A 57,671-nucleotide genomic window follows, 5' to 3' on the forward strand; every position below is an offset into this window, starting at 1 on the left:
GTAAGCCTGCGCGCATAGCTTCAGCAATATAGCGTAGACGGTCAGGACTTGGTATAGCAATGGCTGAGCGTATAGAACTTTTTTCATCACCTTCAGCATGTTCTGGGATGATAATTTCATCAAGACCAGTAAGACCAGTTTCAAGTCCACGGAGAGCTTTTTGTAATGATTCTTGAAAAGTACGTCCAATGGCCATGACCTCTCCTACAGATTTCATCGCAGTCGTGAGGACAGGTGATGCCCCAGGAAATTTTTCGAAAGCAAAGCGAGGAATTTTTGTCACGATATAGTCAATAGAAGGCTCAAATGATGCTGGTATCGCACCACCTGTGATATCATTTTTCAATTCATCAAGGGTATAGCCAACGGCTAGTTTTGCGGCTATCTTGGCAATGGGAAAACCCGTTGCTTTTGAAGCAAGTGCTGAAGAGCGAGAAACGCGTGGATTCATTTCAATAACAATGAGACGCCCATTTTCAGGATTAACAGCAAACTGTACATTAGATCCTCCCGTTTCAACACCAATTTCACGCAAGACCGCAATCGAAGCATTGCGCATACATTGATATTCCTTATCGGTTAAGGTGAGAGCGGGTGCTACAGTGATCGAATCACCGGTATGAATACCCATCGGATCAATGTTTTCAATAGAACAAACAATGATACAGTTATCGTTCTTATCACGAACAACTTCCATCTCATATTCTTTCCACCCTAAAACACTTTCTTCAATTAAGACTTCTGTTGTAGGAGAAGCTTCAAGCCCTCGTTCAATAATTTCATAAAATTCAGAGCGATTATACGCAATTCCACCCCCAGTTCCACCAAGGGTAAATGAAGGACGAATAATAGCTGGAAGCCCCACAACATCAAGCGCCTGAACTGCTTTTGCTGTTGCATGGGCGATATAATGCTGTTTGCGATCAGCTTCGGTATGTCGCCAGTTGCGTTCAAGTTCTTCGAGGGCTTTTTCAAGGGCAGCACCAGAAAGTTTTTCTTTAAGTTCAGCTCGCGTTTTTGCATGTTGTTGGCGATTTTCTTCTTTCAGTTCTGTAGCATTGGCTAACATAGACCGTGGTGTTTCCAAACCGATTTTTGCCATCGCTTGGCGGAATAAAGCACGGTCTTCCGCTTTATCAATCGCTTCGGCATTGGCCCCTATCATTTCAACATGATAGCGGTCTAAAATTCCCATACGTTTTAATGATAAAGCAGTATTGAGAGCTGTTTGTCCTCCCATGGTGGGCAAAAGGGCATCGGGACGCTCACGAGCAATAATTTTAGCAACAATCTCAGGTGTAATAGGCTCTATATAAGTTGCATCAGCGAGATCTGGATCTGTCATAATCGTGGCGGGATTAGAATTGACCAAAATAACGCGGTAGCCTTCTTCTTTTAATGCTTTACAGGCTTGTGTACCTGAATAGTCAAATTCACATGCCTGACCAATGATAATAGGTCCTGCTCCGATGATAAGAATAGATTTTATATCTGTGCGTTTGGGCATGGCTTTTTCCTATGACAAATATCCGTACACGATTGTGGCAAGAAAAATATTTAAGTTTTGAGGTTACAATCATTTTATAAGTTAAGTGACAAAGAAAGTAAGCTCTAAAATGCCTTTTCCATGCTTTTTTTTCATGAAATTGAAAATAAATTCCTTTTTTGGGTTAAATAAGCTCATCAGTATATCAAAAGGATAACTTTTTATAAGAAAATAAGAGTGTCCAGAAAAATGAGAATATTCAAGCATTCGTTGGGAGTAAAACATAAACCATTATGCTTTGATGAAGTTTCGTAAAATGAAATGAGAAGTTTATCTTTTTGTTTTGTAAAACACTCCTGTTTAGAGCCGTGATATAGAGTGTGAAAATTACACATGAGGTATTTTTTGTTAGAGTATGTAACAAAATTCAATCTAGGATTTGTCAGGAGAGTTTATGAAGTGAACTATATTGAAGTGTTTGACACTGAAAACTGTGAGAAAAAAGCTGTTTCATTTAAAGGTCGGCTCTGGTTGCATTTCTGGTTCTTTAGGGGAAGAAGAAAGCCAATCTCTATCTGTTTTCAGATCATAAAATAGTGAGAGTGTATTTTAATACCATAATGAAGAAGATAATTTCAGGATAATCATATTTGATTTTAAAAGATAGTAATAAATATTCTCCCTTTATAGGCTATGTTAAAAACTTTTTAAAATATAGAGAAAGTTAAAATGCTGAATATTTCGCAAAAGAAAATATTCTGTCTAAAAGATGTATCCATAGGAAAACTTTTGGTGGCTAAAACTCTAAAGGGGATTTGTTATACTGCGTTAGGAGATACCACAGAGCAATTATTACAGGAGTTTACGGTACGCTTTGGTGACGACGTACAACAAGTTATGGGTGACAATGCATTTAAGAAAGAGGTTGCGCATATTATAGCCATGATAGAAACGCCTAAGTTGGCAAAAAAAATATAATTTTCCCTTAGATATAAATGGTACAGTTTTTCAACGACAAGTATGGACACGATTATGTAAAGTGGCCTGTGGTGAAACAATTTCATATGAGGAATTAGCATGCCGTGTGGGGATGCCAAATGCTATTCGTGCAGTTGCGAATGCGTGTGCACGTAATGAATTGGCCATCATTATTCCTTGTCATCGTGTTGTACGTAAAAATGGTTTTATTTCAGGGTATCGTTGGGGCGTTAAACGGAAACAGATTTTGTTACAACGGGAACAAACAGAAGAAATTAAAAACAAATTTAATTTTGGGTGATGGGCATTATAATCGTTACCGTTGTTCCTTTCATTTCTTTTGAAGTAATTTCAAGTTTTCCTTTGTGTAGTTCTAATAAGGAGCGTGAAATGGCTAATCCAAGACCTGAGCCCGTATGGGATTTCGTAAGCTGATTTTCAACTTGTTCAAAAGGTTGCCCAAGTTTTTTGATGGCAGATTGCGGAATACCAACACCTGTATCGGTAATTTTAAAAATAAGATTATCTTTTTTCTTGAAAGCGCAAACATCAATATTTCCACCAGAAGGTGTAAATTTAACAGCATTAGAGATGAGATTAAGGAAAATCTGTTTCATGGCACGCCCATCAACTTCAGCATGAAGTTCTGGGGTGATATTTGTTGTAACAGCAATATTTTTTTCTTGAGCCTGTGGTGTAAGTGTTCGTACTGCTTCACTAATGATGGGCTCAAGATCAGTATTTTTACAATCAAGCGTAAATCTTCCGGCTTCGATTTTTGACATATCAAGGATATCATTGATAAGAGTTAGAAGATGGGTTCCTGAATTGTAAATATCATGCATATATTCCTTATAGCGCTGTGAACCAAGGGGGCCAAAAGTCGATTGTAACATGATATCTGAAAAGCCGAGAATAGCGTTCAGAGGTGTGCGCAATTCATGAGACATATTGGCTAAAAATTCTGATTTAGCCTTATTCGCACTTTCTGCACGCTCTTTTTCTGCTTTCAGACTTTTATTCAGTTTTTCCACTTCTGTTGCACGTTGTTGAGCACTCCCTCTAGTGCGTTTGAGTTCTTGAATAAAAGAAAAAAGACGCCTTTCACTGTCTTCAAATTTTTCCTGTTGTTGTTTAAGTTCAGAAATATCAGTACCAATACAAACCAATCCTCCGTCTTGGGTTCGCCGTTCATTAATTTTAAGCCAATAACCATCTGCCGTTTGGCGAATACTGGTTAAATTACCGGTACCATCATCTTTGAGAGGATATTCACTAAGCGCAGGGCGCGCCATGGCTTCGACGGTTGCACGTTGGATCCCTGATTGTAGAATTTGTTTAGGAATAGCAGCATATTCGCAAAATTTGCTATTGGACATGACTAAACGTCCCTCAGCATCCCACAAGACAAAAGATTCTGAAATATTTTCAATCGCGTCACGGATACGAAGATCAGCTTGCGCTGTTTGTTCAGCCAATTGTTTCTGTTCACTAATGTCGAAGGAAATACCAACCAAATGGGGTTCTTCTTCTTCAGTAACTTCGGCGCGAAGTCGCATCCATACATAATGGCCATCAGCATGCCGCATGGGAACATTGATATCGATATGCTTTTTTTTGCCTCCCATTAATTCTTGAGCAAGGTTAAAAAAATTAGCATCATTGGGATTGATAATGGCGCTAATTTGAGAAATGGAGAGCAATGCATCTTGAGGGACATAGCCAAGCATTTCATACATCGCTCGTGACCAATAGACGCGTCCACTTGCCATATTCCAATCCCATAATCCACAACGCCCACGCATCATTGCCATATCAATACGGTTTTGAGTTTTTTCAGAAATAAGATCTATCTTACGTGCTCGTAAAAGTTGATTATAATAAGCATAAAGAAGGGCAAGAATAATACCGCTTGTTCCAACGAAGAGGGTTACATTTAGCGAAAAAAATTTGCGCCATTCCGTAGCACTATCTTGCACCTTTTCGCTAACGAATACACCATATTGCTTATTTTTTGTTTGATGAAATGAAGCAAGAGCAGGGGTATCCTTGCCTATTGTAATTTTTATAACTCCAGCCTGTTGTCCAAGAGATTGTAAAGCAATGCGCTCAGAGATAAAATCTTGCAAAGACTTTCCTAAGACGATCTCTGAACCGGACGAAGCCAAGACGTTGCCTTTTTGATCAACAATGGCGATTAAAGTGTTGGGATTAATAAGATCTTGATTGCGAAAAATGGTGAGGATATTTTGCAAATGATCATGAGAAAGGGCAGAGACTTTTCCTTTCTGGGAAATAACCAATAAGTCACGATCAATAGTATTGGTAATATGAGATGCTAAGAGAGCAAGGGTAGAACGCGTGCTTTTATCAATTGTATTGCGCCAATCATAGATTGATACAAAACGAATGACTGCAAGAACAATAAGAAATGCGACAATAACAAATGGAAGTGAGCGTCGTAACCAAGGTTCAATAGAGAGAAGCTTTTGATAAGCAGAGCCATAAAGCAGATGAATACGCTTCGTTTGCGCTTTATGACTTTGAGCGCTCGGTTTTGAATCAGCATATATTTCCGTTGGCGCATTATATGCGTCCAATTTAGTCATCTCTTGTTCCTTTAATTCCGGAATGATATGATTTTAAAACTGCTTCGATCTTCATGAGTAAACCCCATCAAGCGCAGTGAATCAAAACGCGAGTCTTCTGTCCAGTCTTTTTTTAAAAAAAAGTATTTTACTTTTATGGATGTGGAATATGAAAAGGAAAAAGTTTTTTGAAACATAACCGATAAACAGGTTTTGATTGCCTGTTTATCGGTTTAATGGTGATCGAAATGTTTTTAGAATTTATTTGAAAGTATTATAATATATTAATTTAAAATATTTTTTACTTCAAGTAAGCAGACGATTGATGATATCAGCGACATCACTTGATAATTTTGGCGCAGCAGCGATTGTTTTTAATTCAGTTTCAAGTTTTTGTTGTCGAATGGGTTCTAATTGCCGCCAAGAACGCATCATGGTTAATAATCGTGAAGCAAGCTGTGGATTTTTTTTGTCAATTTCTAAAATGATTTGGCAAAGAAAATGATAAGATGCTCCATCCATTCTATTGAAACCTGTGGGGTTATGAGAGGCAAAGACACCGATCAAGGACCGTACACGATTAGGGTTATCCTTTGAAAATAAGGGGTGTTGCATGAGCTTTTGAACATTCTCGAGTGTTGATGCGCCAGCAACTATTGCTTGAATAGAAAACCATTTATCCATGACCAAAGGGTCATGCCGATAGCGGTTTTCAAAATCATTTAAAGCATTTTGTGCCTGCTCACTTTCATTAAAATGCTTTACGAGAATAGCAATACTCGCCATTCGGTCAGTCATATTATCAGCTCTTGCATATTGTGTCGCAGCGCGGTTTGGGACAGCCTCAGCAATGGAAAGATAATCCAGTATGATATTCTTGAATGCTCGCTTTCCAGCTTGTTCAGTATTTGGTGAATAGGGCTCTTGGGTTTGCATTTGTTCATAGAACCTTGCTAAGAGCTCTTGATGATTTTGTGCAAGTGAAGCTAAAAACTGATTGCGAACATAATGAATACGATCTGGGTCAACATTTTTACCGATTGTATGAGCAAGTTCAACCTCACTTGGTAAATTCAAACAGAAAGCACGAAATTCAGGCTCTAAGCTTTCATCTGTTAGGATCGTTTCAATCAGCTTTAGCAAAGCAGGGGGGAATGTTGCTTTTGCTTGTGTTTTATCTTGAATACTTTCAATCAAAGCTTGTGTCATTAATTGATTAAGAGACTGCCAGCGATTAATATGATTATCATCATGTTGTGCAAGAAAAATAAGTTCGCTTTCATTGAATGGCGTGTGTAGAATGATTGGCGCAGAAAAATCACGCAGCAGTGATAAAACGGGTTTTTCACGCAAGCCTTTTAATGTAAAGGTTTGGCTTTCTTTGGATAATAGCATAACATCTGATTGAATATCTGTCTCTGCTTCATAAGCGAGGTTTTTTCCATTAGATCCTAATAAGCCAAATGCAATAGGAAGAAGCATAGGCTTCTTTGTATTTTGTTGTGGGGTTGCGGGAATATGTTGCTTTGCATGAATTGTTAAAACACCATCATGATAATGACTGTCGATTTCTACGTTGGGGGTTCCAGCTTGTTCATACCACAGCATGAATTGAGAAAAATCACGGCCAGATACTTCAGCAAAACAGGTGATAAAATCTTCAATGGTACAAGCTTGTCCATCATGACGTTGAAAATAAAGATCCGTGCCTTTACGAAATAGAGAGGGGCCTAAAATCGTTCGTATCATGCGGACAACTTCAGCACCTTTTTCGTAAACCGTTGTGGTGTAAAAATTATTAATTTGGCTATATTGACGAGGACGGACAGGATGAGCAAGAGGCCCTGCATCTTCAGCAAATTGCGTAGCCTTTAATGTTTTTACATCTTCAATTCGCTGTAGGCTGCGTACATTTTGATCTGATGAAAACTCTTGATCACGATAAACAGTGAATCCTTCTTTTAAGCAGAGTTGAAACCAATCGCGACAGGTAACACGATTACCGCTCCAATTATGGAAATACTCATGAGCAATGACGCGTTCAACATTTCTATAATCCTGATCGGTTGCTGTTTCAGGATCGACAAGAACATATTTATCATTAAAAATGTTAAGACCTTTGTTTTCCATTGCTCCCATGTTAAAGTCTGAAACAGCAACAATATTGAAAACATCAAGATCATATTCGCGCCCGAAACATTGCTCATCCCAACGCATGGAACGTTTGAGCGCATCCATTGCATAAGCAGCGCGTTTAGTTTTTCCTTTTTCTACATAAATACCAAGCTCGACACGTCGTCCAGATGCAGTTGTAAAATGGTCTTCTAACTTATCAAGATCACCACCTACCAAAGCAAAGAGATAAGATGGCTTGGGATAAGGATCTTCCCAAACGGCAAAATGGCGATTATTCTCTAAAGTTCCTGTTTCCACGAGATTACCGTTTGAAAGTAAGATTGGGATTGTTTGAGAGTCTGCTTCAATTTTCACTTTATAGGTAGAAAGAACATCTGGACGGTCGTAAAAGTAAGTCATACGACGAAAACCTTCTGATTCGCATTGTGTGCAATAAACACCATTTGAAAGATAAAGCCCCATAAGTTGGCGGTTGCTTTCAGGATTGACTTCCGTAACCAATTTCAATGTAAAGGGAGCTGCTGGTGGTGTGGTAATTTCTAAACGTGAAGGGGTAACTTTATAAGTGTTTGGAGCTAATATTTGACCATTAATTGCAACAGAAATTAAAGTAAGATCATCGCCTGAAAGTACAAGAGGTATTAATTCTTTTGTTTCGTGACGGGGTTCAATAGACAATATAGCTGTAATATAGGTTTTTGTTGGTGCCAATTGGAAAAAAAGTTGTGTTTTGGGGATAGCGTAAGGGGTTGGCTGGTAGTCTTCCAAACGATAAATAGATGTTACTGGCTGTTCCATAGTTTCTCCCATTCCTATTTTTAGAGTTAAAGAAGGTATTTAATTTTAGCGTCAAAGAAGATTAAAGAATTAAAAAAGGTTATCGAGGCGATTTTTTACTTCTAAGAAGTCTATCCATGTAAGCTTCTTTTGACTAGGGGTTCTAAGAAGGTAAGCAGGATGGAAAGTTGGCATAACAGGTATTTTTATATTATCCTCACTTTCATAAATATGCCATTTCCCTCGTGTTCGAATAATCCCACTTTGAGATCCGGTTAGAAACTGTGCAGCAACGCCTCCCAGTGCTATAAGCACACGAGGACGTGCTAAATAAATGTGCCGTTCAATAAAAGGGCGGCACAAGGCAATTTCTCTTGGTGTTGGTGTACGATTTCCTGGTGGACGCCAAGGAATAGTATTGGCGATGTATACATTATTTCTTGTTAAGCCAATTGATGCGAGGATTTTATTCAATAATATCCCTGCTTTTCCTACAAAAGGAAGTCCTTGTATATCCTCTTCTCTTCCTGGAGCTTCGCCTATAAGCATCAAAGGGCTTCCTGCTGTTCCATCTGAAAAACAGGTGTTTTTGGCTGTTAATTTTAATGAACAGCCATTAAATGCAAGAAGAGCAGACTTTAATTCATCAAGTGTCTTTGCATTTTTGGCACTCTCTATAGCCGTAGATTCGTTTTGTATAGCCCTCAAGTTATGGAGTGGATGATGATCTAATTTTATGGTTGGAGATGTTTTGGGGGATGTTTGTTGATTATGAGAAATGTTCACAACAGGTGCTAATTTTCTCTCTGAACAAGCAGACTGCTTAAAACGATCAACCGGTAAATCTGTCAGAACAGCATCCGCACCACTCTCTTTATAAAAGTTTAAGAGTTCTTCATAGGAAATTGAGCACGGCGTTTGGTTTAACATTTTATTTTTTCTAATGATCTAACAGTTATAGATCAAAAAAATTATCCTTCAAGAATTGGCTTAGATCCGTTATTTTAGCTTTTTAAACAAATGAATTCCCTTATGGTAAAAGAACTTTCACTTTTATGCAAGTGATTAAATAATAAAATCTTGATCATTATATTTATATTTAATAATGAATAAAGCTTATGTTTTATATTATTTTATAATAAATTTAATTATAAAATAATATTTTATATTTTATTTATATATATAATATTATTAATAATAATACATAAATATTACTTTTATATAAACTTATATTATTTAAAAACTATTTTTACAATGGGTTGAAAGCAATGTGTGGGTGTATGCTTTTGCTTTTTTTACAGCTGAAATAAGTGATTCATTGAGTGCTAAATGGGCTGCAATAGCACTTGAGAGAATACACCCTGTTCCACGCATTGTTCCTTTTAAACGTGGAGCAGAAATATTGATAACTTCCACTTTGTCAATGAAGCTATCAATTGCAAGAGGTCCTTCGGCATGCCCCCCTTTTACTAAAATAGAACGAGCGCCCAATGACAAAAGTTTTTTTGCTTGTTGTATTGTCTCTTCATGATGAGATGCCAGTGGGGTTTGACTAAGAAGAGCGAGTTCATTTCTATTGGGTGTTAAAAGAGTAACATATGGGAGAAGCTGATTGATCATAATTTCTATGATTTTTTCCGTAGTTAGTTTTCCTCCTGATGAGGCAACCAGTACAGGATCAAGAATAACGGGAATATGGGGATAATCTTTAAGCACATTACAAATTGCTGCTATAATTGCTTGATTTCCTGTCATGCCAATTTTTATTGCACTGACTGGATGGGCTTCTAGAGCACTGCGCATTTGTGCGGCAACGAGTCTTTCACTCATTGGAACAATTTCAGCAACGTGATAATCATCTTGTACATTGACACAGGTAATGGCTAAATTGGCTTTGATGTGAAAATATGTTGCTGTTTCTATATCACGGACAATGCCAGCACCTCCTGTTGGGTCAGTGCCAGCCACAATAAGAATAGAAGGTGTCAACGCCATGCTTGTGTCACCTTTATCCATTGCTTTACACGCTGTTCAGGTTTTTTATGGAGGATAATATCGGTCACAACAGCAGCACTATTGGCCCCTGCTTTCAAAACACCAACCGCGCGTTCTGGTGTTAATCCGCCAATGCCGACTAAAGGTAAAGTACCAATCTGCTGTTTCCATTGTTTGATTTTTTCTAATCCTTGAGGCTTCCATTTCATTTCTTTTAAAATTGTTGGATAAATAGGACCAAGAGCAATATAGTCAGGGTGAGCAGAGAGTGCTATATCCAATTCTTGGTTATCATGGGTGCTAAGACCAAGTCTTATCCCATTTCTACGAATTGTAAGAAGATCAGCATTACGTAGATCTTCTTGTCCAAGATGAATAAAATCGCATTTTTCATCAATGGCTATACGCCAATGATCATTAATAATTAACTGTGCCCCCCATTGATCACAGATGTTTTTTGCACGCCTAATATGTTGACTGATTGTTTGAAGGTCTTTGTTTTTCATACGCAATTGTATGAGTTTGACACCAAGAGGAACTAAGTGTTCAACCCAATCAGCATTGTCAACGATGAGGTAGAATGGATCCAATTTCATCAAAATACCGCTTTACCAATAACGGGTGTTGAAGGAACCGCTACGTTGCGTGCTTCGAGAAGTCCTGCTTTATATCCCATACGCCCTGCCTGAATAGCTTTAGAAAATGCTTCAGCCATTAAAACAGGATTACCTGCTTTAGCAACTGCGGTGTTAAGAAGCACTGCGTCATAGCCCAGTTCCATAGTAACAGCCGCGTGGGATGGACGCCCAATGCCAGCATCAATCACAAGAGTGGTATCAGGAAGGTAAGCACGAATAGAACGCAGTCCATCGATATTATGAGGGCCTTTAGCAGAGCCAATAGGAGCGCACCAAGGCATAATGACTTGGCATCCAACATCGAGAAGCTTTTCAGCCACAATGAGATCATCAGTTGTATAGGCAAAGATTTTAAAATCTTCACTGTTTAAAATTTTTGCTGCTTCAATTAAAGAAAAAACATTGGGCTGTAAGGTATCGTGATTACCAATAATTTCGAGTTTAATCCAAGAGGTTTTAAAGAGGTCTCGTGCTAAATGGGCTGTCGTCACCGCTTCTTTAACAGTGTAACAGCCTGCGGTATTGGGAAGTATCGTTATATCGAGCTCTTGAAGAAATTGCCAAAACTGCCCCCCTTGTTTTTCCCCTGCGCTTTCTCGACGTAGTGAAACGGTTATAATTTCTGTACCAGATTTACAAATAGCATCACGCAGAATTGCAGGGGAGGGATATTGTGCTGTACCTAACATAAGACGGGATGAAAATTCACGTCCATAAAGATTCAACATAAATATTAGCCTCCTTGCATTGGGCTTAAAACTTCAATTTTATCTCCCTCATGCAAGACAAATTGGCTTCGCTCACTTACAGGAACAACTTCCGCATTAACAGCAGTTGCGAGCCAATTTCCTTCATACCCCAATTCTACAAGTAAGAGATTGAGAGAAGTGGCTTCTGTTTGAATTTTTTCACCATTAACAAAAATTTGCATGTTTTATTCCAATGCCAATTTCACCGCGCGTTTTGCCATTTCTGGAGACAAAAGAAAACCATGTCTATAAAATCCATTTATAGAAATATGATTACCATATTTGTATACAGAAGGGAAGTTATCAGGATAAGCGGGACGAACCCCAACACCAGATTCAACAATTTCTGCTTCAGCAAAAGCAGGGTGCAATGTATAGGCAGCGTTAAGCAATTCCATCATTGATCTCACGGAGATGGCACCATCAAAGTTACTTTCAATCATCGTTGCGCCAATCATAAAAATATTATCTTGTCGCGGAACAATGTAGAGTGGGATGCGTGGATGAAGAAGACGAATTGGGCGAGAAAGTTTAATATCCCTACAGCGTATGAGCAGCATTTCACCTCGAACACCGCGGATATTTTTGTCTTTTCCCAAACGGGCTATACCTGTTGCATCAATGATCATATCAAAATTTATTTCAGATGTTTTGACATTAACAAAACATGCACCGTTTTTTATCAGGTTTTCTTTTAAAGCAATGAGTGCTTTACGAGGATCAAGATGGGCTTCATTTTCATAAAAAAGCGCATGGTTAAAACGTTCTGCAAGATCGGGTTCAAGACGCTCTATTTCTTCACCGTTTATAATTCTATGATGATGTGTCCGCGCTGAAAATCGTTCGAGTTCTACCTTATCTCGTGCTGGTGCGACAACTAAAGTTCCTTTTTGTATAACAAGATCTGGAAATATTTTGCACCACCATTGTATGGCTTGTACACCAAGATCTTCAACTATTTGCTCAGCATTTTCTCTTTCACAATAAGGCGCTAGCATTCCTCCTGCATACCAACTTGCCGTTCCTATAGGAGAAGCAGGAGAGGCCGATACAGTAACATGAGCTCCTTTTTGTTGTAACATAAAAGCAACCGTTAAACCACCGACCCCCGCACCTTTGATAAGAATATTCTTCAACTGTTAACTCTCTTTTTTTGAGGTGCTTCGACATAAAGGTCACCGCTTTCTTGATATTTTTCAGCCATAGCGACCATACCTTCACCTTTTGCCTTTTGGAGTGATGCAGCATCACGAATATCATGAGAAATACGCATAGAACAGAACTTTGGTCCACACATGGAACAAAAATGCACCAATTTATGGGCATCTTTAGGCATTGTTTCATCATGAAAGGCACAAGCTGTTTCTGGATCAAGAGAAAGGTTGAATTGATCATACCATCTAAAGTCAAATCGTGCACGTGAAAGAGCATTATCGCGTAATTGTGCTCTGGGCAAACCTTTTGCAAGATCAGCAGCATGAGCGGCAATTTTATAGGTGATGACTCCAGTTTTGACATCATTTTTATCGGGAAGCCCTAGATGTTCTTTAGGTGTTACATAGCACAACATAGCGGTTCCAAACCATCCAATCATAGCCGCACCAATAGCGGATGTGATATGGTCATAACCAGGAGCAATATCAGTAGTAAGAGGTCCCAAAGTATAAAAAGGGGCTTCATGACACAGATCGAGTTGCTGCTCCATATTTTCTTTAATTTTGTGCATTGGAACATGCCCTGGACCTTCAATCATAACCTGCACATTTTTTTTCCAAGCAATTTTTGTCAATTCTCCTAAAGTCTCAAGTTCAGCAAATTGCGCTTCATCATTAGCATCAGCAATAGAGCCAGGGCGTAATCCATCTCCTAAGGAAAGAGAGATATCATAGGTGCTCGCAATATCACAAATTTCATCAAAATGTTCATAAAGAAAGCTTTCTTTATGATGATGAAGACACCATTTTGCCATAATAGAACCACCCCGTGAAACGATACCCGTTATACGATCAATGGTCATCGGAATAAATGGTAACCTTAAGCCAGCATGAATCGTAAAATAATCAACCCCTTGTTCTGCTTGTTCTATAAGGGTATCACGGAAAATGTCCCAGGTTAAATTTTCAGCAATACCTTGTACTTTTTCGAGTGCTTGATAAAGAGGAACAGTCCCGATGGGTACAGGAGAATTTCGAATAATCCACTCACGGATATTGTGAATATTTCTCCCCGTCGAGAGATCCATTACTGTATCTGCGCCCCAACGAATAGCCCAAACCATTTTATCAACTTCTTCTGCCATAGAAGATGTAACGGCTGAATTGCCAATATTGGCATTAATTTTAACACGAAAATTGCGCCCAATAATCATTGGTTCGCATTCTGGATGATTGATATTTTGAGGAATAATAGCACGCCCACAGGCAATTTCATTCCGAACAAATTCCGCAGTGTAAATTGCTGGTATTTCTCCCCCCAATGGATTTAATTGTGCTTGTTGTTGATCTTTTATGGCTAACCCTTCATTTTCTCGTATAGCGACATATTCCATTTCTTCTGTAATAATACCTGCACGCGCATACGCCATTTGTGTAATTTCTTTGCCATTTTTTGCGCGCAAAATAGATCGTTTTTTTTCAAAGGCGGGTATAGGAGAGCTCGTTAATCCATTATCTTCAGGTTTAATTGGGCGTGCAGGATAAGGTTCAGTATCATCACGCTTAGAGAGCCAAGATGAGCCAATTGCGGGTAAACCTTTTGTAAGATCAATGATTGCATCTTTGTCGGTATAGGGACCAGAAGTATCGTAAACACTTAAAGGTTTTTCACCACTCCTATCGGTTAATAAAATTTCACGCAATGGAACACGCACATCAGAAAAAAGAGGACTCTGTTGATAAATTTTGCGTGAGGCGGGAAAGGGGCTACAACTGATTGATGGAATATTTTTTGGCACAAATTTTTTCCTTCTAAACACAGAGTTCAAAAACTAAGGTGTATGGGGATATATTCAAATGATCAATTATGTACTCTTGAATGAAGAAATACTTATAACACTTTATAGTCAGTGATCTTCAATAAAGCTTAAGAAAATTTATTTTGAAAAGATTAATGCAATATCTAAATAATATCTGCACTCCCCCATATAAACACTTTTGTTAGCATCGGTATGATTGGCTTAAATATGGACATTGTCAATCGCAAAGATATATTTTTAACGATTTTGGTATATTTTTTAAGAATGAAAAGAGGCATTATGAAGTGGTAAACTATAATATTAAAAAATTGTCTTTGATAGCTGAGGGGGGGGAGCAAAGGTTAAATCGATCGAATATTTTTATCTGGATTGATGAGGCAGATAAGTTAGAAAAATAGTTTGAAGAATGCTTACTTTGATATCGTCATCAATTAAGGAGAACACCAATAATTGCGTGATTATGTTCAGAAGGATTTATTGTTCTTGCAAAAAAAATATACCTATAATAAAATATATATGCAGGGAGAGGGCTGTTCTAAGTGAGGGAGGAGAACAGGCGGTTATAGGGCGTTGGTTTAAAAAAATCGGCGAGATCTATTCATAAAAGCGTGGGGGAGAAGTGTGTTTCTTATCCGGATCGGATACAACCTTTAGACTTAAGAAAAGTTTGTGATCTTTCCTTAGTATTTCAGTTCATTGAAGGTGAGAAGTTATTATATCAAATATATTCTCTATTACACATTGAGGTTGAACAGAAGTCTGTTCAAAAAATTGGTATTGATTTCGTAATACAAATTCAGAAATAAATTGAATGAAATAGAACAGAGTATCTTCATATAAATAAAAACAAAATGAGACATATAAAGAATTTGAAGCTAACTTTTGAATTTTTTTAATACAAATGATAGTCAAAAGAGAGATTTGACGTATTAAACAAATAAAATGTTTCATTAAAAATTTAAATCAGCAACTTTCTATGCAGATGACAAGTTATTGCATTTAATAATGGCTATATGAATCCAGATTAAGGGAAAGTTTGAACAGTATTTGTAAAACTTTGCAACAAGATCCAAGATTTTAAAATACAACTATATAACGATAGCCAAAATAAGATACCAAATAACATCAGATGAGGTGCTACATTACGCATTAGAAATGGAAGCATTAAGACTGATATTATGAAAAAAGCCTTATGAAATTAGCTTATTAAATTGAAAGGAGTAAAGAGAGAAGGAATGCGTAAAATACGGATGGTGCAGTGGTTATGATATACCAATGCGGTGGCATATTTTAGAGCACAGAACGAGAAATTATTAGAAAAACGATGAAAATAATGGGGGATTTATAATGTCGAATATTTACGATTGGTCGCTAAAGGCTGATGAAAATGCTCATTCAGATAATATTATTAATTGGTCAGAAGGACAGCCGCCTAGTTCTGTCAATGATAGTGCGCGGGCGATGATGCAGCGCGTGCGTGAATATCTTGCAGATAATGGTGGATCTATTGAATCAAGCTTTATGATCAATGCGGAAGATAAAACAACATTAATTACCTTAAAGACAGTTTCGCCAATAAAGAAATATAACAATGATATCATCATACGCTTTAAATCCCATGGCGTGAATATTGGCACAACGACAATAAAAGTTAATAGCATGGGAGAAAAACCTATCTATAAAGCGACGAATACAGGTGTTATACCGTTAGAAGGGGGAGAGCTACAAACAGACGGTATTTATGAAATGGTATATAATGGCAATATTCTAATGGAGGGTCGAGATGGTTGGTATTTATTAAACCCTACACCACCAAAGATAGAATTTTTTCCGGCTGGATTCATTGCAACATTTGCTATGCAAGAAGTGCCAACCGGTTGGCTTTTATGTGATGGTAAGGCCTATAAGCGTGAAGATTATCCGCAGTTATTTAAGGCTATAGGTGATAAATGGGGAAAAGGCAGTGAAACAACTTTTAAAGTTCCAGACTTTAGAGGTATGTTCTTGCGTGGCTTTGATAATGGTCGGGGTTTAGATGGTAATAGAAAATTTGCCGATGAACAACAAGATAGCATAAAATCGCATACGCATATTGGTGTCATTGAAGAATCGGGTGAACATACGCATGATTTTCAGTATAAAGGCGTTGGATGGCCAACTGGTAATATTGGGAGACTCCCGAATTATTATACCTATGATGCCACCTTGCAAGGGAAAACAGATTCTGCTGGTGCACATACACACAAGGTAACTCTTGCCCATACGGGTGAGGCTGAAACGCGCCCTGTTAATACAACAGTCGTCTATGCTATAAAGTCATGATTGGGGAATAAAGAATCTCTAGACATTTGATAATTTTGTTAACGCGGAGAGTAATTCCGCGTTATTTTTTTATATGTAAAGATGAAACCTATACGGTTCATATGATACCTGAAAGAGATAAAAAACAAATTTAAAAATAGAAGGAAAAAATATAATTATATTTTATCTTCTTAAGGCGCTCATTTAAAAATAAAACAAATTCTTGGATATTTGCGTGTTTATTTTTTTCATGGATTTTAATTTTTAGATTGAAGCCGATAGCTTTAAGATCTCATTTCATAGGAGGATGCTGTTTGAGGGAGTACAAACGGGATATCTTCTTTAGGCAATTCAGAAACGTTTAATGAACAATGATAAACATTTCGGAGATTTTGTGTTGTCAAAACGGTAGAGGCATTTCCTTCGCAATAAATCTCGCCCTCCTTGAGTAAGATCATGTTATCTGCATAATGTGCTGCAAGATTGAGATCGTGAAGGACAGCAAGAACGCCACCACCAGAATGAGCAAATTGTTTTGCAATGTCCATAACGATAATTTGATGTTGAATATCAAGGCTAGCAATAGGTTCATCTAATATCATCCAACGAGGAATCCCATTATAAATAGGTTTCCAGATTTGGCAAAGAACACGCGCAAGTTGTACGCGCGCTTGTTCTCCACCTGATAATTGATGATAATACAGGTTACCGTAATCAGAAAGGTCAACACGTTCTAAAGCTTCTTGGATAAGACTTTGCAATTCGGCTTTGGCAATAGTAATTTGGTTTACAGAAAGTCCAAGCCCTACAACTTCATGGACTAAGAATGGAAATACGAGCGTTGTTGATTGTGGTAAAACCGCTCGCATTTTTGCCATTTCATAAGTTTTTGTTTGGCGGACATCATAACCATTTAAGGTTATTTTTCCACTGTAAGGAATTTCTCCACTTAATGCTTTGACAAAAGTACTTTTCCCTGATCCGTTGGGACCGATAATGATGGTAAAAGCGCCACTTTTAGCTTGAAGATTAACGCGGTTAAGAATCTGTTTTTTTCCGCGCTGAACGCAAATGTTTGTCGCCTCAATCATGAAAAGTCTGTTCCTCGTTTGCATATAAGGATCCACAGGAAGAAGGGAGCACCGAAAAGTGCAGTTACGATTCCAATTGGCAATTCTGCGGGGGCAACAATTAAGCGTGCAAACGTATCAGCAAAAATAAGTAATGCTGCCCCTAAGAGAGCAGAGTAAGGAATGAGATAGCGGTGATCAGGACCAATGAGCTGACGTAAAATATGAGGAACAATAATCCCAATAAAACCAATACCACCACTGACAGCAACAGCACTTCCACACATAAGAGCAACAAGGGGAATAGCAATATTTTTAACGCGTTGAACAGAAAAACCAATATGACCAGCAACAGCTTCACCAAGCGCAAGAGCATTCAGAGCTCTTGATAAAAAGGGGGAGAAAAGAAGACCAACAAAGACGAAAGGGAGAACAAGCCATACTTTCAACCACGTTGCACCCGCAAGAGAACCAAGACTCCAAAAAGTGATATCGCGTAATTGTTGATCATTTGCGATAAAAATCAACGTTCCGACAACTGCACTGCTTAAGGCTCCAAGGGCAATACCGGCAAGCAACATGGTTGCAATAGAGGTAAAGCTATGATGCGTAGCTATTATGTAGAGGATAATCGTTGATAAAAGCCCACCCAAAAAAGCGCCTATGATAACTTTATACGGTTCTAGAAAAGGTGCAAATGAAATAGGAATGGCAAAACCTACAACAATAGCTAAAACAGCACCAAGACCGGCTCCTGCCGATACACCCACAATTCCAGGATCTGCAAGAGGATTACGGAAAAGTCCTTGCATCAGAACCCCTGAGACAGCCAAAGCTGCTCCGATCAATAGCCCTAAGATAACACGAGGAAGCCTTATATCAATAAATATGAGATAATCGCGTGTTCCACGACTAACAGAAAACTCTTGCGTAAACATGTTATAAAGAAAATCAAAGAGTGAAGTATTTGAAGCGCCATTTAAAAGCCCGCTCAAAATACTAAAAATGAGGAATATTATGAGACCAAATAAGAGTATTTTTCTTAAATTTTCACGCTTTATTTTTTTCTGTTTTTCTGTTTCAGATGCATAAATCATGGACAGCTTCTCTAGCAATTCTATCCGTTTTTATCGTTTGGGCCGTTTTTATCGTTTTTGTTTGTACCATAAAGCGTATGAATAAGTTCTCTTGATGCATCCGCAGTGCGTGGACCAAATCCTAAAAGATACATAGCATCCATTTGTTTAATAGCATGATTTTTGGCGGCAACTGTTGCTTTAATTGCTGGTATCGCTAAAAGCTTTTCAAGATTAACAGATCTTCCACTGTGTGTTATAAGCAAAATAACATCAGGATTTGCTTTCAATAACGCTTCGTTATTGAGAAGTTTATATCCTTTATAATCAGTAATGGCATTGAGACCACCTGAAAGTTTTATGATACCATCAGCCGCTGTATCTGTTCCAGATGCCATAACGCGTCCATTTTGCACAGACAAAATAAAAAGGACTCGCTTTTGTTTTGTTACCTTTGCCAAAAGAGCATCATTGTCTACAAAGTCACGGCTTATTTTTTGAATTAATGCAGCGGCTTGCTCTTCACGATGGATGGCTTTTCCAACGAGGCGAATTTTTTCTATAACACTTTCTCGAGAATAGTTTTCTGGTATAATCACGATAGGGATTGATGTTTTTTTGAGAATTTCAATTGTTGAGGGAGGCCCACTCCCTTCAACGAGTAAGATACCCTCTGGAGCAAAAGACAGAACACCTTCAGGTGAAAGAGCGCGCATGTAACCAAGCACAGGAAGCTTGAGGGCTTCTTTGGGATAAACACTTGTACTATCACGGGCAACAAGTTGATCTTGTGCACCTAATGCATAAACAATTTCTGTCAGGGAACCACCAATAGAGACAATTCGCGCATTTTCAGAAAAATGCGTAGTAGGTTCAGCAATGACATGTTGAGAAAAGAAGCTAAGAGAAAGCAGTATAAAAAAAAGAAAAAAACTTAAGCGTCTGCGCAAAAAAAGTATAAGCATATTTTATCTTTCTAAGCGACGACTAATTTTTGATAGGGAGGAAGAGACTTCAATAAAGAACGCCAATCCTCACGCTCTTTTTGACCTTCTTTGCGCAGTCCAAAGAATTGAACAATCATATCATCATTTTTATCGAAAACTTCAAGTGAACTGATATAACCATCACGGGTAGGTTTGCGAACATGCCATACACTAGCAATCCCAGACGTGAGTAAATGAAGGTCAAAATTTGGATCAAGAACATTAAGCCAAGGTCCCATTTGCTTAATATTTTTCACAGTTCCACTAAAAATTTGAATACACCCTTTATTCCCAACAAAGCACATAATGGGCAGTTCTTGCTCTGCGACTTTATTCAGCATTATTTCAACAGCATCTACCTGTAATTCATCGGCAAATTCATTGCCAGCATATTTTACAGCATGATGCCGATTAATTTTAAATTCAGAAATAATTTTATGAAGTTGGTGTACATCTGTCATTTTACGCCAACGATCCCGAAAATTATCAATATCCAATTCTGTTATGTCACACTGAACTGGAAGAGAAACAGGAAGAATGTCAAGAACAGAGGACTGATCTTCAAGAAGGAGATTTTCAACAAGTTTATCCCACTCTTCCATGTTGGTCATATCTTTAGAGTAGATTTTTAAAATAGCAACGCCATGCTCATCAAAGAATTGTAGACTTTTTGCAGGCTTTCCAAGGATGATGACATCATATTCAAAACCAAACTTCCATTGTTTTGCAAAAATACGCAAATCAATTTCACCCAGTGTAATAGGAATATGTTGATTTTGAACAATTTTTTCAAAACATCCTGTTATTTCGTGAACAGCATATTCATTGCGTGTTAAGACCATAACTTTTCCAAGCCGCGGAGCACTTTCCAAGAGGGTAGAAAGATTAGTTTGTAGTCTTTTTGCTTTTCCAATGGTACAATAGGCCGCAATAAGCTCCGCTTCGGATATACCAATCGAAACCGCAAAATCGCGGTTTCGCATTTCTTTTTTTTCTTCACGCAAACGAAGAATGATTTCAGCTGTATATGCCATGGACTTTACCTTTATGTTATCTAACTCAAAAACTAACTTTCAAACTCTAATTCCAAGGCAATAGATCAAATTCTTTTAAGAGTTCAATCTATCACAAAATAAGGCCCTACCGCTAAAATCGAACAATCAAAAAACGATAAAACGGAAAGAATTAAGACCTTTCTACAAAATCTTTGTAATTTTAAAGATATTGAAAATAGAAACACAATAACTAATCCTTTTATCGATACGACTCTTGATCTAATCGTTAACAGAAGTGACTAAAACTTTTGTACGAAAGATACCTTAAAGTTACGACCAGGCTGGCTATAATAATCCTTCGGAGCTATATTTTTATTCGCAATTGCATTTTTACCTGAAGGAAGATCTGAAGCATTCCAATATTTTGTATTGAAAAGATTATAAACACCGGCTCTTAAGATAGGTCCTGTTTCACCGAATGGTTTCCACCACCCCGTCATATCAACAACATGGTATCCTGGAATTTTTTGATAATCAGATTCTTTAGCTACTTTGTCACGTTTGGCTGCCAAAGTAAGAATAATATCGCCTCCCCAAACCTCTTTTGCATATCCTAATCCGATAACTGCTTTCAAAGGAGGAATCGAGTTAAGATATTCCTTTTTATCAAGATCTTTTCCTTGTGAATAGACAAGAGAAACATTGCTATGAAAATCATTTTTAAGAACTAAATGCGCCTTTGTTTCAACACCAAAAATTCTCACGCGTGAACGATTCATATAATGCAGACGTTTAAACCTGAATTCTTCTGACGGTCCTTTATCCTCGATATCTATGAAATTTTGATATTGGTTGATAAAGGCATTGAAAGAACCACCAAAACTTGCATTTCCATACCGTAGACCAATATCATACCCATTGCTTTTTTCTGGTTGAAGATCAGGATTTCCCTTTGTGTAATAAGCAGAGGGTCTAATATAAGAAACGTAAAGTTCTGAAATACGTGGTGCACGGAAAGCTTGTGCCCATTGAGCATAGAGCGTTATTTGATTACGAATATCCCACTCCATGCGTAATTTAGGAGAAAAGCTAGATCCATTTCTTTCTGGAGGAAATTTATCAGAAATTAGAGCTTTTTCATAAGCGGAGCTTTTTTGCGGGACATATTTGTACCAATCATATCGAATTCCTGGTGTTATCCGAAAATGATTATCAGCTAACCCAATTTCATCTTCAAAAACAAAACCCAAATTATAACCATTTGTGTCTGGTGAATCTGACCGATTAGCAGGCACCATAAAGCATCCCCGCGCATTTTCTTCTAAATGGCAATTATCTTTACCTAAAAAATAGTGATGAAATTTAGATGACGAAACATTAGCGGCAATCTTGAACGTATGGCTTACAGTGCTAAAATCGACTTTTTTAAGGGCGTCTGCATTGAAACCATAATTGATATTACGCAGAAAATTATCTCTCAAATAATCCCCTTTGGGTGTTCGAATACGAACACCAGTCATAGTGTCACGATCTAACTGCCTTTGCCAATAAAGCTGCCCACGAAAAACATCAACAATCGCATCGCCATCACCATTATAATTATAAGAAAGAGAAAGACGTTCACGGGATTTATTGTCCTTATTATAAACAGAACCTGGGACATATGCAGTAGGAGCAAGAGCGGAGAATCCATTCAAGGAATGCGTATTTATATCATAATTAAAACGTTCTGCAGTAAAACCAAGCCGATGATTATCACTCAAATATTGATGAATTTTAAAAAGTAAGTTATTCTTGTCAAACTGAGAAGGGTTTTTACGTGTACGCTCTTCATATCCTCCTTCAGTTCCCATATTCTTACGTTCATTCCCCCCCACATAAGATCCTTGTAAAAGCAAGAATGTTCGATAATTGCGCACAGCAAAAGCTTGATTGATGCGCCAGCTGTTATCAACAGAGTTATAACCACCTTTTATAAGGCTCCCCCAATTCTTTTCTCCAGTTATAAGGTCTTCAGGATTAAGGGTACGCAACGCAATTACTCCCCCTAAGGCGCCAGAACCATAAAGACTAGAATCTGATCCTTGAATAGTATCAAACGTAGAAAGAGCGTTGAAATCAAAAGTGGTGTTCCCACCACCACCACCACGCAATACATCATTAAACCAAGGAAGAGAAATACCATCCATTGTCGTAAGAACACGGTTCGCATCTAAACCACGAATAACAAAACTATTATTTTCTGAGTTATAGGAGACAGAAGGATTAAGACGACTCACATCATACTCATCAGCTACTTGTTTTTCTTCAATATTCTCGTTGGTTTTACGATCAGTTAGAATGGTTATTGAATTTGAAGCATCTTCTATTTTTTTTCCTTTAATAAGGATTGGTTTGAGCTCAGTCACAACATCCTTATCACTGTTTTGCGCAAAAACAAACGAAGGTATACAAACCGACAACGCACCTAAAATCACACAGCTCTTATGGATATTTTCTCGTCTTATTCGCATAACACATTATAACCTTTTTTTTAAAACATCCCCTCTCTAAGCTTGAAACTTTACATAAAAACGCCTGACTTAACCCTATCAAAAGTTAACCAACCAAGCAGGAATGATTTAACAATACAAAATCACGGAGGAACCATATTAAACATGATAAAATCAGTCAAGAAAAAAGTTGCAATTTCAAAACAGCTTGTTTTAATGAGATGAAATACCAATATTGCACTTAGAATAGCGGCGGAAGAAACGATGAACTTTGCAAATACGAGGCAGTTATCAGCTCTTTGGATTGGTGCATTTGTTGGCGCCCTTTCTTTGCATATAGTATTGGGCGCACAGTTTTATTTTCGAAAGACTGGTGTCAGTAACGGTACGCTCTCTTCGACGGTTATGCTAACTCTTGCCCAAGAGAGTCTCTATCTGAATGATGATATAGATTCGTCAAATCCAGATCATGATACAGATTTATTAAGTGTCAGTGCAAAATCAGAATTATTACAACCAGATCTTGCTGAGCAAGAGCCAGAGATAACGGAGAGGGTGGATGAAATTCAACCGGAAGAGCCGCAGCAGACTGTAGAAAAAGATGATTTTACAGAAAAGTCTTTGGAAGAATCCCTTCCTCACAAAGTAGAAGATAAAATATTTGAAAAAAAATCGAAACCAAAAACAGTTATCAAGAAAGCCCTTGTGAAGACTGCGCGTTCACTTACTGCTAGACAGAGAGGCAGTACAGCAGGGATTGAAGATATGGTGTTAATGGAGTGGTTAGCAAAAGTACAGTCGCAATTAGAAAAGCAAAAAAATTATGTTGTAGGACAACGTACCAGTCGGGCAAAAGGAACGGTGAAGTTAGAGTTTAGGGTACATGAGCGGGGTGGTATTTTTTCTAGCCGTGTCGTCGTTTCTGCCGGAGACCCAGAACTTGATCGATTGGCTATGGCAGCCCTTCAACGTGTCGGTTCTTTTCCTCCCCCTCCACCATCAAAAGTAAATAAAACGATTAGAGTATCTTTGATATTTAGCTGATTTTATGAAGGTTATCTGTTTAGATAATATATTGATTTAGAATGATTGCCCATCATTTTATAATGTGAATGAAATATAGTTTTTTCTGAATCTTTTTGACGTTGAATCAATCAAAATCATTCGCTTAAAGACGTCACAAGGGAGAACATGGATAAAAAGTTTTAGGAGTGAACATATTTCTTATGAATGCTCTAAATGAAAAGGCTGTTACAATATCAAGTATGGTGGTAGGGCCTTACTCTTATCTCATTAAAGGGAATATATCTAATCGATATACCATTTGAGAGGGTTTTTCATAAGTACTTTTCAGGTTCACTGTTGTGAAATGAACTTAAAAGCATTAAAAAATGCCTTTTTAAAATAAAAATAGGCATAAGAAATACATGCTATTTGGTCTAGATATTTTGTTTTATATAAAGGGGGCGAGCTTATATATAAAAATGAGATAAATAAAAGTTAAAGCTTCATCTTTATCCCTAAAAGATATTAATATGTTTAAAAGTTGTAAAGCTAAATGAAAAGAAAAGGTACGGGAGGATATTCTTTATCTTTAAGGTTGTCTTACTCAATGAGTCTATCTTTTTGCTTTTAGAGAGTATCCAAACAGCTATAGTAGTGATAACGCACCCCCATGGGATATGGAAATATTGTAATCAGAAAACACATGTTGTTGTATAAGATTTGAATGTTGATGAATAAGCAACAGTAAAAGGATGCGCTATTTATTTCACTTTTTTACATTGATAATTTCTATGATATTATCGTTTATGTCTTGAGAAGAAATAAACTATTTGCGCAACATGATGATTAATAATGATCATTCATTATTTTATATTTGGAATGAGAGCCCAGAATAGCGTAGAATTTTCTTATCTCAGCTCTATTGATACTGAATCGATTAAAATCACTTAACTTGTACATTAAAAGTGGGGCTTTATGTGGATACTTCTTTAGGAAGGAATAAAAGTTCTTTTAAGAGCTACCCGTATTTGAGAAAATTAAGGTATATTATTTTCATCGACCAGAAAGCAGGTCGGTTTTTATATCTATTTTCCCAGTGAGTCTTGCTTTGTAGACGCCGTAATTTTCCATAACGCGCATCACGTAATTCCGTGTTTCTGTATAAGGAATGCGCTCAATCCAATCAACGATGTTATCGAGAGATTTTCCTCGAGGATCGCCATAACGTTTTATCCATTCATTAACTCGACGGGGCCCCGCATTATAGCCAATGAGCGTTAGGATATAGGATCCATTAAAACGTTCCAATTGTTCATTAAGAAAATGGACTCCTAATGTTACATTATAATGAGTATCACTGCTGAACTTTTTATGAGACCATGCGATTGAGTATTTTTTTGCTAGTTCTTTTGCTGTTGTAGGAAGCAATTGGAGTATACCTTGTGCCCCTGCTTTTGATATAGCTGTTGGATTAAATTCGCTTTCTTGGCGTGCAATGGCATAAATAAGTGATTTTTCTTCTACAGAAATATGTGCAGAAGCTGGTATAGCGCCTAGAGGATGAGAAAGTGCCCCAACATTTTTCCCTTGAAAAACAGCCATTTTCCCGATTTTGAGGCTGGTATAATAGTCACCATTTTTTTCTGCCATAACAGCCAGAAGAGCTAATTCACCGGGGCTTTCTATTTTTTTTCCAAGTTCTCTATAAAAAACTTTAGCAAAATCAGCATAGCCAGCTTCTTCAAGACGTTGAATTGCTTTGATAGTTTTTCGTGCACTAAAATGTTGTCGCTCAGCGGTTGTTGGTTTAGGAAAGGAAATGTTAAGCCTTTTTTGATTGAGGCGTGCAGCGGCTAATTGACCATAATAAGTTGTACCAAAATGAGCAGCGCGATGAAAGTAATGCTGGGCATTTTTGTGTTCTCCTAGCGTTTCTGCTGTTCGTCCCATCCAGTAATATCCACGTGATGCAGAAAAAGGTAAAGAAGAAAGTTGAGGAATGCGTGAAAAGTGCTGCATTGCTAATTTAGGGTTATGAAGAAACCGTAGTGCGTACCATCCTGCATGAAACTCAGCATCGACAGCTAATGCAGATGTCATGCCAGTGTACATTGCAACGAGTTGATAAGCCATTTTAGGCTTGTTTAAATCGAGCATTTCGCGAGAAAGGGCGCGTTGTTCTTTCCACAATGAATGAGGGTTCATAAGATGGAGAACATCTTTGGATGTTTTCATCATGAGTTTTGCTGCAGCATCATATTGCTCTGTTCGCCGAAGATGACGCATTCGAGCAAACTGAAAGAGAGGATTTTTTTTCCATGCTCTTTCTACAGCTTGTAATTTTTGTGTTGCTCTAGGATTATTTTTTTCAACAGCCACAAAAGCATCAAAAAGAGATTGAGCATGGGCTAATTTTGCAACGCGTGCTGCTGAATCAAAACGATGTGCATACAGCATAAACTGCATGCGTTTTAAATGATCTATAGGTTTTAAGGCTGAAGCTGCATTTTTAAGAACAAACGCTTCTTCTTTTGCATTAAGCGGTGTTTTATGCCACCACGGTGCAATAACATGTTGGGCACGGGTGATTTGTCCTATTGTGATAAGCGCTTTAGTAAAGAGAGCCATACCTTGTGCGGTAAGAGGGGGATGATGCGAAAACTTTTGGATGATGGCGCGTGTGACATTTGTTTCGTTAAGAAAAGCACGCTCAGCATTGCGTTGCATCGTTTCTATACCAGGCCATCCTTTTAGCATGTTGATTGCATTATATATTTCAGAGCTTGGTATATTATCTTGGTTTGATAGTCCCAGCGCCCATGTCAAAATATAACGATCAAGGCTATGTTTTTCCAGCGAATTACGAAGACTTATTGTTTTTGCAATATTGTTGTTTGCAAGGGCATCTAGCCCAGCTTTTAGTTGCTTGAGTGTCGCAGTATTGTGCGAAGTCGTGTGTCTATGTTGAAGAGGTTCTTGTTCAAAGTCAAGGGCGCTAGGACGTGCTGAAGGGATTGGTGCTTTCCCATGTAAAAGAGGTGTTTGTGCATAGGCACTTGAAAATAAAATTCTTATTGCCAGTATAAGTGCAGTAAAGGTTGATACGAAAAGAGAGGTAGAAAACACACGCATAGAAAAGACCTTGAGACCTTGCTTTTTGTAAAAAACTTAAGGGTTTATAGAACACAAGCATGAAAAACGCGTTAATACGGACGGCTTATTTTAAAGAAATGTTCAAAATTTAAGGAGGGACATCTTCATTTTATAGAGGCTTTTTTTGAAATTCATCTTGCTTCAATAATAGAGCAAGATTATGCTCTATTTAAAGTTTATAAAGGCGATTATTAAAAAAATAAAAGTGAACATTATAGGGAGTTTATTATGCTCAAGGGAGCTATAACTGCGCTTATTACACCGTTTGATCAAAAGGGTGCAATTGATGAGAAAGCGTTTTGTGAATTTGTTGAATGGCAGATCACACAAGGGATTAACGGTGTAAGCCCTGTTGGGACGACAGGTGAATCAGCAACTTTAAGTCATGAAGAACATAAAAAAATTATAGCATTGTGTGTTGAGCAGGTCGCAAAGCGTGTTCCTGTTGTTGCTGGAGCAGGATCTAATAGTACAAGTGAGGCTATAGAGCTTGCACAATACGCGCAAAAAGCTGGAGCAGATGCCATTTTGGTTGTTACGCCCTATTATAATAGACCCAATCAGTCTGGTTTATATCAGCATTTTTCTTCCATTGCCAAGGCTGTTTCTATCCCGATTATAATTTATAATATTCCGGGTCGTTCTGTTATCGATATGGCTGTGGAAACAATGAGAGACCTTTATCAAGATTTTAACAATATCATTGGTGTTAAAGATGCAACGAGCAGAATTGAGCGCGTGAGTGAACAAGGTGAAAAATGTGGCAAAAATTTTGTACAGCTTTCTGGTGATGATTGTACAGCATTAGGTTTTAATGCCCATGGAGGTGTCGGATGTATTTCAGTTTCCTCCAATGTTGCTCCAAAACTTTGTGCAGAGCTTCAAGCCGCTTGCTTTCATGGTGATTATAAAACAGCAAGGGAATTAAATGATCGCCTCATGCCTCTCAATCGAGCTGTGTTTATTGAACCTAGCCCTGCGGGAATTAAATATGCTGCTGCAAAATTGGGTTTTTGTGATGAAACTGTACGTTCCCCGATTGTTCCATTAACAGAGAGTACCAAGAAGATTATTGATGCAGCCCTTATTCATGCAGGTCTTTTAAAAGCATAAAATAATATTGATAAAGCCATGAATAAAAAAAAGAACACGCCCGCACGGAAAATAATTGCTGATAATCGTAAAGCACGTTTTAACTTTGAAATTCTGAATAATCTTGAGGCGGGTCTTGTTCTCCAAGGAGCGGAAGTGAAGTCTTTACGTTCTAATCATGCTAATATTGCTGAAAGCTATGCTAGTTTTGAAAATGGAGAATTATGGTTAGTCAACAGTTATATTCCTGAATATACGCAAGCCAATCGTTTTAATCATGAGCCGCGACGCTTGCGTAAATTATTACTTTCAAAACGTGAAATGGCACGCTTTTTTAATGCAACATCCCGTGAAGGAATGACACTTGTTCCTCTCAAACTTTATTTTAATGAACGTGGGCGTGTTAAGTTAGAGATTGCTCTCGCTCGTGGGAAAAAACTTCATGATAAGCGTGAAACAGAAAAAAAACGTGATTGGGGACGTGAAAAAGCAAGACTTTTAAAAAGATATGGATGATCGGCTTGGATATGCTTTATTGATTTAGCATTGATCTAAGTACGTTTTTGCTGCTTGAAAAATTTGGTGAAACATAGCGTCTGTCAAGCGGCCAGTATTCGTGTTATAACGAGAACAGTGATAGCTGGAAAAGATGCGTAATCTACCAATGTTATTGATTGTGCCATGTCCAAAAGGGTGCGCTAAAACTTTTGCATTAAGAGCACGTATAGTTGAATGGTGTGCAATGGTGCCTAAGGTAATAACGGCTTTAAGTTCGGGAAGATTTGTTAAAAGAGGCGAGAAGAAAGAGCGGCACGTGTTAATTTCAGCACCGGTGGGTTTATTTTCTGGTGGAACACAACGAACGGAGTTAACGATTGCAGCCTCAATCAGTTCAAGAGTATCATCTGCTCTTTCTTCAAAGGTTCCTTGGGCAAATCCGAATTTTTTTAAAGTGGAATAAAGTAAGTGTCCAGCATAATCACCCGTAAATGGACGTCCAGTTCTATTAGCGCCACGTAAACCGGGAGCAAGACCAACAATGAGAAGACGCGTTGTGTCTGCTCCCTTATAGGGAAAGAAAGGGCGCACCGGTGCGTTATGCCAACCTGGTTCTTTCACACGCCAGTCAGCAATAAACTGATGGAGTCTAGGGCATAAATTGCAATTTTGGGGTGGCTCTGGGTAAATCGATGTTAATGGGGTATTCATGATGTTAAGCATTAATTGTTTTTTATTTTTTGAGTCTTTTATGGCGTATATGATGGATCATGTTTTGATAAAAAATTCAGAATATCAATAAACTTTTTTAGAAAAAAGTTTAATATAAACTTATGGCGAATGATGATGTAACAAGAAGCAATCTTTCAGTCATTTCTTCGATGAATAAGAGTGTAATATATATGATGTTTAAAGAAAAAAGTTCTATCTTTCATAAATATAGTATCATAAAAAATGTGCATAAAGCTTTTGTTATTGGAAAGGATTTTTAAGAGCTTGTATTTCTTTTAAGAGAATAAAGGCTCCAAAGAGATATTTTGTCAAGAAACACCTTTCTTTGCTCGAATCCAATCTATTGGAATTGTTTGAGGTGCAGCTTTGATAACGAGCATGAGAAGAATATATATTTTTCTATAAATTTACCAAGAGTTTTCTCAAATAAGTTCTTTAAGCAAAAAATATAAAAGTTTATATTGTTTTTCTTGTGTTTTATTTTGACTATTGTATATACTCCTCATATCCGCTATTAAATTTTTATTTGAGGAAGAGGCATAAATGGCCCGTGTAACGGTAGAAGATTGTATTGATAAAGTTGATAACCGCTTTGAATTGGTACTTTTAGCAGGTCATCGGGCGCGCCAGATTTCACAAGGTGCGCAAATTACAGTTGATCGTGATAATGATAAAAATCCAGTTGTTGCTTTGCGTGAAATAGCAGAAGAAACATTGTCGCCTGCTGATTTAAAAGAAGATCTTATTCATTCGCTGCAAAAGCATGTGGAAGTAGATGAACCAGAAATGGCAAGTGAGTTCATTACCCATTCAAGTGAAGCTGAGAGTGTTTTTAATACATCATCGCAAGAAGAAGGAGCTTCATTTGATCAAATGTCAGAAGAAGAGCTTTTAGCGGGGATTGAAGGTTTGGTTGTTCCAGAAAAAAGTGACGATTATTAATTACAGCGGTTGATATTACAGGGGTGAAGATACCTTGTCATATAAGGAGCAGTTATTTTTCTTATCCTTTGATAAGGCGTGTTCAATAAGGGTTAGAGGCGTGAAAAGATAAAGGATATGCTCGTATGATGCGTCAGCGTGAGCTTGTTGGGCGTGTTCAGCGTTACAAGTCTGACGTAGATGAGGCTCTCCTAAACAGAGCCTATGATTATGCAATGAAAAAGCATGCACATCAAAAGCGTGCTTCAGGTGATCTTTATTTTTCCCATCCTTTGGAAGTTGCTGCTATTTTAACGGATATGCGGTTAGACGAGGCAACGATTGCTGTTGCTCTTTTACATGATACAATTGAAGATACAAGTGCTACGCGGGCAGAAATTGATCAGCTTTTTGGTTCTGAAATTGGGAAGTTGGTTGAAGGGCTTACAAAGCTTAATAAGCTTGATCTTGTATCAAAGAAAGCTGTACAGGCAGAAAATCTTCGTAAACTTCTTATTGCCATTTCTGATGATGTTCGTGTTCTTTTAGTCAAACTTGCAGACCGCCTTCATAATATGCGTACCCTTGGTGTCATGCGTGATGATAAACGTCGACGAATTGCTGAGGAGACAATGGATATTTATGCGCCACTTGCGGGCCGTATGGGGATGCAAGATATGCGCGAGGAATTAGAGGATCTATCTTTCTTTTATTTAAATCCAGAAGGTCATCGTACGATTACCAATCGACTTTCTGAATTATTAAAGCGCAATCGTGATTTGCTTTCCACAATTGAAAATGAATTGACAAAACTTTTTTTGGAAAATGGTATTAAAGCAGATGTTAAAAGCCGTCAGAAGAAATCTTATTCAGTTTTTCGTAAAATGGAAAGTAAAGCATTATCTTTTGAACAATTATCGGACATTTTTGGATTTCGTGTGATTGTTGAAACGGTGGATGATTGTTATCGTGCTCTTGGTGTTATCCATACGACCTGGCCGATGGTTCCTGGTCGTTTTAAAGATTATATCTCTATACCAAAGCAAAATGATTATCGTTCTATTCATACAACCATTGTAGGACCTTCAAGACAACGTGTTGAATTACAAATTAGAACGGCTGCTATGAATGAAGTTGCTGAATATGGGGTTGCAGCCCATTCCATATATAAAGAGCACGGTTCCAATTATTCGACTTCGAAATTATCAAGTGAAACGAATGCCTATGCATGGTTGCGTCAAACGATACAATCTTTATCTGATGGAGATAATCCGGAAGAATTTTTAGAACATACAAAACTTGAGCTTTTTCAAGACCAAGTTTTTTGTTTTACGCCAAAAGGTCGATTAATTGCTTTTCCTAAAGGCGCGACACCTATTGATTTTGCTTATGCTGTCCATACAGACATCGGTGATTCTTGTGTGGGCGTAAAAATCAATGGTCGTATTATGCCTTTAATGACTAAATTAAAAAATGGTGACGAAGTTGATATTATCCGTTCACACGCTCAAATTCCACCAGCTGCATGGGAATTTCTTGTTGTCACAGGTAAAGCACGTTCAGCTATTCGACGCGCAAGTCGAGCAGCGGTACGTAAGCAATATTCGGGTTTAGGATATCGTATTCTTGAGCGTTCGTTTGAATATATGGGAAAACAATTTTCAAAAGATATTTTAAAGAAAGTTTTGCCACGTTTGGCACGTAAAGATGTAGAGGATGTATTGGCTGCTGTTGGGCGTGGAGAGTTGTTTTCCGCTGATGTGATTAAAGCGGTTTATCTTGATTATCAAGAGCGTGTAGTACAAAAGTCATCTTTTAAGCCTGGGGAGGAAGGGTGGTTTAATATTGAAAATGCTCAAGGGATGATTTTTAAGGTTCCAGAAAATGAAAAGGATGCAATGATAGAGGATCATCAATCTAAAGCCTTACCTATTCGAGGAACCAGTGGAGATATACCTGTACGCTTTTCACCGGAAGGGGCTGTCCCTGGAGATCGGATTGTTGGCATTATGCAGCCAGGTGCGGGGATCGTTATTTATCCAATCCAGTCTTCGGCTTTGATGGCCTATGATGATCAGCCAGAACGATGGATTGATGTTCGCTGGGATATTGATGCCCAAATGAATGAACGTTTTCCTGCAAGGATGAATATTTTGGTTGTCAATAGTCCTGGTTCTTTAGCTGAAATTACGCAAATAATTTCTGCTAATGATGCCAATATCCAAAATTTATCTTTTATCCGTACAGCACCAGACTTTACAGAAATGATGATTGATCTAGAAGTTTGGGATTTAAAACATTTGAATCGTATTTTTTCTCAGTTAAAAAAGGCCGATTCAGTTAGTACAGTGCGGCGGGTTCATGGATAACAAGGAAGATTTTGCAATGAATACACAAGATGTCATTGATATTTTTAAACAAGCAGATGCTATTCTAGAAGGGCATTTTATTTTAACATCGGGACGCCATAGTGCAACTTATATGCAAAAGGCAAAAGTTTTTATGCATGCTGACTTGACGGAAAAGCTCTGTCGTGGATTGGCTGAAAAAATCAAAGAATCTATCGAGGAACAAATTGATTATGTTGTTGGTCCCGCAATTGGCGGTCTTATTCCTTCGTATGAGACTTCACGTCACCTTGGTGTTCCTTCTCTTTGGGTAGAGCGTGTCAATGGCGTCTTTGAATTGCGTCGTTTTGACATCAAAAAGGGTGCGCGGGTTGTTATTGTTGAAGATATTGTGACAACGGGTCTTTCTATTCGTGAGACCGTTGAGGCCCTCGCAGCAGCAGGAGCAGAGGTATTGGCAAGTGCATGCATCCTTGATCGCTCTGGTGGTAAGGTTGATGTTGGCGTTCCGTTGATTGCGCTAGCTGAATACGAGATAGCTTCTTATGCGAGTGATGCACTTCCTGCAGATCTTTCTGCTCTTCCAGCGATTAAACCAGGAAGTCGAAATATTTAGTCGAAATATTTAATTGTCTTTCTACTTTTTTTTATGCAAAAACTTAAAAAGATTAATTTGGGTGATATAGATGATTTTATCATCAAAGGATGTATATTGAGAGTCATATGCTTTTTCGTCGTCGAGAACCAGTAGATTTTGTAACGCGTATTCGACTTTGGTTATGGCCACGTCGTTCATTTTCTCGCTCATTTTCTTATATCTATAAACGTATTTTGCGTATATCAGCAACACCGCATGAGGTTGCATTAGGGTTTTCTATTGGCATTTTTTTAGCCTGTTCTCCTGTCTTCGGTGTGCATATTATTTTGGCAATATTTTTTTCTTGGATTTTGCGTGCAAACGTTGCAGCTGCAATCATTGGGACGTTTTTTTCTAATCCACTTACATTTTTATTGATTGTCATGGCTGATTATAAAGTAGGGTATTTTTGTTTATCGCTTTTTAGCGATGTCAATGAGATCTCTCTTTCTCAAATTCGCGCTCTGTTTAACGGTTTGACGGTGTCAAATCTCTCTCTCCTTTTTAAAGGTGCATGGAACACAATTATGAGTCCTATGATTTTAGGTGGAACTCTTTTAGGTATTGTTTTGGGTGGTTTATCTTATATAGGTGTTTACAGAGCAACGGTTCGTTTTAAACAAAAGCGATATCAAAAGATTATAAAAAAAGGCGTTTAAAGAAGTGCTCATCGTAAGAAAGATCGGATAATATCTTATGATTGTTGGTCTTGGAAATGATTTGGTTGATATACGACGTATTGAGAGAATCTTGGTTCGCTATGGCGAGCGTTTTACCCAGCGTATTTTTACGGATATTGAAAGGAATAGGTCCGAAAATCTCAAAAAGAAGTCTTCTTCTTATGCGAAAAGATTTGCTGCTAAAGAAGCATGTGCTAAAGCCTTAGGGACGGGAATCGCTTATGGTATCAATTGGAAAGACATGGGGGTAGTTAATTTGTCTTCTGGAAAACCAATTATGCAATTAACAAATGGTGCGCAAGTGCAACTTCAAAAATTATTACCCCCTCATCATGATGCAGTTATTCATCTCAGTATCACAGATGATTTTCCTTGGGCACAGGCATTTGTTATTATTGAAGCACTTCCACGTGGATAGATGGCGTGAGAGATTGTGCTTTTATTATTTGAATATTATGATGAAAAAAAGTTATATTTGTGATGAAAAGGCAGTTGGTGATGGTCCAGAAAGATAAAATACATAAAAAAGAAAAAAAAGGTGGAATTTTTGAATTAATTTCTGTTTTAATACAGGCTCTGCTTTTAGCAGCGTTTATTCGGACACTTTTTTTCCAGCCTTTTAGTATCCCCTCCGGTTCCATGCGTCCTACTTTATTAGTGGGGGATTATCTCTTTGTTTCTAAGTATGCATATGGATATTCTCATTTTTCCATTCCCTTTTCTCCGCCCCTTTTTTCGGGACGTATTTGGGCATCCCAACCTAAACGGGGAGATGTGGTCGTTTTTCGTTTACCAAGTAATCCGAAGATCGATTATATAAAACGCGTTATTGGGCTACCAGGTGATCGCATACAAATTCGTCAAAGCGTCCTTTATATTAATGATAAGGCTGTTTCACGCCACTTTATGGGAGAGATTGATAATTCTGATATAACGGAAGTAAACTATCCTGTTGAAGTCTATCGCGAGACATTGCCTAATGGTGTTCGCTACGATACGCTTGATTTAGCTTTCATTCCAAAAGTTGATGATACAAAAGTCTTTGAAGTGCCACAGGGACATTATTTTATGATGGGGGATAATCGCGACAATTCAGATGATAGTCGTTTGGATGTAGGCTATGTTCCAGAAGAAAATCTTATTGGTCGCGCGAGCGTGATTTTCTTTTCTATCAGTAACGGTTCAAGTGCTTGGCAGATTTGGCGTTGGCCATTTGATGTACGTTGGAAACGTTTGTTTTCTTTCATAAATAAGGTTCATGATTTGCCGCTTATCAAGCAAGGAAACAACGATGAAACCTCTCATGATTGATCAGCTTTTCAAGCTGACGGGGCATCGTTTTAAAGATGAAGAAAAATTAAGAAGAGCATTAACACACGCGAGTGTACAAGATTCGGAACAAGGGAATTATGAACGATTAGAATTTCTAGGGGATCGGGTTCTAGGACTTTTGATCGCAGAGATGCTGTATCAACTTTTCCCTAAAGCAAGTGAAGGAGAACTATCAGTCCGTTTGAATCATCTGGTCAATGCGCAGACATGTGCTGATATTGCACGTGAAATGAGGCTGCCTGATATGATCCAAGTTGGTTTTGAGATGAAAAATTTTGAAGGGCGTCGACTCATCAATATGCATGCAGATGTTGTAGAAGCTTTGATTGCAGTGATGTATCTTGATGGAGGATTAGAGAGCGTTCGTCCCTTTATTCAAAAATATTGGCAAAGTCGGGCAAAGAAAATGAATGCTGGTCGACGTGATGCCAAGACAGAGTTACAAGAATGGGCGCATATCCAAGGTAATGCACAGCCATATTATCAGATTATCAAACGCTCAGGTCCAGATCACGATCCTGTTTTTATAGTAGAGGTTAGTATTTCAGGTTTTGCTTCAGAGATTGGGCAGGGGAGCTCTAAAAGATATGCTGAAAGAATGGCCGCTGAAAAAATTTTGCGACGAGAGGGTGTGTGGAAAACAATAGGAAAGAATGATCATGAGTGACGTTATGAAAACGCGTTCTGGGTTTGTTGTGCTCATTGGGATGCCTAATGCTGGTAAATCGACATTGGTTAATCAATTGGTTGGAACAAAGGTATCAATTGTAACGCATAAGGTACAAACAACAAGAACTTTAATCCGCGGTATTGTCATTCATGATGATGTGCAAATTGTCTTGATTGATACACCGGGTGTTTTTCGTCCCCATAAGCGCTTAGAACGCGCCATGGTTTCTGCTGCTTGGGGAGGGGCTAAGAGCGCTGATGTTCTACTTGTTTTAATTGATGCTCAAAGTGGCCTTTCGGATGAAGTTAATATGATGTTAGATATTGTAAACACTATGAAACAAGAAAAAGTTCTTGTTTTAAATAAAGTTGATACAGTTGTTAAATCATCTCTTCTAGCATTAACCACTAAAATAAATGAACGTGTAAAGTTTGCGCAAACATTTATGATTTCTGCCCTAAATGGTTCTGGTTGCAAGGATTTACTTCATGCGTTGAGTAACATGATGCAGGAGGGGCCATGGTATTATCCGGAAGATCAAATTTCCGATATGCCTATGCGTCATCTTGCTGCTGAAATTACGCGAGAAAAACTTTTTCTTCGTCTCCATGATGAGCTTCCTTATTCCTCAACGGTTGAAACAGAAAGCTTTGAAGAGCGTTCAGATGGCTCCGTTAAAATCAATCAAGTCATTTATGTAGAGCGTGAGAGCCAGAAGAAAATTATTTTAGGAGCAAAAGGCGATACAATTAAAACGATTGGTCAAGCAGCACGCAAGGAGCTCATGGAAATTATGGATCAAAAGGTTCATCTTTTTCTTTTTGTTAAAGTGCGTAATAATTGGGATGCCGATCCAGAACGTTATCGCGAAATGGGATTGGATTTTTTAAAATAACATTTTAAAAAAATAATTAAAATACAATGAAATGGAAAGAACAAGCTGTTATTCTTGGGGCACGCCAATATGGTGAAACAAGTGTTATTCTTGAGATTATGACGCGTGAACGTGGTCGTTATATGGGGGTGGTAAAAGGGGGACGTTCGCGTCGTATGGCAGCTCTTCTTCAGCCTGGAAATTTTGTGGAGGCTGAATGGAGTGCGCGTTTAGAAGAGCATTTGGGACTTTTTCGCCTAGAAGCACTTGATTTACATGCGGCACGATTAATTTGTCTACCAGAAGCACTTTATGCTTTGCAATTGGTTACTTTTCATTTGAGGCTTCTTCCTGAGCGTGATCCGCACCCCGTTTTATATGATATTTTACACATTTTTATGCAGAATTTTGATGAGCCATTTGTAAATGCAGAATTACTTGTACGTTTTGAAATGCGGCTTCTTGAAGAACTTGGTTTTGGTCTTGATTTATCTTGTTGTGCTGCAACAGGTCGTCAGGAAAGGCTTTATTACGTATCGCCAAAATCTGGACGGGCTGTCTGTGAAGAAGCGGGGGAACCTTGGAAAAAAAAGCTTCTCATTCTCCCACAGTTTCTTGTGCAAAGAGCGACTCGTCCGGCTGATTTTAGGGATATAATAAATGGTTTTAATTTAACGGGTTTTTTTCTTATGCGTCATGTCTGGGAGCCACGAGATATAAAACAGCCATCAGTCCGAATGAATTTGATACAGTTGTTTGAGCGTCGTTTTGGTATACAGACATTCATCTTTTGATGTGATTATAATTGAATAGAATGGGAAAATGAAAATTTTAAAGACAATTTCTGAAGTTCGCCAATATACTTTAGAAGAACGAAGTTTAGGCTTTTCGATTGGTTTTGTTCCAACAATGGGAGCTCTTCATGAGGGGCATCTAGCATTAGTACAGCGTGCAAAAGCAACGTGTGATCGTGTATTAGTTTCTATTTTTGTCAATCCAAAGCAATTTGGACCAGATGAAGACTTTGATCAATATCCAAGAGACTTGAGAAGCGATTGTGCTTTATTGGAAAAAGCAGGTGTTGAATGTGTTTTTGCACCTTCTGTAGATGAAATGTGGCCCTTGGGAAATGATACAATTGTGCAAGTGAAAAAATTATCACGTATGTTAATGGGAAAATTACGTCCAGGGCACTTTTGTGGTGTAACGAGTGTTGTTGCTAAGCTTTTTAATATTGTTCAGCCCGATAAAGCTTTTTTTGGAGAAAAGGATTTTCAACAAATTTTAATTATTCGGCGTATGGTTGAAGATTTAGCTTTTCCTGTTGAAATTATTGGAGTCCCTATTTTGCGTGAAGCAGATGGTGTTGCGCACTCTTCGCGAAATAGACTTTTAACATTAGAAGATCGTAAAGCGGCAAAAATTATTCCTGAAAGTGGGAAAGCTGCTGAAAAGCTTTACCATGAAGGTGAGCGGTCTGTTGATAAGTTATGCAAAGTTGTTCGCAATATTTTACAAAAAGAAACGCGTGCAATTGTTGAAGCAATAGATTTACGGGATATGGAAACCTTATGCGAGGTCAAAGGAACATTGAATAAACCAGCAGTTTTACTTCTTACTGTTCGCTTTGGTGAGGTAAGGCTTATTGATCAATACATATTGCAAAAGAAGGGCGGAAAATGAGTATCCATAAAACTGTAAAGCGTATAACATCTTCTCAAATACGCGAAAGAAAGGGACAGCAGCCGATTGTTTCTTTAACAGCTTATCAAGCTTATACTGCGCGGATTGCCGATCCTTATTGTGATTTTCTTTTGGTTGGTGATAGCGTTGGTATGGTCGTCTATGGGTTTGAGACAACACTTCCTGTAAGTTTAGAGATGATGATTTTGCACGGGCAGGCAGTTATGCGTGGTTCTCAAAAGGCCCTTGTTGTTGTTGATATGCCTTTTGGTTCTTATGAAGAAAGTAAAGAGCAGGCTTTTTTAAATGCATCGCGGATTCTTGCACAAACGGGGTGTGGGGCCGTTAAGCTTGAAGGTGGAGTTTATATAGCGGAAACAATAGATTTTTTATGTAAACGTGGCATACCAGTGATGGGACATATTGGTCTTACGCCTCAAGCGGTCAATCGTTTTGGTGGTTTTAAGACACAAGGACGTAAAGAGAGTGATTGGCAAAAAATTGAAGCCGACGGAGCCGCGATTGAAGAAGCTGGTGCTTTTGCTATTGTTTTGGAAGGGATCGTCGAACCTTTAGCCGTAAAATTAACAGAAAAGCTTTCTATTCCAACAATCGGTATTGGTGCATCTAATCAATGTGATGGACAAGTCTTGGTGATGGAAGATATGTTGGGCTATGGTGCTCATGTACCCAAATTTGTACGTCGTTATGGAGACCTTGAACAAGCCATGGAAACCGCAATCAAAAATTATGCAGAAGATGTCACATCCCGTGCCTTTCCAGCGGATAGAGAAGTTTATAAACTGAAATAAATTTTAGTTTAAGCTTAAAAGTTCGATAAGAGAACATGTGTCTATTTTATAATGAATGTACATTATTTCATATATTTTTGTATGCAATTTTAGCTATGGTTTTTTATTACTTTAATGGAGAAAATCTTCTCATGTAGAATAGAATGTCATTGGGGTGCTAATTTACATACTTTTTAAAAGAAATATTTAGACATCTAATTCTATTTTGCGATGGTATTCGTAAATAGTATAACAGGAAAGTTCCTAGGAAGTGTGTAAAATTTAGAAAGTACGATCATCTTTACGCTTCATAAAAAAACAAGCGGGTAACATCACACACTTTGCTAACTTTCAATATTGCTGACGAGCGCTTGCCACTTGAGAGAGGTCATAGGAGGTATTTTTAGTCCTCTTGTATAGTTTTTATTTGATAGTTTTTAGTCCACACCGCTCTCCCCGCTTATGACGTGTAAGCAAACGGTTTTGATTGATTCAATTAAATAAATTCGAAATGAGCAAATTCTACGATATTCAGATCTTTCATTTAACAGGAAAAAACAACCCATTATTATTATAAATCAGTTTGAATGAGTCTATAATGACAAGAAATCAACAATGTAAAGAGTCTATAATTTTGGGGTGTCTAAGTCATTAAAGCGCGTTAAAAATACGTTTTCAACTTGTTGTGTAGAGGAGGGGTATAAATTAAGATCATCGGGTAAAATATTATTGGGAGAGCCAAAATAGCGAAGGGCTTCTTCTGTATTAAATCCAGCAAGCGTGATTGCTTCGTGATATGCAGCAATACGGTCAGCTTGTTTTATTTTTTTTAAAAGTTTTTGAGAAAGATCAACGGGAAGAGAAAATCGCATGTGGATCGCATCTTGGATACGCTTTTCAATGCGTTCATAGTGTTTTCCTATGACAGCTTTAAAGGGTGAAATTATATCGCCGATGACATATTCTGGTGCATCATGAAGAAGAGCACAGAGACACTCATACTTCAGCGACTGCGGAAAAAGTTTTTGAAATATTTGTTCAACCAAAAGTGAATGTTGAGCAACGGAATAGGCATGCTCTCCTCGTGTTTGCCCATTCCAACGTGCTACACGAGCAAGCCCATGGGCAATATCTTCAATTTCAATATCAAAAGGAGAAGGATTAAGAAGATCAAGTCTGCGTCCAGAGAGCATTCTTTGCCAAGCGCGAGCTTCTCCACTTTTTAATAATTCAGCTTTAGCCATGCGTATTTTCTATAGTATTTTCAGGAAAGGTAAAATTCATGTTTTCAGCAATGCTTATAGTGACAGGAATATTTTTTACAGTAAAGGGAATGTTATGATCCATAGCATCTTTGACATGGTCAATACGCATTAAAGCGAGAGCCTCATTTGCAACAGATGTCCCCAAGCGTCCAAGCACTTTTGTTCCTGCTTCAATGCTTGATTGAGGGGGGAGGTCACATTGGCCTTTTACAATCAAAATACGGCGGCGTGCTGCATGGCGGTGGTGCATTCGTGAAACAATTTCTTGTCCAATATAACACCCTTTGTTGAATGCCAATCCATTAATTTGATCGTAATTAATATCATGAGGAAAGACTTTGCCGATTTCATAGTCTTGATCACTTTCTGCAATTGCATAACGAATTCGCAATTGATTCCACGTATCATAATTTTCTGAGGCCAAAAAAGGAGCTTTGCTATAGATTCGTATTATTTTTTCTTGTTTTGGAAAGCGTTTATCAACAAAATTTGAATCAAAACTTAAAGTATCTGATTCATTTTTCCAAGAAACTATAACAAGCTCTTGTAATGGTTGTGTAATTTCTACTTTTTTACGCAGCTTATAGAGTAACAGACGCTTGTAGAGTGTATCGGCCAAAGACATCACAATATCAATAAAATAGCTACCCTCTCTTTTACCGATAAGAAAATCAGCAAGGACCTTTCCTTGTGGGGATAAGAGGGCTCCAGGGAAAATTTCTTGGGGACTTATTTTTTTTACATCTGTCGTGATCAGGGATTGCAGAAAATCTGTTGCTTCTTCGCCTGTAATTTGAATAATTTTGCGATTTTTTAAGCAAATGGCATTTTGTTTTTCAATCATGGTTCTTGCCTTTCTGCTCAAAGTTACATAATCGATAAGTGAGCAATATGTAAGGAGCGTGGCTATGTTTAAAACATTTGATACAATTTTTAAAGGTGCAACACTTGTGAATCATGATGGAAAAAGCAAGCGTGATATTGGTGTTACAAATGGCCGTATTGCTGAAATTGGTGACCTTACATGCGCCTCGGCTGGTGAGGTGATTGATTGTACGGGGCTTCATATTTTGCCGGGAATTATTGATAGTCAAGTGCATTTTCGTGAACCTGGCAATGAATATAAAGAAGATTTGGAAAGTGGCTCATATTCTGCTGTGTTAGGGGGGGTTACAACAGTGTTTGAAATGCCGAATACCCATCCATTGACAACATCAGAAGAAACATTAAGAGATAAGGTTAAGCGCGGATTTCATCGTATGCATTGTGACTTTGCATTTTGGGTTGGAGGAACGCGTGAAAATGCTCATGAACTCTCTGAATTAGAAAGACTTCCTGGTGCGGCTGGAATTAAAGTCTTTATGGGATCTTCTACCGGCGATCTTTTGGTTAATGATGATGAAAGTGTACGCCTTATTTTAAAAAATACACGCCGTCGTGCAGCTTTTCATTCTGAAGATGAGGAAAGACTCAAAGAACGTAAAATACTGCGTATTGAAGGGGATGCGTCCTCACATCCGATTTGGCGTGATGAGGTTGCGGCGTTAAAATGTACGCAGCGTTTGGTAAAAATTGCCCATGAGACGAAAGCACGCATTCATGTGTTACATCTTTCGACAGAAGAAGAAATTGATTTTCTCAAAAAACATAAAGATGTTGCAACAATTGAAGTGACACACCACCATTTGACTCTCACGGCTGATGATTATAAGAAGTTTGGTACATTAATTCAGATGAATCCACCTATTCGTGAATCGCGCCACCGTGAAGCTCTTTGGTACGGTGTTCAACAGGGGATTATTGATGTTTTAGGCTCAGATCATGCGCCTCATACCCTTGAGGACAAGCTTCAATCTTATCCCTCTTCACCTTCAGGAATGACAGGAGTGCAAACAACGGCAGCCATTATGTTAACACATGTGAATGCAGGAAAAATATCTCTTGAGCGTTTTGTTGATCTCACATCACATGGCCCTAGTCGTATTTTTGGTATAAGCTGTAAAGGACGTCTTGCTGTTGGGTATGATGCTGATTTGACTATTATTGATCTTAAGCGAGAAGAAGTGATGATGAACAGTTTAATTGGTTCGCGTGCCGGTTGGACACCTTATGATGGTCAAAAGGTTAAAGGTTGGCCTGTCGGGACTATTATCCGTGGTATGCGCGTTATGTGGGAAGGTGAAATTGTCACGCCTTCACAAGGAGAGCCTGTTAAATTTATAGAAACTTTGGTGTAAACAGCATAAATTTTATCCTATTATGCCACAAAATACTATCATTTAAGGAGAAGGTATTTCAGTCTCTTTAATACATAAGTTTTTTATGCGTGGTAAATATTTTTAGGCTTGTTACCATGAGTGGGAAGACAAGAGAAATTCAATAGAACTTGGACTATTGACAAACTAAGTTGGTAAGAATGTTCGTCCTTTGAGGTGTGGAGAAGAAGCCAAAGAGCGATACGGGAAAAGCTGCTCATAAGAATACAGGCACATCGAGGCATTATTCTTCACAAGTTTCTTTATTTTCGAGAAGATAACAGATTGCTCTATTCATTTGTGAGGAGGGTATTATTGCTATCACTTAAATGACAAGGACATATTTTTTATACAGGTTAGTTGTTATAATGCATGAGAAGATTTTCAGATAAAGCTCTTCCTTCTTTAATATATCTTTGATTGGCTTCAATGGCAGCTTGTGTACAATGATGATAATTTTCTGAGAAAGCGCGATACGCTTCATTAAATGCGTCATAAAAATAAGCACGTCTTTGTGGAATGGGGTGTTCTGCTTCAATGAGTGCGTTCATATAGTCATACCATTGATTTATTGGCACTTGGTTTGTTGGAGGCACACAAAGATTTTGGAGAAAATGCAGGGATCCCAAAATTTCTGCGAGGCGAAGTAATTTTTTCTCATAAGGTGGAGACTGTTGTGCAAAGGTTGGCATCGAAATGACAATAAATATTAAAAGAATGATTTTTTTCAATTTATTACGCATTATTTTGATTGCTTTCTTTTGAAAATAATTGTGTCATGAGAACGATGTAAAAAATAAGATTAATTGCGGACATTATTCTCAATGATTGATGATGAAATATAGGGCGTAGGAGATAATAAGGAACCCATTGTGAAATATTGAAAATACTGATGAAGCTTTATGGGGTTAAAGTTTTAAGATCTTCTTCCTGTAATCTATTTTTCATATAAATATTTTATTGCCTATGGAATTTTTTCTAAACTCGTTTTTTTCAAGAAGAGAAAAGCTCTCTATCTGTAGAATGCTTTTGTCCAATCAAACAAAAGAGATTATTTTTATGATAAATGATGGAGATGTCTCAATAACTATAGGGGAAGAAGAATTGATGATGAGGTGAAAGCTTTAGTCTAAACCGCATAATGTGATCATTTGAGAGAAGAGACATCTAAAAGAACGGTGCGTAATATCGTTTACGGAGTATGATGATGAAAGAGTTGCGATTTTATAATACGCTGACACGTAAAAAAGAAAATTTTATACCAATAGATCCGACAAAAGTACGTCTTTATGTTTGTGGTCCAACAGTTTATGATTATGCGCATATAGGAAATGCACGACCTGTCATTGTTTTTGATGTTTTATTTCGCTTATTGCGCCATATTTATGGAAAAGATCATGTTCTCTATGCGCGTAATATTACAGATGTCGATGATAAAATTAATGCACGCGCCGCTTGTGAATATCCAAACGCATCACTGAATGATGCTATTCGTCAATTAACAGAACGCACATATTCTCAGTTTCAACAAGATACAATGGCGCTTGGTTGTCTATTGCCAACCAGCCAGCCACGCGCAACCGAACATTTAGAGGAGATGCGCGCTCTCATCGAAAGATTACTTGAAAAGGGTCACGCTTATAAAGCGGAAAATCATATACTATTTTCTATAAGGAGCGTAAAAAATCCACCCCATTATGGGGCATTTGCAAATCGTTCTTTAGATGAAATGAGGGCTGGGGCGCGTATCGATGTTGCTGCTTATAAAAGGGAGGAGATGGATTTTGTTTTATGGAAACCTTCTCTGGAAGGAGAGCCAGGCTGGGAGTCACCGGCTGGAATTCCTGTTTTAGGTCGTCCAGGTTGGCATATTGAATGTTCAGCAATGTCAATGGCAAAGTTATTAGCACCTTATGGTGGTGGTTTAACTTGTGATGATCCGACAGCGAATATTTTTGATATTCATGGTGGTGGACTTGATTTAATTTTTCCTCACCATGAAAATGAGATTGCACAAAGTTGTTCAGCTTTTGGGACGGAGCGAATGGCTAATTTTTGGATGCATAACGGCTTTTTACAAGTTGAAGGCAAAAAGATGTCGAAAAGCTTTGGCAATTTCATAACCATTCGTTCTGTTTTAGAGAACAATTTTTTAGAATTTAACGGTGTTTTAGCCGATGAAATGAAAGAAAATTGGGCGGGTTTGTCTGCACGTTTTTCGATGCTCCAAACGCATTATCGTGAACCATTAAATTGGACAGTGCAGCGTTTAATGCAATCGAGCAGTGAATTGTATCGTTGGTATGAATTGCTTCGCAGTAAAAAGAGTATGATGGAAAACAATGAAGCGATAGATGATACTTTGATAGATGCCCTTAGTGATGATCTTAATACGCCCAAAGCATTTACTCTTTTGCGAAAATTTTATAAAGCAGAAGATACTTTAGCTCTTGCTCATGGCATGAATATATTAGGACTATTACGACAAGAATGGATTAAAGAAATAGACTGTCCATTATTTATAAAAAAAACGTCTCTTGATTCAAAATTTATTGATCAGCGCATTGCCGAAAGATTGCGGCTTATCCATAATAAAGAGTGGGAAGCTGCGGATACAATTCGTGATGAGCTTGCAGCTAAAGGGGTTCTCTTAAAAGATAGTAAGGATCCGCAGAGTGGTGAGCGCATAACCGTGTGGGAAGTAAAACGATTCTAATTTCCCTATTCCAGCAGTTCTCATAAATTAAAGGGAGAATATGATGGAAATTTTATATCACTATGGATATATCGTGCTTAAGCTGGCTGTGGGTCTTGTTGCCTTCCTATTTATTCTAAGAACGACGGGTCGTGGAAGCCTTAGTCAGATGACACCCGTTGATCTGGTCAGCAATTTTGTTATGGGAGGTATTATTGGAGGAGTCATTTATAATCAGAATATTAGTAGCATTCAATTATTGCTTGTTTTACTGATTTGGCAAGCCTTAATTACCTCTTTTAATTTTTTGGCACGCTATTCAGTTTTTTTTCGCCACCTTATTGCAGGGCGGAATGTCACATTGGTTTTAGATGGGGTCTTTCAAATGGATAAGATTAAAAACTTAAGGCTCAATGTTAATGATCTTATTGCGATGTTACGTCTTAAAGGGTGTCACTTACATGAAGCTGCTTTTGTGCGTTTGGAAACCAATGGTGATTGTACTGTTATTAAAAAGGAAGAGGGGAAGAAATCGACGATTGTCGTAGAAAACGGTGAAGTTATTGATGATGGTCTTAAAGAGATTGGTAAAACAAAAAAGTGGCTTCAGGCAGAATTGAAAAAAAAGCATATAAAAGTTGAAAATTTATTTGCAGCAGAATGGTATGAGAATACAGATCAAAATAATAAACTGTATCGTGGATTATTTCTTGTTCCTTTTTCAAAAAAAGTCTAACCTTAAACAATGAATAGGTAGCTTATTGAAAAGTGTAAGAAACTTATAAACAACCACAGGGGGGTGTTTTGCCTTTTTCGTGTGGATGATAGAGAAGTAAGGGCTTTATGAAACGCAATGAAATGACAAAAACTGTGTCATCTGATACAGGGAAAACTCTGCACACACTTTATAATTTATGGCCTTATATGTGGCCAGCGGACCGGCGTGATCTAAAAATACGTGTACTATGGGCTATATTTTATCTTATTTTGTCCAAGCTCGTTCTTATATCTGTACCGTATTTCTTTAAATATTCTACGAATTTGCTTGATACAAACTTTCAGCTCCCTGAATGGTTTCCATCCAGTTGGATTATTCCTATCATGCTTGTTTTGGCGTACAATATTGCTCGTATTGTGCAGGCTGGATTAAATCAATTGCGCGATTCCCTTTTTGCAACCGTTGGTCAACACGCTATTCGTCAATTAGCTTATAAAACCTTTGTGCATATTCATGAGTTATCTTTACGATTTCATTTAGAGCGCCGAACTGGTGGGCTTTCTCGCGTGATTGAGCGTGGGACAAAAGGAATTGAAGCAATCGTAAGGTTCTCAATTCTCAATACCGTACCGACAATTTTAGAGTTTATATTAACCGCCCTTGTATTTTACATCAACTACGGATGGCATTATCTTCTCATTGTTGTTGCAACGGTTTTTTTATATACCTTTTTTACCATTAAGGCGAGTGATTGGCGTATTCGTATTCGGCAACAAATGAATACAGCAGATACTGAAGCAAATACGCGCGCGGTTGATTCTCTTTTAAATTTTGAAACGGTCAAATATTTTGGCAATGAAACTCTAGAAGCCGATCGTTTTGATAATTCTATGGCAGGTTATGAAAAAGCCGCAACAAAGATTTGGACATCATTAAGCTGGCTTAATTTTGGTCAGGCTCTTATCTTTGGTATTGGAATGACGATCATGATGCTAATGTCAGCTTATGAAGTTTTTTATAAGACACAAACTTTAGGGGATTTTGTTTTCATTAATGCCCTTTTAATGCAACTTTCCATTCCACTGAATTTTATTGGTTCAATTTATCGTGATGTTCGACAAGGTTTAACGGATATTGAAGCGATGTTCGATCTTTTAGATGTCCAGCAGGAGATCGTTGATAAATCGGATGCTAAACCGTTAGAGATAAGCGATGGGACCATTCGTTTTCATCAGGTAAAGTTTTCTTATGATTCGATGCGTCAGATTCTCAGAGATATTGATTTTGAAGTTCCTGGAGGAAAAACAGTTGCCATTGTCGGTCCATCGGGTGCAGGTAAATCAACCATTTCTCGATTACTTTTTCGGTTTTATGATGTTGATGCAGGCTCTATCACAATTGACGGGCAAGATATTCGTGACATAACACAAAAAAGTTTGCGTGAAGCGATCGGCATGGTCCCACAAGATACGGTGTTATTTAATGATACAATTGCCTATAATATTCGCTATGGGCGCCCAAGTGCGACAGATGAAGAGATGCACAAAGCCGCTGAAATGGCACAAATATCAAAATTTATTGAGATATTACCAGAAGGTTTTCAGTCTATGGTAGGGGAGCGTGGTCTCAAATTATCAGGGGGGGAAAAACAACGTGTGGCTATTGCACGGACACTCTTAAAAGCTCCCCCACTTCTTATTCTAGATGAAGCAACAGCAGCTCTTGATACGGCAACGGAACAGGAAATTCAACAAGCATTGGATATTGTTAGCCGTGGACGCACAACATTGATTATTGCACATCGTCTTTCTACGGTTATCAATGCTGATGAAATTTTGGTTCTTAAAAGCGGTCGTATTATTGAAAATGGGACGCATACAGAGCTCTTACGAAAGAAAGGTTTATATGCTTCAATGTGGAATAAGCAGCTTGAAGCATCGCAAGCTGAAGAAAAATTACGTAAAATGCGTGAACAAGACGAGACGGGTATTGTTAGTCGTAAAAAATAAGGTGGGCAAAATGTAATCTATATCTTTATATGGAGCGATTAATTAAATACATAAAAGCGGGAGGAACAAAGAGATTTATTGCTTGTTTAAGTTTACGACGAATAGGAAATGATATGAGTATTCTACAATCTGTCCACAATAGCTTTGTCTCGATTCATAAAGAAGGCTATCCTTTTATTGTAGCATTTTTTGTTATTTCGCTCATTCTCGGTTGGATATGGAGTCCGTTATTTTGGTGTGGTCTTGTTCTCACGGTGTGGTGTATATACTTTTTTCGTGATCCAGATCGTGTGATCCCTTTAAATCCCAATTGGGTTATCTCGCCTGCAGATGGGCGTATTTCATTTGTAGAATCATGTGTTCCACCTGAAGAATTAGGCTTAGGGAAAGATGAAATGGTCCGTATTTCTATTTTTATGGACGTTTTTTCATGCCATATCAACCGTATTCCTATCAGTGGTACAGTAGAGTCTATTGTTTATCATCCAGGTCGGTTTACCAATGCGGAGTTTGATAAGGCTAGTCAGTTTAATGAGCGGAATGGGATGGTCATTGAGAGCAAGCAAGGTAGAATTGCTATCGTACAAATAGCGGGGATGTTTGCTCGTCGGATTGTTTGTTGGTCAAAAGAAAATGATGCTGTTACCACGGGAGAACGATTCGGGTTGATTCGTTTTGGTTCTCGCCTTGATATTTATATACCAACTGAAATGAAATTGCGTGTTGCTGTTGGGCAGACAGCAATTGCTGGAGAGACAGTTTTAGGGTCTTTTGATGATAAGAGTTCTACAACGGACTTCAGATACGATTAGGACGACACAATGAAAAATTTTTCGCCATTTTCTTCATTCAATCCTGAGGGGCAGCATGATGATACTGCAAATCGGCGACGTTCACCTACATCAATGCGCTATGTTATTCCCAATATCATTACTATTTTGGCAATTTGCGCCGGGATGAGCAGTATTCGCTTGGCTTTTGAGAATCGCTATGAAGCTGCTATTTTAATGGTACTTTTGGCTGCAGTTTTAGATGGTGCTGATGGTCGCATTGCGCGTTTAATAGATGGTAGTTCATCTTTCGGGGCACAGATGGACTCTCTTGCTGATATTGTCAATTTTGGTGTTACCCCTGCACTTATTGTTTATTCCTTTATTTTGAATCAAGCACACCACATTGGTTGGGTTGCAGCTCTTGTTTATTGTGTTGCTTGTTGTTTACGATTAGCGCGTTTTAATGTGATGTTGGATAATACTGATGTCCCACAATGGCAGAAAAGTTATTTTGTTGGTGTTCCTGCACCTGCAGGAGCTTTACTCCTTTTATTGCCTACCTATTTAGGTACTCTTGGTTTGGTCCCCAATTGGGGGTGGGCATTATTTTTTAGTCTTTATACAGTCATTATTGCTTTTCTTTTGATTAGTCGTTTACCAGTGTGGAATGCAAAGACAATAGATCAAAACTTGAGGCGTGATATCGTTATACCTTGCATGTTAGTCATCGTTATTTATGTCGGTTTTCTTGCAACCTACACATGGAAAACTTTATTGATTACAGCTATTAGCTATATGATTTTTCTTCCCTGTAGTTTTATTGCTTATAATAAACGGGCTGCTTTAGAAGAAAAAAAGGCTGATACTAAAAAAACTATTCAAGAATCATAAACTCTTCTGTTGAGAAGCGCAGGAAAGAGAAAAATTTATCTATTTACGTTTCAGATGATTATCAATGAGGAGCATAATAATCCACAAACCGATTTTCACGGACATTAAAGAGTTTTCCAGTTTCCTTTAAATTAGGTGATAGCAAATGGACTATTTTTTTTGCAACCTCTTGTGGTGAGGGGAGCGTTTGAGGATCTTCGCCAGGCATAGCTTCAGCGCGCATGGCAGTGCGTGTGGCTCCAGGGTTAACACAATTAATCTTGATAGGGGTTTGTTTGAGTTCTTCTGCCCAACAGCGGGCAATCATTTCTAAAGCTGCTTTAGAGGCTGCATAAGCCCCCCAGAACGGGCGTGCAACATGCGCAACGCTTGAGGATAACAGGATAGCACGTCCAGCATCAGATTCACGTAATAAAGGCTCAACGGCTTTTATTAAGCGCCATTGGCTAAAAAGATTTATTTGAAAGACATCTTCAAAGATCGTGTTTTCTATATGCGCTATTGGTGAGAGTGTTCCAAGGATTCCTGCATTTGCAACGACAATATCCAGTTTTTTCCAGCGATTGGCAATTGAGAGTGCCAGAGCCTCGATATTTTCCATATGATGTAAATCGAGCGGAACGAGGGTAGCAAGAGCTCCTTTTTCTTGGATTTGATTGTCCAATTCAGTCAGTCCGCTGACTGTTCGTGCAAGAGCAATAATATGAGCACCGCGTGCAGCAAGCTCGAGTGCCAAATAATAGCCAATCCCTCTTGATGCACCAGTAACAAGTGCAACGCGCCCATGGAGACTAAAGTCACGTTTTGTCATCATTAATCTCTTGTTTTAAGAACAGATGATTGATGAATTTTAGAGAAATTTTCTTGATCAACCAGGTGCGTAGGATAATATCCAGTAAAATAATGGTCAGTAAATTGTGGATCGGCGTTATTTCGTTTTTCCCCTGCTACAGCAAGATATAATCCGTCCGTTGAAAGAAATTCTAAAGAGTCTGCTCCAATAAAATTGCACATAGATTTTAAATCTGGATATTGATTTGCTAAAAGACTTTCAGCTTTAGGTGTATCAATACCATAAAAGTCAGGATAGAAAATCATAGGGCTAGAGACACGCATATGAACTTCCTTTGCTCCTGCATCGCGAAGCATTCGTACAATTTTAAGCGATGTTGTTCCTCGTACAATAGAGTCATCAATCAGAATAACACGTTTTCCTTCAATCACAGAACGGTTTGCCGAATGCTTTAACTTGACGCCAAAAGCGCGAATTTGTTGTGTTGGTTCGATAAAAGTGCGGCCAACATAGTGATTACGAATAATACCAAGCTCGAAGGGAATTCCAATTTCTTGTGCATAGCCAATTGCGGCAGGTGTTCCACCATCTGGAACCGGAACCACAACATCCCCCTCACAAGGAGCTTCCTGCGCTAAACGGATTCCCATATTTTTGCGTGTTGTATAAACACTACGCCCTCCAACGATTGAGTCCGGACGAGAAAAATAAACATATTCAAATAAGCAAAGTTTTTCTGGTTTTGCATTTTCTGGTTGTATAATTTTTTTCGTAATTTTCCCATTTTTTTGTATTTCACATATGATGATTTCTCCATTTTTAACATCACGGACATATTTTGCTCCAATAATATCAAGGGCGCAAGTTTCAGAACAAAAGATAGGCTTACCATCAAGTTCTCCCATCACGAGAGGTCTAATTCCGGTTGGATCGCGTGCTGCAATAAGCTTTGTCCGTGTGAGTGCTAACATAGCATATCCTCCTTCTACTTGCCGAATCGCATCAACAAAACGATCAGAGGAAGATTCATAACGTGAGCGGGCAATAAGATGGAGAAAAACTTCTGAATCTGACGTTGATTGACAGATAGCACCAGAAGCGATGAGTTTACGGCGCAATGTAAGACCATTGGTAAGATTACCATTATGCGCAATAGCAATACCTCCAACTTTCAATTCAGCAAAAAGGGGTTGAACGTTGCGTAATGCCACTTCTCCAGTTGTTGAATAACGGGTATGTCCAATAGCACGATTTCCTGGTAAGCGCGCAAGCGTTGCAGGGTTTGTATAGTGATCACCAACAAGACCTAAATGCTTTTCTTGATGAAACATTTTATTATGGTAAGAAACAATACCAGCTGCTTCTTGCCCACGATGCTGAAGTGCGTGAAGTCCAAGAGCGGTTAATGTTGCTGCATCCTCATGCCCAAGAATGCCAAAAACCCCGCATTCTTCATGAAGGGTATCATCATCTAATGAAAATTTTTGACAAGAAATATCGCTTTTTATCATCATATCCTTTCAGTTGTGATAGGGAGGAATCATCCACATCACATTTTACATCATTTAATTTTCTCTTCTTATAAAAAGCTATTCTCCATTTTTGAGAAGTATTTTTTCATGAGGGAGTTGCTTATTTGTATGTTTATCGCTGTCTTTAAACAAATTTTCTGCCTTTTCGAGAACGGATCCAAGATCTTTTGGGAGTATTTCCCAAACTTTTTGTCCCAGTGAATCTAAAATAGGCCTTGTTCTAGCATTTTTTAACCAGTCTGCTTGGTTCTCGGGTTTAATAAGTGCATTAATCAGCAACATACCGATGACCATAATCAGTAAACCGCGAAGTGCTCCAAAAATAAAACCAACAGTACGGTCAAGAATACCAATTCGACTATCAATAATAAAATCGGAGATTTTCATTGTAATAATTGAAGTAATAATGAGAACAATAATAAAAATTGTGACCAATGTTGTGATCAATGCAATCATTTTATTAGAGAAATATTGTTCAAAGAAAGGCAAGACAGGTTTGAATAAAAACAGTGTCGTAACAGCTGCGATTGCCCAAGAAATCAACGATAACACTTCACGTGAAAATCCTCGAAGCATAGCAAGAAAAGCGGACAACAGGATGATTACTACGACAATTCCATCAAGGATTGTTATGATCATTTGTTTGTTCCTTATATATAAAGTTGTGTTCTTTAAATCTGTGTGCAAATATATTTTTGTTAGGTTATTTTTTATTCTTATAGCAAGGATATTTTGTATTTTATAGCGTTTTTTCTATATTATCCCGCCTGTGATGTAGACCATTTTTTACTTGCGGTAAGAGTGGCAATAAGTTCGGGAAGGTCGGAGAAAGTTTTTTGTTGAAAATTGAGCGACTTCATCATTTCGGTTGTTGTCGTGGGATGAAATGCCCCCTGAAAGCCGAGTTTTTTTGCTTCATTGATGCGTTGGGTTGAATGTGCAACAGCGCGAGTAGCTCCTGAAAGACTGACTTCACCAAAATATACATAATCCGTTGGTAAAGGGATATTGGCAAGAGAAGAGACCAAAGCAGCGGCTACAGCTAAATCAGCAGCGGGTTCTGATATACGATATCCACCTGCCACGTTCAGATAGACATCATGCTGTCCAAAACGAATGCCACAATGGGCTTCTAAAACAGCAAGAATCATAGAAAGACGATTTCCATCCCATCCGACAACCGCACGTCGTGGTGTTCCAAGGGAAGAGGGAGCAACAAGCGCTTGAATTTCCACGAGTATCGGGCGAGTTCCTTCCATGCCGGCAAAAACAGCTGCACCTGGAGCTTTTTCATTGCGTTCTCCTAAAAACAATTCGGATGGATTTATCACTTCGCGTAATCCTTTATCAGACATTTCAAAAACACCAATTTCATCTGTTGGTCCGAAGCGATTTTTTACAGTTCTAAGAATGCGATAATGATGGCCTCCTTCACCCTCAAAATAGAGAACACCATCAACCATATGTTCAACGACCCGCGGCCCAGCAATTTGCCCATCTTTTGTCACATGACCAACAAGAACAACTGCGGCCCCTGTTTTCTTAGCAAAGCGTATCATAGCCTGAGCACCAATACGGACTTGCGTGACTGTGCCGGGTGCTGAATCTGCTGTATCTGACCATAAGGTTTGAATCGAATCGATAATCACCATATCAAGATTTTTATGTTCGCTTAAGGTTGCAAGGATATCTTCAACATTGGTTTCAGCAGCAAGTTTTACCTCTGTATTATGAGCGCCAAGCCTTTGTGCGCGCAAACAAATTTGCGCAATAGCCTCTTCACCTGAGACATAGATAACATTATATCCTTTACGTGATAAAGCAGCTGCTGTTTGTGTGAGCAATGTTGATTTTCCAATACCTGGATCACCACCAACAAGGAGCGCTGATCCACGGACAAAGCCCCCACCGGTAACACGGTCAAGTTCAGCGATACCAGAATGAATACGTGGAGCATCTTGGATATCTCCAGAAAGAGATGTGAGGGCTATAATGCGTCCTTTACGCGTATTCTGCTTAGGACCACTTCCTATGCCTCCATTTATATTTTCTTCAATAAGGGAATTCCATTCTCCGCAGGCACTACATTTTCCTGCCCAACGGGAATGGACGGTTCCACAATTTTGACAGATAAATTGAATACGGCTGCGTACCATGGTAATTTAGCCAATTTGTTCTGGAAGATAATTACTATCTGCCAGATCACTAAACCGTGTAAAGTCAGATTGAAAGGCAAGAGATACGATTCCTGTTGGTCCGTGACGCTGTTTTGCAACAATGACATCAGCTTTCCCCATAATTTTATCCATTTCATCTTGCCATTTTGTATGTTCAAGAGTGCCCAATTTGGGTTCTTCATTTTTGAAATAATATTCTTCACGATAAACAAATAGAACGATGTCGGCATCTTGCTCGATAGAACCAGATTCACGTAAGTCAGAGAGTTGTGGACGTTTATCTGTTCTGTTTTCAACTTGGCGCGAAAGCTGTGATAGAGCAATAATAGGAACATTCAACTCTTTCGCTAATGCTTTTAATCCTGTGGTAATTTCTGTGATTTCTTGAACACGATTTTCTGATGAACGTTTTGAACTGCTTGTCATGAGTTGGATATAATCAATAAACAAGACGTCTAAACCATGTTGTCGCTTAAGACGTCGTGCGCGAGCCGCTAGTTGCGTAATTGATATTCCCCCAGTTTGATCAATATAAAGGGGGGCCTTTTGGAGTTGGTTTACCGCACGAATGATTTTTGAAAATTGTTCATCTGAAATGTTCCCCCGTCGAATATCAGAAGAAGAGACTTCTGTTTGTTCAGAAATAATACGAGTTGCAAGCTGTTCTGAGGACATTTCAAGGGAGAAGAATCCTACAATACCGCCTTCATTTTCTTGGTTATTACTATTATGATTATAAGCATTGGCAATATTAAAGGCAATGTTGGTCGCTAGTGAGGTTTTCCCCATACCAGGGCGTCCTGCAAGAATAATTAGGTCAGATGCTTGTAATCCCCCCATTTTTTCATCAAGTGTTTTAATATGGGTAGCTATCCCCGATAATTGTGAAGAACGCTGCTTTGCTGCACTTGCCATATCTATAGCTTTTTTGACCGCCTCATTAAAATTTTCAAATCCACCTCCATATTTTCCTTTTTCTGCCAGCTCAAATAACTGATTTTCAACAGTTTCAATTTGTTGGGTAGGCGTAAGCTCTACTGGAGCATCGAAAGCTGTATTGACAACTTGAGTTCCAAGGTTAATCAAAGAACGACGGATAAAAAGGTCGTAAATAACGCGTCCATAATCTTCAGCGTTAATAATGGTGACTGCCTCTTTGGCCAAGCGAACAACATACTGGTATACCGTAATATCTCCAATTTTCTCTTCCATTTGGATATAGGGCTTGATCGTAACCGGATCTACACGTTTACCCGTTTTGATAAGGTGAGATAAAACAGCATAAATCTTTTGATGCAATGGTTCAAAAAAATGTTCTGGTTTTAGAAAATCCGAAACGCGGTCTAGAGAATCATTGTTGATAAAGATGGCACCAAGTAATGCTTGTTCAGCTTCAATATTATGCGGAAGTTGTCGAAAAGAAGGAGAATCTTCTTTTTTTGAAGAGCTAATATTAACAACGCTAGTTTCTTCCATAATATTTTCTCACTGAAATTCCAAGTCTAGCGACTTTAGGTAATAAATTAAAAATCGTACATTAAAAGAATAGAGCTACAAAGCTTCATTTTAAGTTAAAATCTATAATTTTTAAAAAACTCTCTTCTAATGGCTCATTTATCATTCGTGTATTGTTAAGATGACATCTATTTCGTATGTTTTACTTTTATAATATGTGATTTCTAAGTGGCATTTTCAGCACTCTAAATTGAAGTATTTTGAAATTATGTGATTTTAAAATTCTCATGCTGGTGTAAGTGAAATGACTTCTTTAGAGTTGAAACCATTGTAGATCACACGAGGATATCATTAATTAGCCGTTCATGCAAAGTTTACTCTTAAGAGTGGAGTTTTAAATTATTTTTTGCTTTTATGCTGAAGAAGCAAAAGCATTTTTTCTTATTGCTGTTATCATTTCTGGTATGGAATGTGCTTACATGATATATTTCTAATTCTTCATAAAAATTAGATTCTTTATATACAATAGCCATAAAATACCCAGTTTAAAAGCATGAGTATTTTATGACCAATATTTTAAATAGAATAAAAGATATAAAATAGAAAACAAAAGGAGGAATTAAGCTTCTTGATGAGAACTGGTTATATCGTTATCATTAATTGCTTCTGCCAACAATTCTTCCTGATTTTCTTCTAATATTTCTTCTTGAATATTATATATCTCTTCAGAAGAAGTAAGCGTTTCACCTTCTGCTTGGCGTTGTGCTTCACTGGTAGAACGTGCAACGTTAATAACCACAGAAATTTGAACTTCAGGATGAAGGCTAAGCGTAATCGTATGAAGACCGATCATTTTTATTGGATGATTAAGTTCAATTTGATTTCGCCCAATAGAGAATCCTTCATCTGTTATGATTTCAGCAATATCACGCGTTGACACAGATCCATAAAGTTGTCCTGTTTCACCAGCAGAACGAACAGCAATAAATGATTGACCATCAAGTTTTTCAGCAATTTTTTGCGCTTCGCTTTTACGTTCAAGGTTACGTGCTTCAAGTTGTGCGCGTTGGATCTCAAAGTGTTTTTTATTCGCTTCATTTGCGCGTAAAGCTTTACCTTGAGGCAAGAGAAAATTACGTGCATAACCATCTTTCACTGAGACAATATCACCCATCTGACCAAGACGCGGAATGCGCTCAAGTAGAATAATATCCATAGTTTTTCCTTTCGAACAAATAAATTTAGGGAAGTTTTTTGTGTGATTGAAAGTTGGATTGAATAGCAGCCCAAATGCCCATCAAAAGTATCATGAAAGAAACAGGAGGGAAAAAAACGACAGTTAAAATAGCAATATAAACAAAAGAAAGTATAATAACTCTCCCTTTAACCCCTTTTGTAATATTATGAAGATAGGCTAGACCGCTAATTGATATGATGACAATATAGGCAGA

The 57,671-nt window shown here is 38.1% G+C and carries 48 protein-coding genes and 1 pseudogene (2 of these 49 cut by a window edge); 22 read left to right on the top strand and 27 right to left on the bottom strand.

What is annotated here, in order from left to right; genetic code table 11:
* Positions 1-1,507, bottom strand: partial view of a carbamoyl-phosphate synthase large subunit gene (carB, locus tag D1092_RS01850; protein WP_120121933.1) — the start only. The gene continues 1,979 nt to the left of window position 1, outside the view; the window shows 1,507 of its 3,486 coding nt (coding positions 1-1,507); its start codon is at positions 1,505-1,507; its stop codon lies off the left edge, out of view.
* Between the two features lie 708 nt (positions 1,508-2,215).
* On the opposite strand from carB, the pseudogene D1092_RS01855 reads away from it, so the two are divergent.
* A pseudogene (locus D1092_RS01855) lies at positions 2,216-2,765 on the top strand (methylated-DNA--[protein]-cysteine S-methyltransferase).
* Here D1092_RS01855 and D1092_RS01860 read toward each other — a convergent pair.
* The 9 genes from D1092_RS01860 to thiC all read right to left on the bottom strand — a co-directional run bounded on the left by D1092_RS01860 (position 2,752) and on the right by thiC (position 14,300).
* On the bottom strand, positions 2,752-5,073 hold the full coding sequence (locus D1092_RS01860; RefSeq protein ID WP_120121934.1) for an ATP-binding protein: 2,322 nt from the start codon (positions 5,071-5,073) through the stop codon (positions 2,752-2,754). The pseudogene D1092_RS01855 and the gene D1092_RS01860 overlap by 14 nt on opposite strands.
* 285 nt (positions 5,074-5,358) lie before the next feature.
* Positions 5,359-7,986: an aminopeptidase N gene (pepN, locus tag D1092_RS01865; RefSeq protein ID WP_120121935.1), complete on the bottom strand. Its 2,628-nt coding sequence runs from the start codon at positions 7,984-7,986 to the stop codon at positions 5,359-5,361.
* Positions 7,987-8,055: 69 nt separating this feature from the next.
* Complete coding sequence (locus D1092_RS01870; protein ID WP_120121936.1) at positions 8,056-8,895, bottom strand: uracil-DNA glycosylase; 840 nt, start codon at positions 8,893-8,895, stop codon at positions 8,056-8,058.
* Positions 8,896-9,201: 306 nt separating this feature from the next.
* Entirely contained in the window at positions 9,202-9,960 is a 759-nt protein-coding gene (locus tag D1092_RS01875; RefSeq protein WP_120122750.1) for a hydroxymethylpyrimidine/phosphomethylpyrimidine kinase, read from the bottom strand.
* Positions 9,951-10,556, bottom strand: coding sequence for a thiamine phosphate synthase (locus D1092_RS01880; protein WP_120121937.1), 606 nt, complete (start codon positions 10,554-10,556; stop codon positions 9,951-9,953). The genes D1092_RS01875 and D1092_RS01880 overlap by 10 nt, the downstream gene beginning before the upstream one ends.
* A complete protein-coding gene (locus D1092_RS01885; RefSeq protein ID WP_120121938.1) occupies positions 10,556-11,326 on the bottom strand; it encodes a thiazole synthase in 771 nt (256 codons plus the stop codon). The genes D1092_RS01880 and D1092_RS01885 overlap by 1 nt, the downstream gene beginning before the upstream one ends.
* 5 nt (positions 11,327-11,331) lie before the next feature.
* Positions 11,332-11,529 (bottom strand): sulfur carrier protein ThiS, encoded by a 198-nt coding sequence (gene thiS, locus D1092_RS01890; protein WP_120121939.1) that lies wholly within the window; start codon positions 11,527-11,529, stop codon positions 11,332-11,334.
* A gap of 3 nt (positions 11,530-11,532) precedes the next feature.
* On the bottom strand, positions 11,533-12,483 hold the full coding sequence (thiO, locus tag D1092_RS01895; protein WP_120121940.1) for a glycine oxidase ThiO: 951 nt from the start codon (positions 12,481-12,483) through the stop codon (positions 11,533-11,535).
* Positions 12,480-14,300: a phosphomethylpyrimidine synthase ThiC gene (gene thiC, locus D1092_RS01900; protein ID WP_120121941.1), complete on the bottom strand. Its 1,821-nt coding sequence runs from the start codon at positions 14,298-14,300 to the stop codon at positions 12,480-12,482. Before thiC ends, thiO begins: the two co-directional genes overlap by 4 nt.
* Before the next feature lie 1,368 nt (positions 14,301-15,668).
* Here thiC and D1092_RS01905 point away from each other — a divergent pair.
* Complete coding sequence (locus D1092_RS01905) at positions 15,669-16,643, top strand: tail fiber protein (protein WP_120121942.1); 975 nt, start codon at positions 15,669-15,671, stop codon at positions 16,641-16,643.
* A gap of 263 nt (positions 16,644-16,906) precedes the next feature.
* On the opposite strand, the gene D1092_RS01910 is transcribed toward D1092_RS01905, so the two are convergent.
* The 5 genes from D1092_RS01910 to D1092_RS01930 all read right to left on the bottom strand — a co-directional run bounded on the left by D1092_RS01910 (position 16,907) and on the right by D1092_RS01930 (position 23,262).
* On the bottom strand, positions 16,907-17,713 hold the full coding sequence (locus tag D1092_RS01910) for a heme ABC transporter ATP-binding protein (RefSeq protein WP_120121943.1): 807 nt from the start codon (positions 17,711-17,713) through the stop codon (positions 16,907-16,909).
* Positions 17,710-18,789, bottom strand: a complete 1,080-nt coding sequence (locus D1092_RS01915) for a FecCD family ABC transporter permease (RefSeq protein ID WP_120121944.1) — start codon at positions 18,787-18,789, stop codon at positions 17,710-17,712. Before D1092_RS01915 ends, D1092_RS01910 begins: the two co-directional genes overlap by 4 nt.
* 20 nt (positions 18,790-18,809) lie before the next feature.
* Positions 18,810-19,733: a heme/hemin ABC transporter substrate-binding protein gene (locus tag D1092_RS01920; protein ID WP_120121945.1), complete on the bottom strand. Its 924-nt coding sequence runs from the start codon at positions 19,731-19,733 to the stop codon at positions 18,810-18,812.
* Positions 19,734-19,744: 11 nt separating this feature from the next.
* Positions 19,745-20,788: a hemin-degrading factor gene (locus D1092_RS01925; protein WP_120121946.1), complete on the bottom strand. Its 1,044-nt coding sequence runs from the start codon at positions 20,786-20,788 to the stop codon at positions 19,745-19,747.
* Between the two features lie 260 nt (positions 20,789-21,048).
* Positions 21,049-23,262: a TonB-dependent hemoglobin/transferrin/lactoferrin family receptor gene (locus D1092_RS01930; protein ID WP_120121947.1), complete on the bottom strand. Its 2,214-nt coding sequence runs from the start codon at positions 23,260-23,262 to the stop codon at positions 21,049-21,051.
* A 243-nt stretch (positions 23,263-23,505) separates the two neighbouring features.
* Between D1092_RS01930 and D1092_RS01935 the strand changes: the two genes are divergently transcribed.
* A complete protein-coding gene (locus D1092_RS01935) occupies positions 23,506-24,285 on the top strand; it encodes an energy transducer TonB family protein (protein WP_120121948.1) in 780 nt (259 codons plus the stop codon).
* A gap of 1,014 nt (positions 24,286-25,299) precedes the next feature.
* Here the strand turns inward: D1092_RS01935 and D1092_RS01940 are convergent.
* The gene (locus D1092_RS01940; RefSeq protein ID WP_120121949.1) at positions 25,300-27,378 is read right to left on the bottom strand and encodes a lytic transglycosylase domain-containing protein; all 2,079 of its coding nucleotides are present in this window, start codon (positions 27,376-27,378) and stop codon (positions 25,300-25,302) included.
* 249 nt (positions 27,379-27,627) lie between these two features.
* Here D1092_RS01940 and dapA point away from each other — a divergent pair, with 249 nt between their 5' ends.
* Positions 27,628-28,512, top strand: a complete 885-nt coding sequence (gene dapA / locus D1092_RS01945; protein WP_120121950.1) for a 4-hydroxy-tetrahydrodipicolinate synthase — start codon at positions 27,628-27,630, stop codon at positions 28,510-28,512.
* An 18-nt stretch (positions 28,513-28,530) separates the two neighbouring features.
* Positions 28,531-29,007, top strand: a complete 477-nt coding sequence (gene smpB / locus D1092_RS01950) for an SsrA-binding protein SmpB (RefSeq protein WP_120121951.1) — start codon at positions 28,531-28,533, stop codon at positions 29,005-29,007.
* A gap of 24 nt (positions 29,008-29,031) precedes the next feature.
* Here the strand turns inward: smpB and D1092_RS01955 are convergent, their stop codons facing one another.
* The gene (locus D1092_RS01955) at positions 29,032-29,700 is read right to left on the bottom strand and encodes a uracil-DNA glycosylase (protein WP_120122751.1); all 669 of its coding nucleotides are present in this window, start codon (positions 29,698-29,700) and stop codon (positions 29,032-29,034) included.
* Between the two features lie 564 nt (positions 29,701-30,264).
* Here D1092_RS01955 and rpoZ point away from each other — a divergent pair.
* From rpoZ to panB, 11 genes are all read left to right on the top strand, one after another.
* On the top strand, positions 30,265-30,663 hold the full coding sequence (rpoZ, locus tag D1092_RS01960; RefSeq protein ID WP_120121952.1) for a DNA-directed RNA polymerase subunit omega: 399 nt from the start codon (positions 30,265-30,267) through the stop codon (positions 30,661-30,663).
* Positions 30,664-30,788: 125 nt separating this feature from the next.
* On the top strand, positions 30,789-33,011 hold the full coding sequence (locus D1092_RS01965; protein ID WP_120121953.1) for a RelA/SpoT family protein: 2,223 nt from the start codon (positions 30,789-30,791) through the stop codon (positions 33,009-33,011).
* Between the two features lie 16 nt (positions 33,012-33,027).
* Positions 33,028-33,606 (top strand): orotate phosphoribosyltransferase, encoded by a 579-nt coding sequence (gene pyrE, locus D1092_RS01970; RefSeq protein WP_120122752.1) that lies wholly within the window; start codon positions 33,028-33,030, stop codon positions 33,604-33,606.
* 107 nt (positions 33,607-33,713) lie between these two features.
* Positions 33,714-34,286, top strand: a complete 573-nt coding sequence (locus tag D1092_RS01975; RefSeq protein WP_120121954.1) for a DUF2062 domain-containing protein — start codon at positions 33,714-33,716, stop codon at positions 34,284-34,286.
* Positions 34,287-34,323: 37 nt separating this feature from the next.
* Positions 34,324-34,725, top strand: coding sequence for a holo-ACP synthase (gene acpS / locus D1092_RS01980; RefSeq protein WP_120121955.1), 402 nt, complete (start codon positions 34,324-34,326; stop codon positions 34,723-34,725).
* Positions 34,726-34,805: 80 nt separating this feature from the next.
* Positions 34,806-35,618 (top strand): signal peptidase I, encoded by an 813-nt coding sequence (gene lepB, locus D1092_RS01985; RefSeq protein ID WP_120121956.1) that lies wholly within the window; start codon positions 34,806-34,808, stop codon positions 35,616-35,618.
* Complete coding sequence (rnc, locus tag D1092_RS01990) at positions 35,599-36,306, top strand: ribonuclease III (protein ID WP_120121957.1); 708 nt, start codon at positions 35,599-35,601, stop codon at positions 36,304-36,306. The genes lepB and rnc overlap by 20 nt, the downstream gene beginning before the upstream one ends.
* Positions 36,299-37,204 (top strand): GTPase Era, encoded by a 906-nt coding sequence (era, locus tag D1092_RS01995; protein ID WP_120121958.1) that lies wholly within the window; start codon positions 36,299-36,301, stop codon positions 37,202-37,204. The genes rnc and era overlap by 8 nt, the downstream gene beginning before the upstream one ends.
* A 26-nt stretch (positions 37,205-37,230) precedes the next feature.
* On the top strand, positions 37,231-37,977 hold the full coding sequence (recO, locus tag D1092_RS02000; RefSeq protein WP_120121959.1) for a DNA repair protein RecO: 747 nt from the start codon (positions 37,231-37,233) through the stop codon (positions 37,975-37,977).
* Positions 37,978-38,005: 28 nt separating this feature from the next.
* Positions 38,006-38,866 (top strand): pantoate--beta-alanine ligase, encoded by an 861-nt coding sequence (panC, locus tag D1092_RS02005; RefSeq protein WP_120121960.1) that lies wholly within the window; start codon positions 38,006-38,008, stop codon positions 38,864-38,866.
* Entirely contained in the window at positions 38,863-39,678 is an 816-nt protein-coding gene (panB, locus tag D1092_RS02010) for a 3-methyl-2-oxobutanoate hydroxymethyltransferase (protein WP_120121961.1), read from the top strand. Before panC ends, panB begins: the two co-directional genes overlap by 4 nt.
* A 605-nt stretch (positions 39,679-40,283) precedes the next feature.
* Here the strand turns inward: panB and D1092_RS02015 are convergent.
* Together D1092_RS02015 and ygfZ are read right to left on the bottom strand one after the other, a co-directional pair.
* Entirely contained in the window at positions 40,284-40,901 is a 618-nt protein-coding gene (locus D1092_RS02015; protein WP_120121962.1) for a YfbR-like 5'-deoxynucleotidase, read from the bottom strand.
* Complete coding sequence (ygfZ, locus tag D1092_RS02020; RefSeq protein WP_120121963.1) at positions 40,894-41,766, bottom strand: CAF17-like 4Fe-4S cluster assembly/insertion protein YgfZ; 873 nt, start codon at positions 41,764-41,766, stop codon at positions 40,894-40,896. The genes D1092_RS02015 and ygfZ overlap by 8 nt, the downstream gene beginning before the upstream one ends.
* A 64-nt stretch (positions 41,767-41,830) precedes the next feature.
* Here ygfZ and D1092_RS02025 point away from each other — a divergent pair, with 64 nt between their 5' ends.
* The gene (locus D1092_RS02025; RefSeq protein ID WP_120121964.1) at positions 41,831-43,159 is read left to right on the top strand and encodes a dihydroorotase; all 1,329 of its coding nucleotides are present in this window, start codon (positions 41,831-41,833) and stop codon (positions 43,157-43,159) included.
* A gap of 374 nt (positions 43,160-43,533) precedes the next feature.
* Here the strand turns inward: D1092_RS02025 and D1092_RS02030 are convergent, their stop codons facing one another.
* Complete coding sequence (locus tag D1092_RS02030) at positions 43,534-43,920, bottom strand: TIGR02301 family protein (RefSeq protein ID WP_120121965.1); 387 nt, start codon at positions 43,918-43,920, stop codon at positions 43,534-43,536.
* Between the two features lie 464 nt (positions 43,921-44,384).
* Between D1092_RS02030 and cysS the strand changes: the two genes are divergently transcribed.
* The 5 genes from cysS to pssA all read left to right on the top strand — a co-directional run bounded on the left by cysS (position 44,385) and on the right by pssA (position 50,263).
* Entirely contained in the window at positions 44,385-45,893 is a 1,509-nt protein-coding gene (cysS, locus tag D1092_RS02035; protein ID WP_120121966.1) for a cysteine--tRNA ligase, read from the top strand.
* Positions 45,894-45,936: 43 nt separating this feature from the next.
* Positions 45,937-46,608, top strand: coding sequence for a DUF421 domain-containing protein (locus D1092_RS02040; protein WP_120121967.1), 672 nt, complete (start codon positions 45,937-45,939; stop codon positions 46,606-46,608).
* A 107-nt stretch (positions 46,609-46,715) separates the two neighbouring features.
* The gene (locus tag D1092_RS02045) at positions 46,716-48,599 is read left to right on the top strand and encodes an ABCB family ABC transporter ATP-binding protein/permease (RefSeq protein WP_120121968.1); all 1,884 of its coding nucleotides are present in this window, start codon (positions 46,716-46,718) and stop codon (positions 48,597-48,599) included.
* 113 nt (positions 48,600-48,712) lie between these two features.
* Complete coding sequence (locus tag D1092_RS02050) at positions 48,713-49,411, top strand: phosphatidylserine decarboxylase (RefSeq protein WP_120122753.1); 699 nt, start codon at positions 48,713-48,715, stop codon at positions 49,409-49,411.
* A gap of 9 nt (positions 49,412-49,420) precedes the next feature.
* Positions 49,421-50,263: a CDP-diacylglycerol--serine O-phosphatidyltransferase gene (gene pssA, locus D1092_RS02055; protein WP_120121969.1), complete on the top strand. Its 843-nt coding sequence runs from the start codon at positions 49,421-49,423 to the stop codon at positions 50,261-50,263.
* 61 nt (positions 50,264-50,324) lie between these two features.
* Here pssA and D1092_RS02060 read toward each other — a convergent pair whose 3' ends face one another.
* The 7 genes from D1092_RS02060 to D1092_RS02090 form a co-directional block, all read right to left on the bottom strand.
* Complete coding sequence (locus D1092_RS02060; protein WP_120121970.1) at positions 50,325-51,074, bottom strand: SDR family NAD(P)-dependent oxidoreductase; 750 nt, start codon at positions 51,072-51,074, stop codon at positions 50,325-50,327.
* Positions 51,075-51,076: 2 nt separating this feature from the next.
* Entirely contained in the window at positions 51,077-52,567 is a 1,491-nt protein-coding gene (gene purF / locus D1092_RS02065; RefSeq protein WP_120121971.1) for an amidophosphoribosyltransferase, read from the bottom strand.
* 78 nt (positions 52,568-52,645) lie between these two features.
* A complete protein-coding gene (locus D1092_RS02070; RefSeq protein WP_120121972.1) occupies positions 52,646-53,227 on the bottom strand; it encodes a CvpA family protein in 582 nt (193 codons plus the stop codon).
* A 119-nt stretch (positions 53,228-53,346) separates the two neighbouring features.
* Entirely contained in the window at positions 53,347-54,744 is a 1,398-nt protein-coding gene (gene radA, locus D1092_RS02075; protein ID WP_120121973.1) for a DNA repair protein RadA, read from the bottom strand.
* A gap of 6 nt (positions 54,745-54,750) precedes the next feature.
* Complete coding sequence (locus D1092_RS02080) at positions 54,751-56,241, bottom strand: replicative DNA helicase (RefSeq protein WP_120121974.1); 1,491 nt, start codon at positions 56,239-56,241, stop codon at positions 54,751-54,753.
* Between the two features lie 598 nt (positions 56,242-56,839).
* Positions 56,840-57,436, bottom strand: coding sequence for a 50S ribosomal protein L9 (gene rplI / locus D1092_RS02085; RefSeq protein WP_120121975.1), 597 nt, complete (start codon positions 57,434-57,436; stop codon positions 56,840-56,842).
* Positions 57,437-57,461: 25 nt separating this feature from the next.
* On the bottom strand, positions 57,462-57,671 hold the final stretch of the coding sequence (locus D1092_RS02090; RefSeq protein WP_120121976.1) for a hypothetical protein. It continues 771 nt past the right edge of the window; only the last 210 of its 981 coding nucleotides appear in the window; the start codon falls outside the window, past its right edge; the stop codon is at positions 57,462-57,464.

The sequence above is a fragment of the Bartonella krasnovii genome, assembly GCF_003606345.3.
Classification (GTDB): Bacteria; Pseudomonadota; Alphaproteobacteria; order Rhizobiales; family Rhizobiaceae; genus Bartonella; species Bartonella krasnovii.

What these genes read in the sequence shown, in the direction of transcription:
- D1092_RS01860 (WP_120121934.1), bottom strand. Translation starts at nt 5,073, where the DNA reads ATGACTAAATTGGACGCATATAATGCGCCAACGGAAATATATGCTGAT.
- pepN (WP_120121935.1), bottom strand. Translation starts at nt 7,986, where the DNA reads ATGGAACAGCCAGTAACATCTATTTATCGTTTGGAAGACTACCAGCCA.
- D1092_RS01870 (WP_120121936.1), bottom strand. Translation starts at nt 8,895, where the DNA reads ATGTTAAACCAAACGCCGTGCTCAATTTCCTATGAAGAACTCTTAAAC.
- D1092_RS01875 (WP_120122750.1), bottom strand. Translation starts at nt 9,960, where the DNA reads ATGGCGTTGACACCTTCTATTCTTATTGTGGCTGGCACTGACCCAACA.
- D1092_RS01880 (WP_120121937.1), bottom strand. Translation starts at nt 10,556, where the DNA reads ATGAAATTGGATCCATTCTACCTCATCGTTGACAATGCTGATTGGGTT.
- D1092_RS01885 (WP_120121938.1), bottom strand. Translation starts at nt 11,326, where the DNA reads ATGTTGAATCTTTATGGACGTGAATTTTCATCCCGTCTTATGTTAGGT.
- thiS (WP_120121939.1), bottom strand. Translation starts at nt 11,529, where the DNA reads ATGCAAATTTTTGTTAATGGTGAAAAAATTCAAACAGAAGCCACTTCT.
- D1092_RS01905 (WP_120121942.1), top strand. Translation starts at nt 15,669, where the DNA reads ATGTCGAATATTTACGATTGGTCGCTAAAGGCTGATGAAAATGCTCAT.
- D1092_RS01910 (WP_120121943.1), bottom strand. Translation starts at nt 17,713, where the DNA reads ATGATTGAGGCGACAAACATTTGCGTTCAGCGCGGAAAAAAACAGATT.
- D1092_RS01915 (WP_120121944.1), bottom strand. Translation starts at nt 18,789, where the DNA reads ATGATTTATGCATCTGAAACAGAAAAACAGAAAAAAATAAAGCGTGAA.
- D1092_RS01920 (WP_120121945.1), bottom strand. Translation starts at nt 19,733, where the DNA reads ATGCTTATACTTTTTTTGCGCAGACGCTTAAGTTTTTTTCTTTTTTTT.
- D1092_RS01925 (WP_120121946.1), bottom strand. Translation starts at nt 20,788, where the DNA reads ATGGCATATACAGCTGAAATCATTCTTCGTTTGCGTGAAGAAAAAAAA.
- D1092_RS01930 (WP_120121947.1), bottom strand. Translation starts at nt 23,262, where the DNA reads ATGCGAATAAGACGAGAAAATATCCATAAGAGCTGTGTGATTTTAGGT.
- D1092_RS01935 (WP_120121948.1), top strand. Translation starts at nt 23,506, where the DNA reads ATGAACTTTGCAAATACGAGGCAGTTATCAGCTCTTTGGATTGGTGCA.
- D1092_RS01940 (WP_120121949.1), bottom strand. Translation starts at nt 27,378, where the DNA reads ATGCGTGTGTTTTCTACCTCTCTTTTCGTATCAACCTTTACTGCACTT.
- dapA (WP_120121950.1), top strand. Translation starts at nt 27,628, where the DNA reads ATGCTCAAGGGAGCTATAACTGCGCTTATTACACCGTTTGATCAAAAG.
- smpB (WP_120121951.1), top strand. Translation starts at nt 28,531, where the DNA reads ATGAATAAAAAAAAGAACACGCCCGCACGGAAAATAATTGCTGATAAT.
- D1092_RS01955 (WP_120122751.1), bottom strand. Translation starts at nt 29,700, where the DNA reads ATGAATACCCCATTAACATCGATTTACCCAGAGCCACCCCAAAATTGC.
- rpoZ (WP_120121952.1), top strand. Translation starts at nt 30,265, where the DNA reads ATGGCCCGTGTAACGGTAGAAGATTGTATTGATAAAGTTGATAACCGC.
- D1092_RS01965 (WP_120121953.1), top strand. Translation starts at nt 30,789, where the DNA reads ATGATGCGTCAGCGTGAGCTTGTTGGGCGTGTTCAGCGTTACAAGTCT.
- pyrE (WP_120122752.1), top strand. Translation starts at nt 33,028, where the DNA reads ATGAATACACAAGATGTCATTGATATTTTTAAACAAGCAGATGCTATT.
- D1092_RS01975 (WP_120121954.1), top strand. Translation starts at nt 33,714, where the DNA reads ATGCTTTTTCGTCGTCGAGAACCAGTAGATTTTGTAACGCGTATTCGA.
- acpS (WP_120121955.1), top strand. Translation starts at nt 34,324, where the DNA reads ATGATTGTTGGTCTTGGAAATGATTTGGTTGATATACGACGTATTGAG.
- lepB (WP_120121956.1), top strand. Translation starts at nt 34,806, where the DNA reads ATGGTCCAGAAAGATAAAATACATAAAAAAGAAAAAAAAGGTGGAATT.
- rnc (WP_120121957.1), top strand. Translation starts at nt 35,599, where the DNA reads ATGAAACCTCTCATGATTGATCAGCTTTTCAAGCTGACGGGGCATCGT.
- era (WP_120121958.1), top strand. Translation starts at nt 36,299, where the DNA reads ATGAGTGACGTTATGAAAACGCGTTCTGGGTTTGTTGTGCTCATTGGG.
- recO (WP_120121959.1), top strand. Translation starts at nt 37,231, where the DNA reads ATGAAATGGAAAGAACAAGCTGTTATTCTTGGGGCACGCCAATATGGT.
- panC (WP_120121960.1), top strand. Translation starts at nt 38,006, where the DNA reads ATGAAAATTTTAAAGACAATTTCTGAAGTTCGCCAATATACTTTAGAA.
- panB (WP_120121961.1), top strand. Translation starts at nt 38,863, where the DNA reads ATGAGTATCCATAAAACTGTAAAGCGTATAACATCTTCTCAAATACGC.
- D1092_RS02015 (WP_120121962.1), bottom strand. Translation starts at nt 40,901, where the DNA reads ATGGCTAAAGCTGAATTATTAAAAAGTGGAGAAGCTCGCGCTTGGCAA.
- ygfZ (WP_120121963.1), bottom strand. Translation starts at nt 41,766, where the DNA reads ATGATTGAAAAACAAAATGCCATTTGCTTAAAAAATCGCAAAATTATT.
- D1092_RS02025 (WP_120121964.1), top strand. Translation starts at nt 41,831, where the DNA reads ATGTTTAAAACATTTGATACAATTTTTAAAGGTGCAACACTTGTGAAT.
- D1092_RS02030 (WP_120121965.1), bottom strand. Translation starts at nt 43,920, where the DNA reads ATGCGTAATAAATTGAAAAAAATCATTCTTTTAATATTTATTGTCATT.
- cysS (WP_120121966.1), top strand. Translation starts at nt 44,385, where the DNA reads ATGAAAGAGTTGCGATTTTATAATACGCTGACACGTAAAAAAGAAAAT.
- D1092_RS02040 (WP_120121967.1), top strand. Translation starts at nt 45,937, where the DNA reads ATGGAAATTTTATATCACTATGGATATATCGTGCTTAAGCTGGCTGTG.
- D1092_RS02045 (WP_120121968.1), top strand. Translation starts at nt 46,716, where the DNA reads ATGAAACGCAATGAAATGACAAAAACTGTGTCATCTGATACAGGGAAA.
- D1092_RS02050 (WP_120122753.1), top strand. Translation starts at nt 48,713, where the DNA reads ATGAGTATTCTACAATCTGTCCACAATAGCTTTGTCTCGATTCATAAA.
- pssA (WP_120121969.1), top strand. Translation starts at nt 49,421, where the DNA reads ATGAAAAATTTTTCGCCATTTTCTTCATTCAATCCTGAGGGGCAGCAT.
- D1092_RS02060 (WP_120121970.1), bottom strand. Translation starts at nt 51,074, where the DNA reads ATGACAAAACGTGACTTTAGTCTCCATGGGCGCGTTGCACTTGTTACT.
- purF (WP_120121971.1), bottom strand. Translation starts at nt 52,567, where the DNA reads ATGATAAAAAGCGATATTTCTTGTCAAAAATTTTCATTAGATGATGAT.
- D1092_RS02070 (WP_120121972.1), bottom strand. Translation starts at nt 53,227, where the DNA reads ATGATCATAACAATCCTTGATGGAATTGTCGTAGTAATCATCCTGTTG.
- radA (WP_120121973.1), bottom strand. Translation starts at nt 54,744, where the DNA reads ATGGTACGCAGCCGTATTCAATTTATCTGTCAAAATTGTGGAACCGTC.
- D1092_RS02080 (WP_120121974.1), bottom strand. Translation starts at nt 56,241, where the DNA reads ATGGAAGAAACTAGCGTTGTTAATATTAGCTCTTCAAAAAAAGAAGAT.
- rplI (WP_120121975.1), bottom strand. Translation starts at nt 57,436, where the DNA reads ATGGATATTATTCTACTTGAGCGCATTCCGCGTCTTGGTCAGATGGGT.